The following is a 46,724-nucleotide window of genomic DNA, read 5'->3' as shown; positions in this document are numbered from 1 at the left end:
CACCAATCGGAATCTGCCGCTCGCCGGCAAGGCAAGCTCGAACGGATCGAAAATTTGCACCAATACGATGTCGCAGTGGCGAGCCAGATAAGCCAAATGATTTTCGGCGGCGGCGTTCAGTCCGCGAAAATCGCTGAGGATATAGACCCGACTGCCGGGGCGGGCGTGGTGCAGCAAACGCGCCAAAGGCTGGTCCAAACCGGTCACCGGGTCGCCGGCAAAATCCGGCCGAACCAGCGCGTTCAGGAAACGCAACACAGCGGCCTTGCCGTTTTGCGGCTTGAATTCCTGGCAGCCGTGTTCGGCGAAAATCTGCCCGCCGATCCGGTCGCCCTGATGCCAGGCGGCCCAAGCCAGCAGCGCCGCCAGTCGGGCGGCCTGCACCGCCTTGAATACGCCTCGGGTCGCGAATTGCATGCTGGCGCGATAATCGACGGCAATAAACATCGGCCGCTCGCGCTCTTCGCGATAGATTTTGCTGTGCGGTTTGTCGGTGCGGGCGGTCACCCGCCAATCGATGCGGCGCACGTCGTCGCCGGGTTGGTACAAACGGGTTTCATCGAAGGCCATGCCGCGCCCCTTGAAGCGCGACAGATAATGTCCGCCCTGGCTGGCGCGAATCGTGCCGCTGCCCAGTTTCAACGCGGCGGCCGGTTTGGCCAAATCGAGCAGCGTCTTTAAGTCGACCGCGATGCGTTCGTTGCCGGCGATTTGGAACTGGTTCATCAGGGTACCGCGATACGGGCGATCAACTCTTTGATGACGTGGTCCGGACTGATGCCTTCCGCTTCCGCTTCGTAGGACAGAATCAAACGATGGCGCAGCACGTCGTAGGCCAGGTCCTGGATGTCGCCGGGATCGACGAAATCGCGCTGTTGCAGCCAGGCCTTGGCCCGGGCGCACCGGTCCAACGCGATGCTGGCGCGCGGGCTGGCGCCGTATTGTATCCAGCCGGCCAAGTCCTGGCCGTACGCGCCCGGATTGCGGGTTGCCAGCACGATTTGCAGCAAATACTGCTCCAGACTTTCAGCCATGTACAAATCCAGCACCTCGGCGCGCGCCGCGAACAAAGTTTGTTGGCCGACCTTGGTCGGCGCCGCGGTCTTGTGCGCCAGCTCGCCGCGCGCCTCGGCTCGGGCCAGGTGCAGAATCGCCTGCTCGTGACTCGGGCTGGGATAATCGATTTTGACGTGCAGCAGGAAACGGTCGAGCTGGGCTTCCGGCAACGGGTAGGTGCCTTCTTGTTCGATCGGGTTTTGGGTGGCCATCACCATGAACAAGGGCGGTAGCGGGTATGTGGCCTTGCCGACCGTGATCTGGCGTTCCGCCATCGCTTCCAAAAGCGCCGCCTGCACCTTGGCCGGCGCCCGATTGATTTCGTCTGCCAATATCAGGTTGTGAAACAGCGGACCTTTTTGAAATTCGAAGCTACCTTGTTGCGGACGGTAAATTTCGGTGCCGGTCAAATCGGCCGGCAGCAGGTCTGGCGTGAATTGCACCCGATGGAAATCGGCTTCCAGACCCTGACCCAACACATTGATGGCACGGGTTTTAGCCAATCCCGGCGCGCCCTCGACCAGCAAGTGGCCGTCGGCCAGCAGCGCGATCAGCATCCGCTCCACCAGAACGGCCTGGCCGATGATTTGGGTGTTGATGTGGGCTTGCAGTTGTTGGAGGGCGGCTTGGCTGGTACTGAGACTGGTCTCGGTCATGTCGAATAAAATCCTGGTTTAAAGCAAGGTTGTGACAGATGGCGGCCCGGAAAGTTTAATTGCGCCGCTGTTGGTCTTTCCATTCCCGATGGGCGATCATGATGTCGACGACTTGGCGGGGATCGTCGGTGATCGTGATCAACGACAGGTCCTCCTCGGAAATCGTACCGTATTCCAGCATCTTGCATTTCATCCAATCCACCAATCCGTTCCAGAAATCGCCGCCGAACAAGACCAGCGGCAACGGATAGATCTTGTGAGTTTGCATCAGCGTCAACGCTTCGAAGAACTCGTCCAACGTACCGAAACCGCCGGGCATGCACACGTAACCCATCGAATAGCGGACGAACATGACCTTGCGGACGAAAAAATAGCGAAAATTCAGCGACAGGCTTTGGTAGGGGTTGGGCTTTTGCTCCATCGGCAACTCGATGTTCAGACCGATGGAAGTCTGGCCCTGGGCCAGCGCACCCTTGTTGGCGGCTTCCATGATGCCCGGCCCGCCGCCGCTGATGATCGCGAAACCCTGTTGGCTGAGCAGCTCGGCCAATTCGACGGTCTTTTGGTAATAAAAGTGTTCCGGCTCCAGCCGCGCCGAGCCGAAAATGGAAACCGCGTCGCACAGATCCGACAGTTCGTCGAAGCCTTCGGTGAATTCGCTAATGATCCGGAAAATGCGCCAAGACTGATCGCCTTTCAAGTCGTCGATGATGCTCGGCGAGCTATTCCTGTTTTTGATACAAACCATGGGTATTTCCTGAAAGATGCCGCGTGGCGGCGCAAAATGGGGTTAGCGGAGGCGAGCTAGCATCATCCGGGTGGCAATCGATACGCCAATCTACCGCCGAGCAGGGTGTGCGTGACCCGGCCGGTCAAGGTTTGTCCCCAATAGGGCGTATTGCAACCGGCGCTCAGCCATTGGCCACGTTCGACCCGCCAAAGGTACTCGGGATCGAACACGCAAACGTCGGCGGGGCGCCCCGGCGTCAGCGAGCCGGCGTTCAGGCTCAATATACCCGCCGGCTTCTCGGTGAGACTGGCGATGGCGCGCGCCAGACTCAAGCCATGTTGGCGGGCGTAGGCCAAGGTCAACGGCAGCAGCGTCTCCAACGCGGCGACGCCGGGCTCGGTTTCCGGAAACGCGCCGAGTTTGGCGTCCAGGTCGTGGGGCTGATGGTCGGAACAAATCGCGTCTAGCGTACCGTTGGCGAGACCGTCGCGCAGATATTGGCGGTCGATATCGTTGCGTAGCGGCGGAATCACGTGGTAATTGCTGTCGAACGGCGTAATGTCGTTCTCAGTTAGGTGCAGTTGGTGTACCGCGACGTCGGCGGTGACGTTCAGCCCGTATTTTTTCGCCTGCTGAATTTTAATCACCGACTGTCGGCAGCTGATTTGACTGATATGCACGCGGCAACCGGTCAGCTCGGCGAGTTCCAGGCACTGGGCCAACGCAATCGACTCGGCCGCTTCCGGAATGCCCGGCAGACCGTAACGGCTGGCGACCGCGCCTTCATGGGCACATCCCTTGCCGCTCAGCGAGGCTTCGTTGGCGCGATACATCAACAACAGACCGTGACTGCCGGCGTATTCCATGGCCCGGCGCAGGATCAACAGGTTGGCGAGCGGCGCGCTGGCGTTGCCGACCGCGATGCAGCCGGCCTGTTTCAGTGCGAACATCGTGCTCAGCTCGCTGCCCGCCAGGCGTTGCGTCAAGGCGGCGACCGGGTGGATTTGCGGGTATTCGGCTTTTTCGGCCTTGTCCTTGATGAATTCGACGACGGCCGGCGTATCGATGACCGGTTGGGTATCCGGCGGCAGGCACAACGAGGTGACGCCGGCGGCCAGCGCGGCGCGCGATTCGCCGAGGATATTGCCTTTTTGGGTTTGGCCCGGCTCGCGCAGCCGCACGCTCATATCGACGAAGCCGGGACAAACGATTTGGTTGGCGGCGTCGATGATTTGATCCGCACTGAAGTCGTCGCCGACTAAACCGACGATTTTACCGTCGGCGATCGCCAGATCGGCTTGGGCGTCGATCCGGTTGGCCGGGTCGATCACCCGGCCGTTCTTGATCAATATTTTGCTCACGCCGTTCCTCCCTGACCGGACATCGTCATCGACATAATCGCCATTCTCACCGAAATACCGTTACTAACCTGTTGCAGAATCACCGACTGGGGACCGTCGGCGACGCTGGAGGCGATCTCCACGCCACGATTGATCGGGCCGGGATGCATGACGACGGCATCCGGCTTGGCGCGTTGCAGCCTGGCTTCGGTCAGGCCGAAGCAACGGAAAAATTCGCTTTCGCTCGGCAAAAAGGCCGAATTCATCCGCTCTTTTTGCAATCTGAGCATGATGACCACATCGACATCGTCCAAGCCCTCATCCATGTCATGCACGGCGACGACGCCCATGCTGGCGACCTGAGCCGGCAACAAGGTTTTTGGGGCGATGACCCTGACTTCGGCAACACCCAAGGTATTCAGCGCGACGATTTGCGAGCGGGCTACCCGCGAATGCAAAATGTCGCCGACGATGGCGACCTTCAGTCCTTCGAAACGCTGTTTATATTGGCGGATCGTGTACATATCCAGCATCGCCTGGGTCGGATGGGCATGTTGACCGTCGCCGGCATTAATCACGCTGATATGCGGCGCGACATGCTGCGCGATGAAATGCGCGGCGCCGCTCAATGCGTGACGGACCACGAACATGTCGACGTGCATCGCTTCCAGGTTATGTATCGTGTCCAGCAGGCTTTCGCCCTTGGCCGTTGACGAAGTGGCGATGTTCATATTCATCACGTCGGCCGACAGCCGGGCGGCGGCCAGTTCGAACGTGGCGCGGGTACGAGTGCTGTTTTCGAAAAACAGATTGACGATGGTTTTGCCGCGTAGCAGCGGCACTTTTTTGACTTGATGCTCCGACATGCCGGCGAAGGATTCGGCGGTGTCGAGGATCTCGGTCAACAGTTCGCGGCTCAGACCTTCAATGGATAGAAAATGCTTGAGCTTACCCTGCTCGTTGAGCTGCAAATGCTTGGTCATGCAGGTACTCCGCTAGGGGTTTGAATTTCGATGCCCAAGGGTTCCGGGCCGGTCAGTTTGATGCGCTGATTGCCGGACAAATCGATGCGGATGCCCCTGCAATCCGGTTGCAGCGGTATCTGCCGACCGTCGCGTTCTATCAACACTGCCAACACCACTTGGTTGGGCCGGCCGTAGTCGAAAATTTCGTTCAGCGCGGCCCGCGCGGTGCGACCGGTATAGAACACGTCGTCGATCAAAATAATGTCGCGGCCTTCCAGATGCGGCGGCAATTGGCTGGTTTTGATCTTGGGATGCATGCCGATTTGCGAAAAATCGTCTCGGTAAAAGGTGATGTCCAACAAGCCCAACGGCTCGCTGCCACCCAAGCGGCGATGCATGTGATTGGCGACCCAGGCGCCGCCGCTATGAATCCCGATCAGCAGCGGGTTGTGCAGCTTGCGTTCGGCGATTTGCTGGCGTATCGCCAACTCCAGCGCGTCGAGTAATACATCAATGTTTAAAGTAGCGGTTGACATGGCGGTTGGCGGTTGGATTGTAATTATTATAGGAAAAACCAGCGAAGAAAAAACCGGGCCGAAGCGGCCTCGACTAGCGGTCGAACCAGCTCTGCAGAATGATTTGAGCGGCCAATTGGTCCTGCACGGCCCATAGTTTAGCAGCGCTGACATGCAGATCGTCGTACAGCATTTGCTTGGCGGCGAACGTGGTCAGGGTTTCGTCGATCTGATGCACCGGCAGTTGGTAGCGGCCGTGCAATTGCCGGCAAAATTTCCGCATACGGGGGGTGATGACGTTGTCGCTGCCGTCTTGTTGCCGGGAAATGCCGACCACCAGGCCGACCGGTTGCCATTCGACAATCAATTTGCCGATGGCTTGCCAGTCCGGCACTTGCTGAATCGAGCGCAACGTGGCCAGCGGACTGGCGATGCCGGTGTCGGCATGGCCGACCGAGACGCCGATTTTCTTGTTGCCGAAATCGAAACCCAGATACGTGTCGCTACTCAGTTTGGCGGCCAAGGGGTCGCGGTTAACCATGGCCGGCCGGCGTGGTCAGGCGATTGATGTCGATGCCAAGTTGGCTGGCGGCGGCATTCCAGCGCTGGCTGATCGGCGTGTGATACAGGATCGTTTCGCCGGACGGGGTATTCAGCCAAGCGTTTTCGACGATCTCTTTTTCCAGTTGGCCGCTACCCCAGCCGGCGTAACCGAGAGCGATCAGATAATCCCTAGGCCCCTTGCCCTTGGCAATGGCTTCGAGGATGTCGCGCGAGCTGGTCAACGTAATGTTTTCAGCGGTCGGAATGCTGGAATCCCAGTGCTGTTCGCAAAAACCGTGGATGACGAAGCCGCGTTCCTGCTGCACCGGTCCGCCGGCGAACACCGGCGTTTCCAGCACGTCGTTCAGGTCGCAATCGATGCCCATTTGTTCGAAGATGTCGCGCAATTTCATACCGGTCGGTCGATTGATGACGATACCCAGCGCGCCTTCGTCGTTATGCTGGCATAGGTAGGTCACGGTATGAAAAAAGTGCGGATCGGCCAAACTGGGCATGGCGATCAGAAATTGGTTATTCAGATAAGTCGCGTCTGTCATGGGAATACTGTTGGGCTAGCGGGCGGTCATCCCGGTTTCGTCTGAAAATTTCCAGACTCTGGTTATTACCAAAACGTTCACTTCGCGCATCAATTCCTCGGGCAATTCGGCAAACGGCGCGCTCATCTTGACAATCCGCTTGGCGGCGTCGTCCAAGGCCGGGTTGCCGGAAGACCGGACGATGCGCATGCTGTAAATACTGCCGTCGGCGTTGATGCCGACATCCATGGTCAGCATTTGCTGGGAGCCGGCTTTACGCGCAGCCTCAGGATAATTCAGATTGCCGGTACGCTCAACCTTGTCCTCCCAATCCTTGACGTATTGCGCCGCCAAATATTTATGCGTGCTGATGGCGTTGACGGACTTGATCTTGGTGTTTTCGGCGCTGAGCTGGCTGGCCCGGATGCGTTCGCCAAGTTGGGCGATCTGCTGTTGCAAGGCTTCGGCCGACAATTTCGGTTTGTCTTCGAGCGGCTCGGCCACCTGTTCCGGTTCGACCGGCTGCTCGGGGCGCGATTCGACCTTGACCGGCGCTTGCGCCTGGGTCAGGACTTTTTGCACGACGGGTTTGGGAGACGGTGCCGCCGGCACGGGCGCGGCTTTAGGCCGCGGCTGACTTTCGGTTTGTTCCGCTCTCGGTAGAGTTTGCGGAATCGTCGCCGGCTTACGGGTTTCGCGGCCTGCGCCTATTTGGTGATCGGCGGCCAAGTATTTGGCTTCCTTGGGGGCCTGCTTGGCCGGCGCGTGCGAGACCGTGATTTCGATCGATTTGTCGGCCTTGGGCGGATGCGGCGCGGTGAAATTGACGCCGAGCAGGACCGCGACATGAATGATCGCCGCGACGAATAGCGCGGTGAGCAGCGTGTCGCTTTGCGATAACGGCGTTGGCGTCAATGGCGGTGCGGACATTTCAGGCGGATACCTTGGCGGCGATATGGTCCATCAACTGGGCGCTGATGTTGATGCCGAATTGCTTGTCCAATTCCTGAACGCAGGTCGGGCTGGTAACGTTGACTTCGGTCAGATAGTCGCCGATCACGTCCAGACCGACAAAAATCAGACCTTTTTCGCGCAACACCGGGCCGACTTGCTCGGCGATCCAGCGATCCCTGGCGCTCAATTCGCGTCCTTCGCCGCGGCCGCCGGCCGCCAGATTGCCCCGGCTTTCGCCGCTGGCCGGGATGCGGGCCAAGCAATAAGGCACCGGCTCGCCGTTGACCATCAAGATGCGTTTGTCGCCGTCCCTGACTTCCGGCAGGTATTTTTGCGCCATGATGAAGCGGCTGCCGTGGTCGGTCATCGTTTCCAGAATCACGCTCAGGTTGGGATCGCCTTCGCGGACGTAGAAAATCGACGCGCCGCCCATGCCGTCCAGCGGCTTCAGAATGATTTCGCGGTGCTCCGCCAGGAATTCGCGAATGCGTTGCCGTTCGCGAGCCACCAAGGTGTCGGTGCAGCATTGCGGGAACCAGGCCGTGTACATTTTTTCGTTGGCGTCGCGTAGCGATTGCGGCTTATTGACCACGTAAACGCCCTGACGCTCGGCCTGTTCCAGCATGTAGGTCGCGTAGATGTATTCCTGATTGAACGGCGGGTCCTTGCGCATGATAATCGCATCGAGATCGGCCAATTCAATGCGTTGTTCGCCGGTAAACTCAAACCATCCGTTCGGATTGCGTTCCACCCTCAGCAGCCGGCTGCGGGCATAAGCATGGCCGTTGCTGAGGTAAAGATCGGCGAGCTCCAGATAATGCAATTCCCAGCCTCGCGCCTGGGCCTCCAACAGCATGGCGAAACTGGTGTCTTTCTTGATGTTGATTTGGTCTATGGGGTCCATGACCATGCCGAGTTTGATAGCCATTGTTGTCCTTTCGCGGGGAAAACCGGAGAAAATAAGTCCGATTCTATCAAATTTATTTTCCGCGCTGTGGTTTACCGGCTTAAGTTTTTTTGATATAAAGCGCGGCTATTTTGAATTAAAAGCTCGCACTGAGGTAGTCATGTCCAGAGTATGCCAAGTAACAGGTAAAAACCCGCTGAGCGGCAATAACGTGTCGCACGCAATGAACCACACCAAAAGACGTTTTCTGCCCAATCTGCATTACCACAGATTTTGGGTCGAGAGCGAAAACCGTTGGGTCCGCTTGAGAGTGTCGCCGAAAGGCATGCGCATCATCGATAAAAACGGCATAGACTCAGTGTTGGCCGACATCCGCAAACGCGGCGAAAAAGTTTAAGGAGACTGACCATGCGCGACAAAATCAAATTGGTATCCAGCGAAGGCACCGGCCATTTCTATACCACCACCAAAAACAAAAAAACCATGCCCGAAAAAATGGAGATCAAAAAATACGATCCCGTCGTTCGCAAGCATGTGATGTACAAAGAAGCCAAAATCAAATAAAGGCTTTCCGTCCGCTGGATTGGGCCGGATGCCATCGCATCGCCGGCCCGGCTAGCGCGGTTTTTTCAATTCGGCCAGTTCGGCCTTCAACGCTTCAGTGTATTTGGCGAGTGCCAGATACTTCATCTCCAAAGCCTTTTTCTCGGCATCCAAAATATTGTATTTGGTCTTCAGTTGCTGCAACAAGCGGCGCATGCGGACCGTATCGTCTTGCAGCGACGACGATTCGGCAAACGATGCCTGGGTCGTCGCCGGCAAACTGCTGACCGGTTGCGGTTCGCTACCGGTGGTGTCGATGAAGTTACTGGTTTCGACGCCGTCGTCGATCGGAAACGACGAGGCCGTTTTCAATTGACCGGGATCGATCTGGTCTAAACCGCCGTTCAGGATCAAAGCGTTGAATTTGTGCCGGAGCAGGATGAACGCGGCGGTGGCGCTCATGCGGCCGCTTTGGCAAACCACCACGATGGGGTGTTGACGATTCAAGGTCTTGATCTGCATCCGCAACGAGTAAAACGGCACGTTGATACTGAGCGGCAAATGACCTCGGCGATATTCGTCCGGCTCGCGCACGTCGATCAAATCGGCGCCCTTGGCCACCAGATCCTGCATCTCGTAATAATCGACGTACTTCAACGTGGGCGTCTTGATCAGCGTGATGAAGGCTTCCTTGGCCAGGCGCAACAACGACACCTCGGTCAGCGCGGTGATCGAAACGTTACGAGGCTCGCCGGAAATCAGCGCATCCTCGCCGAAGGTATCCTGATTGCCCAACTGCGCCAATTTAATGTCCTTGGCGTTGGGCGCCGGCTTGCGGCTGACCAGACATTGGCCTTTCTTGACGATGTAGTAATAGTCGCCGACATCGCCTTGCCTGACAATGACGTCGCCGGGATTGAAGCGGACCTCCTGCAAACCCATCAAAATTTTTTGCAAATTGGCGGGAGGCAACGCGCGAAATACCGGGGACTTCAACAACGTCGTCATCCAATCGTCGTTTTCCTCGACATCGTCAACTATCATATAACTCTCGGTTTCTTCGTACGGCGGCTCTTGCGCGGCCCTGATCATATCAGCACTCAAGCGTAAAAATCGAATCCTGCTATCCGCGAGCGCATTGACTTTTCGTGGGATCTGGTGCGCCAGCGCGAAGCGGGCCGACGTGCCGCCGGCCTTGATGGTTTCTATCGTCAACTCGTCAGTCTGCAGTGTGACGCTGCCGTCGATCAAATAAATCAGATCGTTACGATCCTCGCCGTAGCGAAACAAATAATCGCCCACTTCGGCCTGTTCGATCTCGACCAGCCCGCACAACTCCTCGAACTTGTTGAACGGCAGCGTCGACAGCGGTATCAGTTGCCGGATGACCCGGCCTTCGGCGGAATGGATATCGACAGCCACGGGTCAGTTGCGGATAAAAAGTGGTGGGATTGCGTCGGATGCACTTGAATTATGATAGAACATTATTACTTATAGGCTTGTAGAAACATTTCGTCATCCAGCTTGTCCATGCTGGCATTTTTAACCGCCTAAAACCCGAAACCATGATGAAGATTACCCGATTGTTACTGATTATAGCGATAGGTCTCCAAAGCACCGGGGGCATGGCCGCGCTGCCTGGCCAAGTGGATGGCAGTCCGCTGCCGTCGTTGGCGCCGATGCTGGAACAAAGCATGCCCGCCGTGGTGAACATTTCCACCTCCACCAATGTGCGGATGCAGGAAAATCCGTTGATGAACGATCCGGTGTTTCGGCGCTTCTTCAACATACCTAACAATCCGCGCCAGCAACAAAAAAACAGTCTCGGTTCCGGCGTCATCGTCGATAAGGATCAAGGTTACGTGCTGACCAATAACCACGTCATCGACAAGGCCGACAAGATCACCGTGACCTTGGCGGACGGCCGGCAATTGAACGCCAAACTGCTCGGCGCCGATCCGGAAGCCGACGTGGCGGTTATTCAAATTCCGGCCGACAATCTGACCGCGTTGAAAGTCGCCGACTCCGGCCAACTCAAGGTCGGCGACTTCGTCGTGGCGATCGGCAACCCGTTCGGCCTCGGCCAAACCGTGACCTCCGGCATCGTCAGCGCCTTGGGCCGCTCCAATTTGGGTATCGAAGGTTACGAAGATTTCATTCAAACCGACGCCTCGATCAACCCCGGCAACTCCGGTGGCGCGCTAGTCAATCTGCGCGGCGAATTCGTCGGCATGAACACCGCGATTCTGGCGCCCAGCGGCGGTAACGTCGGTATCGGTTTCGCGATTCCGTCCAATATGGCGATGCGCCTGATGGAGTCGTTGGTTCAGCACGGCGAAGTCCGCCGCGGCCTGCTCGGCGTGACCACTCAGGATTTGACGCCGGATCTGATCAAGGCCTTTTCGTTGAAAAGCCAGCACGGCGCCGTGGTCAGCCGGGTCGAAGCCGGTTCGCCAGCCGAGAAAGCCGGCCTGGAACCCGGCGACATCATCGTCGGCATCAACGGTCAGGACGTCAAGGGCGGCAGTGCCCAAATCCGCAATGCCGTCGGCTTGCTGCAAATCGGCGATACCGCCAATCTGGACGTCGTGCGCGGCGAAGAGCGGATGAATCTGCAAGCCACGATAGGCAAACCCAAGCGTCCGCAATTGGCCGGCGACAAACTGCACCCCACGCTGAGCGGCGCGGCGCTGGGCGTGACGCCCAAGGATCAGGTCGAAGGCGTGTTGATCGAGAAGGTCGAGCAAAACTCCAAGGCCTGGAAAACCGGCTTACGCCCCGGCGACATCATTGTCACCGCCAACCGCTACCGGGTGCGCAATCTCGATGAAATAAAACAGGTGGTTAATCCGAATGCCCCGCTGCTGGTCAATCTGCAACGCGGCGGAGAAGCGTTTTTCGTAGTACTGCAATAAATTGAAAAAAGCCGGGGTAAACTGGATTGCCCCGGCTTTCATCGAGCTACTTCGCACTATTCGGAAAATAGAACGACACGATTAACGTAATTAACGGCAAAGCACCGATCTTTATCAGCTCAAAAATATCCGCCAACGCTTTGTTGTCGGGATAACTGGCGTATCCAACGAATACCCCAATACAAATCGCCGCCATGCCCATTAACACCTGGCGGGCCAATTTTAGCCTATCGCTCTCGTCGAGTCCGACTTGGCTATCGCTCCGAAAAGCATCGTTGATATCAACGTCCCGGGATTGCGGCTTTTCAGCCATCAGACCCCCACAATTCTGCCGATGGCTTGCAATTCATGACTGTCGGCATTTTCGCGCACGATACCCAATGAATTGCCCTTGGATTTCTCCTGCTCGGCAACAGCCAGCAACGCGAAAGCCCGGCGCATGGCTTCGGCTTTGCTGATGCCTTCCTTGCGCGAAATTTCGGTGAGTTTTTGGTCGATCTCGGCGGAAAGATCTATCGTAAAGCGTGGCATGTCAATGCTCCTAAAAGTGAAAGCGTCGGCAGAAAAGGTTACTGCGAAATTACTGCAAATACAATGCAAATCAACCCAGCATCGCCTTCAAATTGGCCAAATTGGCCTTGCCGCGCTGCTTGACTTCCTCCGGGGCCAACTGTTTCTTGTTGGCCCACTCCAAATCCTCCTCCGGCAATTCCGCCAAAAACCGGCTGGGTTCGCATTCGCTCATTTCGCCGTAGCGCTTGCGATGGGTGCAATAGCTGAAGGTCAGCGTGCGTTGGGCGCGGGTGATACCCACATAGGCCAGTCGGCGTTCTTCCTCTATGTTGTCGGTCTCGATGCTGTTTTGATGCGGCAGCAGGTTTTCCTCCATGCCGATCATGAACACGTGCGGGAACTCCAAGCCCTTGGCGGCATGCAGCGTCATCAGGCTGACTTGGTCGCCGGCCTGCTCTTCCTGGTTGCGGTCGAGAATGTCCAGCAGCATCACCTTGGCGATGACTTCGGCCAACGACTTGCCGGCGCCCGCCGCATGCGTTGCGCTAGCTCCGGCATCGCCATCGTCGCTAGACCCGTCTTTTACGGCGATGCGCTCCAGCCATTCGACCAGTTCCAGCACGTTCTTCATCCGCCGCTCGGCCGCCGCCGGCGTCTTGCTGTTTTCCTGCAACCAGGATGGGTAGTGGATTTGGTCGATCAGGCGATGGATGGTCTTGAAGGTATCGCCGGTTTCGACCTCGCGGGCAGTGTCGGTAATCAGCTCGCAAAACTTGTGCAAACGTTGCGTCGATTTTTCCGAGATGCGCTGTTGCAAGCCGAACTCGCTGCAGGCGTCGAACAGACTGATATGGCGTTCGTTGGCGTAAGCGCCGAGTTTTTCCAGCGTGGTCGGGCCGATCTCGCGGCGTGGGGTGTTGATCACCCGCAAAAATGCCGCGTCGTCGCCGGGATTGACCAACAAGCGCAGATAGGCCAACACGTCCTTGATCTCGGCGTGGGAGAAAAACGACGCGCTGCCGCTGATGAAGTAGGGCACGTTGTTCTCGCGCAATTCCTTCTCGAACAAGCGCGATTGATGATTGCCGCGATACAGAATTGCGTAATCGCCGTACGAGCCGCCGGTCTTGAAGCGGTGGTGGACGATTTCGGCGACGATCTGCTTGGCCTCGGCAATGTCGTTTTTATGGCTCAGCACCCGCAGCGGGTCGCCGAAACCCAGCTCACTCCATAATTTCTTTTCGAAGGTATGCGGATTGTTCGCAATCAGGTGGTTGGCGACTTTCAAGATCCGCCCCGCCGAGCGGTAATTCTGCTCCAGCTTAATCACTTGCAAGCGGCCGAAATCCTTTTGTAACTGACTGAGATTTTCCGGCTGGGCGCCGCGCCAGGCGTAAATCGACTGGTCGTCGTCGCCGACCACGGTAAAACGGCCCAGATTGCCCGCCAACAGTTTCACCAACTGATACTGAGTGATGTTGGTATCCTGGTACTCGTCCACCAGCAAATAGCGAATCCGGTTCTGCCATTTTTCCAACACCGGCGCATGCTGTTGAAACAGCAACACCGGCAACAGGATCAAGTCGTCGAAATCCACCGCGTTGTAGGCTTTCAGGCTGCGGGTGTAGGCCTCGTACAGCCTGGCCGGCGCGTGCAGCGCCGCGTCCGGCAAATGCAAAGCCTGCTTGGGGGTGACGAAGGCATTCTTCCACTGGCCGATCTGCCAGTTGTATTGATCGATCTGATCCTCTTCGCAATCCTTGATGCCGTGGCTGACCAGATTTTTCAACAAGCTCAGCCGGTCTTGCTCGTCGAACAGACTGATACTGGATTTGTACTCCAGCGTCTTGTATTCGGCGCGCAGTATGTCCAAACCCAGCGAATGAAAAGTCGAGACTCTCAAGCCTCGGCTTTGCTTGTCGTCCAGCAACTTGGAGACCCGGCTTTTCATCTCCCGCGCCGCCTTGTTGGTGAAGGTTACGGCCGCGATATGCCGGGCCGGGGTGCCTTGCCGCACCAGATAGGCGATTTTCTCGGTAATCACTCGCGTCTTGCCGCTGCCGGCGCCAGCCAACACCAGCAGCGGATGATCGATGGTTTTGACGGCGGCGAGTTGTTGCGGATTGAGTTTGGGGGACACGGACGGCAAATACAGCGAAGCAACGAAGCGCTTATTATCTCAGGCCGGGGTGGTTTGTGCCGAGCGCATTTAGGTCGCGGCATTACAAGAAATCCCTGTAAAAAGGAAAGTAGGAAGTTGCTTGCTATTTTAGTTTTTCCGTAGAATTGTAAGGCTATCGAGCTTCCCGCCATTTGCAACACCGTCATTTGGTCTGCTCCCTTAATTGCGATGATTTGTCGAGGTGATTCATGTCCGCCGTGGTTAAACAAACCCGCTACACCGCCGAAGAATACTTAAGCCTGGAACGCAGCGCCGCGATTAAAAGCGAATTCCACGACGGGCAAATCCAAGCCATGAACGGTGCCAGCCGCGAGCATAATTTGATAACCATCAATATTGCTGGCGAGTTACGAAGACAACTGAAAAACCGCCCCTGCGAAGCCTACGTCAACGACATGCGGGTCAAGGCCGCCAAGGCCCGCAGCTATCATTACCCGGACATCGCCGTGGTTTGCGGCAAACCGGAGTTCGAAGACACCCAGTTGGATACCTTGCTCAATCCCACGCTGCTGATCGAAGTGTTGTCACCGTCCACCGAGGCCTACGACCGCGGTGCAAAGTTTGCCCATTATCGAAAAATCGCCAGTTTGCGCGAATATCTGCTGGTCACCCAGGATCAGCCCGGCATCGAGCGCTATCTGCGCCAAGGCGAAGTCTGGATAATGAGCGAGTCGCTGGGATTGGACGCGAACGTGCCCCTTGAAAGCATCGACTGCCAACTCAGCTTGCGCGAGGTTTACGACAAGGTATGCGAGGACGGCGAAAATCAGGTGGGTTAAGCTAGTCGTGTTTCAGCAGCGGTGCTAGCGCCATCGGTTACTATCATGCGGAGAAACGCCTGTCGGCTTACGCGGGTTTTGCAAGACATGGCGCCGATGAATTTCTGCTGGCTTGTTGCTCGGTTTGGTGCTTATTTAATTAAATCCAGCGGACTGGTCACGCCTTTACCGCCTTTGTTCAGTACATGGGTGTATATCATGGTCGTGGGTAACTATTCAGAGGCCGTTTGGGGGGAAGGTGGTTACCAATGGCGTCAAGTTAAGCGGTTACAGTCAATGTAAGCCGCTGGCTGAGCGGAGCCGAAGCCAGCGATTTCGCTTCGACTCCGCTCAGCGAACGGCATAGCTGACATCAAGGTATTCACCCCCCCGCTCCGTCGGGAGAGGGCGTTTTTACTTCGCGCTGAATAGTTACGGTTGTGGAGACATCGCTGTGGCCGAGCAACTCCTGCACGGTACGAATGTCGTAGCCGGCTTGCAATATATGGGTCGCGAAAGAATGGCGCAGAGTATGCGGCGAAGTCGGCTTGACGACGCCCGCCGCCGCGGCCGCTTTTTTGACATAGCGCTGCACCTGCTTTTCATCGACATGGTGGCGGCGTTCGACTTTGGAACGCGGATCGACGGAATAATTTGCCGCTGCAAACACGTATTGCCAGCCCCATTCCCTTGCCGCGTTGGGATATTTGACCGCCAGCGCGTCGGGCAACCAGACATCGACTTTCCCCAAGCGCAAATCCTCGTCGTGCCAAGACTTGCGCAGCGTCAGTTGTGTCCGCATCGGCTCCAACAAACTATCCGGCAACATCGTTACGCGGTCTTTGCCGCCCTTGCCGTCGCGAACCACAATCTCCTTACGGGATAACTCCACATCCTTGACCCGCAAACGCACCGCTTCCATCAATCGCATGCCGGTGCCGTAAAGCAAGCGAATGAGGAGGCCTATCGGCGGCGGCGCTGATTCCGCGTGTTTGAGCAGTTGCCGCACTTCGGCCGTCGTCAACACCACCGGCAATCCGCGCGGCTTTTTCGAGCGCTCGAAGCCGTCCAACCAAGGCAATTGCACCGCCAGCACGTCGCGATACAAAAACAGAATGGCCGACAAAGCCTGATTTTGCGTGGAGCTGGAGCCATGCCGCTCGGTTGCCAGATAGGTCAAGAACCGTTCGACTTCGGCCGCTCACATCTTCGTCGGATGACGCTTGGCGTTAAACAAAATAAATTGCTTAATCCAGGACACGTAGGTATCCTCGGTACTCAGGCTGTAATGCTTGAAACGAATTTTATCGCGTACCTGATCCAGTCGTTTTTTTGGCGGTGCCGATGTCGTATTTGTTTCCATAACATGTCCCGTTTGCCCGAGCGAATTCTTTCACAAACAATAACTTGCCATCATGGAAAAAGGATTATACGACATAATGCCCTGGATTATAGGACAAGCGATGTCGTATACATTACGTTAGGCTAAATATGACTACAAAACTAATTGCAGATATTATTGACCATGCCATTTCAATTGTTGGTGGTGCCATGGCATTGCTGATCGGCTATCGTCTAATAGGTCCAAAACCCGGCATCAACCCTAAATTTGATGCATTCCATGGCAAATGGGGAAAGCATTTAAAATGGCTTGGGCCAGTTGTTATCTTATTTGCATTTCTCCAGATGGGTCTTGCTATTTATGGCATCGCCTAACCCGGCGCTCAACCTCGCTCCCTTCGGTCGCTGGACGCTGCGCGATAAAGCCGCGCAGCGCCGGTTAGCTCTACGTTATGAACACCCAAATTCCAGAGTGAGTTTTAACATTGAGCACACGAATATCTGCAATAAGGAATAACGTTCAAGATAGGACTTCAGAGGCTTGGAAGAAGCTTTGTGAGTATGTCGATGAGCTCGCAGATAATGGTGGTGGTGAGTTTTCACCAAAGGAAGTACTAGGTGCTGAATTATTTAGCGAAATTCGGGAATTACCTGAATCAATAGCCAAATTAAATAAAGTTAAGAAGGTTTGGCTTTACGGCAGCATGATAGAAAGAATTCCGCCAGAGATTGGCGAAATGGAGTCGCTGGAGTTTTTTGATCCGTATACTTCTTATGAGCTGCATTGGTTACCGTACGAGATTATACGATGTAAGCGGCTTAAGGGCAGTCGGATTAGCACGAGAGCATTATATGGAAACTGTAAAAATCGTATGGGCTTTCCAGGACTTGATAGAAATCCGGTGAGGTACGCACAAGAAACCGTTAAATGTAGTATCTGTAACAAAGAGATGGATTACGATAAAACCAATCAACTATGGGTTTCTCTTCGTATTGGTACGGATGTAGTCCCGCTATTAATTAATAGTTTTTCTGAGCAATGTGAGAGTCTGATTCTCTCTCCTCCGGAAAACTATGTCCCATACCCTCACAAAGGTGGAAGCAGCTTGAAGCAGCCGCTAACCGAGGACGAGAAATGGAAGTTAGAAGTGGAAAACCCTGAAAAGAGCGATCAGATTAAGCCCGAAGTTGAAGTTGTTGAAAAGGAAGAAAGGAAACTTTTCTCGTTTAATCCGAAAGATCTGGGAAAAACAATGAATAGAGGCAAAGCTCATAACGAGCGTATCAACTTGACCCCAAAAAGCTCCGCCGCTATCGCCGCTCCGCTTTTCTGGGCACGTTATACCTATCGTTATGCGCTTTAGAGACAATTCGGCATGGAAGATCTTACAAATAGGTATCTAGCAAGTTGTTCACCATATATCAGCAGCTTGGTCTACGATATTGGTAACAGAACACTGGTCCTTGAATGTGTACCGGACCCAAATAGCTTAAAGCCGCACACCAAAGTAATTTTTACCGGTATCCGCTCCTACTCCGAAGAAACTATCGATGATGAATACGACGACATGTGTATGGATGGTGTTGTAGGCATGCATTGGGTTCGTGAACATATTTTTTGTCTTCGTACAGATAAGAAAGAAATCATCCTGGAATTAGAAAATGAGCCGCGATTGGAATTCATCGCATAACCCACGGGTCAACTTGACCGGCAAAAGCTCTGCGGCCTTCGCCGCTACGCTTGCGCCGTCAAGTTACCCTTATCGTTAGGCATTAACCGCATGACGACCTCTCAAACAACCATGGACTTTCTCCTAGACCAACTCTCGAGTCTAGGCCAAGTATCCGCAAAAAAGATGTTTGGGGAGTACTGTTTGTATTTGGCGGGGAAACCCGTCGCACTAGTCTGCGACGATCAGCTGTTTCTAAAACCCACGAGTACTGGCCGAGGGTTTATTTCACAGGTAATTGAAGGCTCTCCTTATCCCGGAGCAAAACCCCACCTTTTAGTTACCGCAGACTTGTGGGAAGACAGAGACTGGCTAAGCCAGTTAATTCAGGTTACGGCAAATGAGCTCCCCCAACCCAAGCCCAAGAAGAAAAATGCCTAACGAATAAGGTTAGATGGTGCGAGCGCAACGCGCGAAGCCACCATCTGAACCGATTGTTGGACAAGCCCTGGGTTCGGTGGGTCACTTTAATATAAGAAAATAGCTTTTCGGTGTTTTGGGCGGTTGCGGTCTGTTTATGACGTTGCTTTCAAAAAACAGACCGCAGTGATCGTGATGGCGGTTAGGCCTCTCTATCGTATTGGGCTGCAACCCTTTGAGCTTGAGGTGTTTAAGATGGCTTTGATAGTTTGGCTTGAAATCGGATTCGGGTGATGGTGTCATTGACGAGTAACCTCATGATTCGTCGTGGAATGTCCACTCTTAAAGAGGGCGTGAGGTTACATTTTATGAACTACCTGCCAATCGGGATATTCTCCGCGTTAGCGGCTTCGTCCAACATGGCGCTCAATCGGAGCGCGGTTATAATGCGGCTTTATTCCTCAGCTTTCTGTGTCGCGCCCGGTTAGCTCTACGTTAGGCACCTCAAATTTTCCGGAGCTACTATGTCACGCCCATTTCTCAGTCGATCAGCCATCGTAGATATCATCGAGGATGAAGAGCGCACGAATGCCGTTCAAAAGCGTGAAGAACTGATGAATCATCCGGTGCGCTTTACGGTATGTGGTTACCCAGATCCGAACCGTGGTGGCTGGCATACCATTAATGCGGATCGCACGGCTCGATCGTCTGGTGAGTGCGAGGCACTTCTCAAAGCGGATAATGTCGCGAGTAAGTCCAAGAAGCCTAACAAAGGTAAGGGACCGACAAGTTCCTACACATTAATATTTTGGTACCTTATAAATACAATACATAGGAAAGTAGAAAACTTATGATTAAAAAACTATTATCAACTGCAACGCTTATGTCATTTCCCTTGCTGGCGGCAGGGGCAAATACAGCAACAGATACAACGACCATCCTTATTATTAATGAGTCATCAAGTATACTTACTTACAACCCATCATATTGGGATGAGCCTAGAGAGCTAATTAATGCTAATTTTGGTGGATTAGTTCGGGTCTTACAAACTGATTACTATATCGATACTAAGTATGACGGTACTCCAAGTTATGAGCCTTTAACTTTACGTAACATTAGTATAAATTTTCCAACATTAGATCTTCCACCTGAAGTATCTGGTTTCAGTCCTATATATAGCATCGGTCCTTTTAACATGTTTGGCACAGAAATATCCGGTTTTGAGTGGAATTTTTGCGCTCTTGAAACCGCAATGGGATATATGTGCTCAAATACAACTTTGCATTGGGGCGTTCCTGAAAGTCTTGTGGGCACATTTGATGGCACACATCTTATAATCGACGGGTATCTGTCGCATGACTGGTCAGGAGGTTACTATAGCTTTCACGTCGAGGCGTCACCAGTGCCACTACCAAGTGCTTTAGCACTATTTGCCAGTGGCATTGCCGCAGCATTTGGAATGCTAAGATTCAAAGCATCAAATAAGCCCGCGTAGATACTATTAGCGATAGCATAATCGGAGGAATGTTGGTTTGAATTGTGCGAACACAAGCTAATCCCAGCAGCCCGTTGCAAAAGTGAAATCGCCGTCCAACCCCTCATTCAAGCGGGACGCCTCACGGCACACCTTAATTTAAGCGTTAGGCGAGGAATATTTATGCCCACAGCCGCTTCAAATGCAAAAAGTAGTATTGAGGTAACAGTTACGCACAACCCTTTTGCGTTCTTCTATAAAGCACTCACTGCTACGATTACGATCAACGGAAATATAGAACGCAAACCTTGGGGGAAATATGTCTATGATTTACCTCCCGGAGATTACGAAGTCGCTGCATCCTATCCATGGATTTTGCGCGAATGTGGTAAAAATTCCGTTCGTTTTACTCTAGCGCCAGGTCAAACAAAAAAAGTTAGATATTGCGCCCGGTTAATACGCTTCATTCCTGGCGCCATCAGCGTTGCTTGAAATTCAATACTAACCCGCATGTTGTTTCAAAATAAAAACCAACCGCAATCGAAGAACCACTCACATGCCCGCTTGCGCGAAAAGTTGAGTAGGCCGGTGAATTAAGACGTTATGCAGTAATAACCCAACTTACCTCGGAGTCATGGTTATGAGTGAAGATAGAACAATGCGCACTTCCAGAAACTTGCCATACACGCCCAAGGAAATATACCGCGCTTTTTCATCAGCTGATTTGTTGGCTTTATGGTGGGGGCCTGAAGGTTTTTCCAACACCTTTGAAATTTTTGAGTTCACTGAAGGTGGTCGCTGGAAGTTCATCATGCACGGCCCTGATGGGAACAACTATCCCAATGACAGTTTCTTCGAGGAACTTGTACCTGATACCAAAATTGTGATCCATCATGATTGCCCTCCAAACTTCAAGCTTACCGTGCAACTCGTTCCTGTCAGCGAAGGTACGCACTTGACTTGGGAACAAGTATTCGAAGACGCCGAAACAGCTCAAGCCGTCAAGCAAAGGGTTGGCTCCGCAAACGAGCAGAATATTGATCGTCTGACACGTGTGCTCGGCAAAGGCCCCAATGCATAACATGACGCTCGACCGGAGCTCGGTTTTACAACGGCTTTATTTTTCAGTTTTCCGTGCCGCGCCCGGTTAGCTTTAGACCTCACACAAACCCGCCGCGCATGCGGCCAAATAGGGGACATCACCTTGCCCGAAAGCGCCTTCTCCATCGTAAGCATTGCCGCCATGGCGGCCTGGTTGGGCCTTGCGGTCGCGGCTCCACTACGGGCCGGCCGAACTCGCGAGAACATCTTGTTCGTCAGCGGTCGAGTAGCACCACTCCTGCTCTGCACGGCTTATGTCGCGTTTCTCGCTCGGTACTGGGGCTCAACGCCCGGCGGAGGATTTCAGTCGCTTGAGGCCGTGCAGATTCTGTTCGCCGCCCCTGGCAAGATGCTCGGCGCTTGGACGCACTTTCTCGCCTTCGACCTTCTCGTCGGCAGGTGGTTGGTCGACGACGCCTCGTCCGAAGGCAATTCCCGCCTTCCGCTTGTTATCGCCCTGCCCGCCACGTTCCTGTTTGGCCCGCTCGGAGTACTTCTTTACTTGGCAGGTCGAGCGCTACTCAGCGCAAAGCGGGCGCGGGCGCAGTGAGGTCTACCTCACTTAGTTCGGCTAGATAATTAGTAGGATTCGACGGATCAAGGCATTCGTCGTTCGATATCCGCAGGCGTCCGAGCCTTGCGCAGTCCTGTAAAAATATGCCTCGGATAGTGGCAAGGTTCCAGGCTGTACCGGTTGGCGCTGGCCTTGGCGCCGTTAACGGTATCGGCGAAAATCCAATTGTCGCGGCCAATCCGGAAGGGGCGAATGGCGCGTTCGACGGCATTGTTGTCGAAGTCCAGCCGCCCTTCTTCGCGATAGACGGTGAGCGCGGCCCAATGCGTGCCCGGTACGCGAAGGCTTTGCCGATCAGGCCGCTCGGTAAGACTTGGGTTATCCGATTAAGGCGCGCAACTGACGACCAACTCGTCGCTGAATTGGCCGACTTCGACATCCTTGACCACATAAACCGCCGTATAACGCCGTAACTCCGGCTTGCCGGCAATCAACAGCGGACGGTTATCGACATAGCGGGTTAGCGTATCGCGCGCTAAAAACAAAAACTCGCTATCGTTGTCGCGTTGCGAATAAATATTGATGCCGTCGCTTTTGGACTTTTGAAAACTCAACACCACAATACCGCCGGTCTGATCGACCGCCTTCAAAATCGGTTTGGCATCCGATAAATCCGTACTGATTTCCGCGCCGACGATACCCAGCAGATTGCCGAGCGCATCCGTGTAACTGGGATGAGATTTGATACGCCGAGCCAAAGCTCTTACCTTATCTTCCAATTGATTGCGGTACGCCTGTTTCTCCGCGGTGGCATGATGAGAGGCAGCCGCGGCAATATTGGCGGCGGCCACTTTACCGTGCAGTTCCTTATTATCGCTACCGCAGCCAGCAATATCCTCATCGGATAAGCCCAGCTGCGTTTTCAAACTGGCAAGATTCAAGATAAATCGATCATGCCACATCAATAACTCGCCATCGGGACGCGGAAAATAATCCGATTTAGCCATGGGATGCTCTCCTTTTTAAAACAAAGCGATTAAAGCCATGCGGGAATCGGCGAATCCGAAAGCCGGCATAGCGGAAATGATCCATCGACGGGATTTCTAACACTAAAAATAGGTCGCGACGAATTATAGGTAAGCTCTCCGCTTCTACAAGTGCGGTAAAATGTCGCACAGTTGGCCGATAAAACCGGGCGAAGGCATCAGCAATCGCCTTGTGGTCATTTCCGAAGCATCCGGGCGGGTTTCCGACGGCCGCGAAGGCGTTCCCAAAGGCTTGGAAGACACCTAAACGCAACCCGAAGGCACATAAAAATGTCCGGAAGGTACCTTCGCAACCCTGGAAGGCATATCCGAAACACCGGAAGGCACGCTCAAGCCAGCCGAAGGCACCTTCCAAAGGCCGGAAGGCAACTTCTAGCGTTTTTTATACGCCTTCGGCTTGGGTTTATATGCGGTCGGGGCTCATGGGAGTGCGTTCAAGCCGATTTTATGCCGCAATTTCTGGGGGTCTCGCCGATTTTGACTGGTAAGCTTGGCTCATAAATCAATCGTGAGCCACAAGAAAACACCTTTTATTACAATCGCTTATTTTATATATGGCACTTGGCGCAGTTGTTTGGCTCAAGCTTGCCAGATAGAACCAATTTTGAGCCAAATGATGGGAGATGGGAAAGTACACCGATCCTATCCGTCTTGGCTAAAACTGGCCGTCCTAATCCCAGTTTCAATACCACTCTAATGTGTGACGCATCATGCCTGTCGTCTAATACGCTCAGAGTGAGTAGACCTTGGACTTGCAACGTTTCGGCGTAAACCTCCATGGCATTTTGTCTGTCACGAGCCAGAGAAAAAACTAGCCCAGAGTATCGATGGCACATTGTTATTAGCCTTTCCAAGGTCAGCATCGTAAATTCATGACAGTGGGATGCGTCAGGATGGGCTTATCATGATTTTGTCTATACAATAACCTGATGAGATTGACTTTTGATCCCGCCAAGAACGCCAGAAATATCCAGGAACGCGGTTTGCCTTTCACTATGGTCGAAAACTTCGATTGGCAACATGCCTTGATCATGGAAGACACCCGCCAGGATTATGGCGAACGGCGCTTCAGAGCATTCGGCAGGATTGAAGATCGTCTTTTTGCCATGGTGTTTACCACCCGTGACGATGCCCTGCATATCATCAGTTTTAGAAAAGCGAATAAACGAGAGGAAAAACGCTATGGTCAATCGAATTAACCCCGCTTCGCTCGACGAGGATAACCCGGAGTGGACAGAACAAGACTTTGCCCGCGCTCGCCCGTCATCAGAGGTGCTACCGGAACTTTTTGGTGCGGAAATGGCAGCTGAAATGCTAAAACCCAAAGGCGGCAGGCCGCGCAAGGCTAATCCCAAAGTGTTTACCGCCATTCGTTTGGATGCCGATATTGTCGAGGCTTTCAAGGCGACCGGAAGCGGCTGGCAAACCCGCATCAATGACGCCCTTAAAACGTGGTTGAAAGAACATCCGGAAAATAGAACGGGCTGATTTTCATCATGGTCACAACGCCTTCAAGTCGTTACGTTACTATTACGTATGACAGCTCTTGAATAGATAGCTGCCTTTACGTATTTACCTGTAAATGCTTTATGCAATACTTGACCCCGTTTCTGTGCTCCCTAGAAGCCATTTGACCTTGAAAGGGACTCATATAAAGTACTTTGTAACTTAAATAGCAACATTGTTTAGAAGCGAATACCAAACTGAAGGTGGAATCGGTGTTTGAAAATGACGATAAGCAATGAGATCTAGCCCAATAAGTTGTTCCTTGGCTGCCGGTGAGTCAAAGAGAATTTTTCCAAAATCAGATTCCCGAATCATATTCATCTGTTTTCTATATTCTGCTGCCGTTGGTGGCAAATGGATTGGCGCTTCGGTCGCACCGGAATCGAAATGAGCCGTCTGGAAATAGAGATATTGATATAGGTCTTTTTCAGGATGCCAGATTTGGATACATACATTAGGGTATGCATCTTTAACATTTTCCGCTAACACTTCATAAAGATCATCCATACCTAGAATAACACTCCAGCCTGCAATAGTGGCCAGCGTCCAAGACATTTCCATCATACGATCAGTGGCTTGCCCTCCTAACCAGCCGCCTTCCTCTACCAAATCATCTAAAGAATCCGTGGCAATGGGGATAAATTTCTTAGCTTTATAAGCGTAATCGACGTTGCGAAACAGTTTGTGCAACCATTCCTTGGCAGTTTCTAGTCGCCCCATTCCAAATAATGCAAAAAGAGCCAAGGTGATGTCTTGGCTATGCCGGTCAAGACAGGGTGAACTGCTAACCCCATTATTGTTTAACAATGCCTCCAAAGCATTAATCACCTCACCGGCATCATTAAAAAAAGAATTTTTCTCTTCCTCCGTGGAGGCTGGATGGAAACCTAAAAATAATGCGATGCTTGCCAGGATACCGATTTGTTCAAAGGTGATCAGAGAAGCTTCCACTCCATTAGAGGCAAATCGAGTCAAACTATTTTCCACGAAACAATACGGCTGAATCCTAGCGAAGTATTGCGCCGCAAAACGGTAATAACCCCACCACATCGCGCCGAAAGGTCCAGCAATAGCGTCATTTCTGGTTTTCTCGTCAGCGAGTTGAATGCGATGCCACGACCAAAGCAAGGCTTGTTCTACCGCAAAAAGACCTTGGCGAGTGTCTCCATCATCTCGTAGTGTCCAATGTGCAAACGCCTGAGCAGACAGATTGACGATCCGCAAAGCCTTCAACAAGGCCTTTCCTGTCTTTAGTTTGTCGAGTAACTCTCCGTTGTCATTCAAATCCAGCGTACGCATAAATAAGCGATGTAAATCTTGCCTGTCGTATTCACTATCGCCGGATAGTGCCAGCGCACGCCGCAAATCGCGCCGGTCATCGTCAAGAAAAATATGTTCATCCAAAAGATATTTTTCGATCAGAGTAGCGATAACATCAGCGCCCCAAAATTCAATGCATGCTTTATCCTGGTTATTACTGACAAACCCCTTCCAGTTTTCTTGTACGGTTTGTTTCAAGTCTCCACCAGTGGCAACCACGATGCGAATGCTGCGTTCTTTATCCTGTGGTTCGAGATTGGACTTTGAAGAGACGTCAAAAATTTCATTGATGCTTTGGCGTACGGACTGATTGCCGCTATCCCATTCGCTTCGGCCAATGTCTCCTTGCTTAACCACCAAAAGCAGCAACTCATCAACCTTTGTTTCCTTATTTTTACCTCTGGCTGCGATATCTACCCCGTATTGTCGATTACCCGTTTGCGGACGTGCCACAGGAACGTAACCCATCTCCAATAACAGGTCTGGCAATAAACGATCAAGCTCATCCCGCTCTTTAAGGGTGCGAAGGTACTCGGAGATAACCAGTTTCATTCATCACCTCGTTTTACCAATCTAAAGCCCCTTCGAGCAATTTCGTCGTTAAGAGGATCAATAACAGATTGTGCAGGTAACGTGACAAAGACTGAGTGGGAAGCAAAGCGAGTGATTTCACCAATCTTGTCGCCATAAATGGAAAAACTGCCAGTGCCAACTTTTATTGGGACTGTTGTGAAGAGTTGTTGGAATATTGAGTGCTCGCTAGATTTATCTCTTGCCTCTCGTTGTTCTTTTGCTCTTTTTAGTGCAATGGCATGCCGTATACGCACAGGCATCGGTGGATACAGTTCGCTTCTAATAGGCAATTGCTTGATCGCGTCAGCATAAACAAGGAGTTCTGCTTGCGTTTCTTGTAGTAATTTTTCTACCTCCGGTGTAGCACTGGTCAGTTTTTCTTGAATGGCTTTCTGTGTAGCAATAGGATAATTTCGTCCAACATCATTCGCTAACAACGCGCGGACCCAGCCATAGGTTCTTCGTTCCGCATCTTCTGTCTCTAGTAATGAAAACGTCAGTGAAAGCAAAGGCTCTTCAAAAAATGTCCAGCCGAGTAAACGCCGAGCGAGATATTTAAAATCTTCATTTTCTAAAGTGTCGAGAACGTCTTTAGAAAAAACAGGTTGAAGAAATCCATGACTCCATAGAGAACTAATAACATCGCTAAAAGCCGCACCCAAAGCCCGTTCATCAGAAATTAGCCAACGTGTAATCAATTCCGACAACAGAGGTTTGTTTACCAATTGCATCAGGCTTTGGTTAAAGCACGAGCTAAAGTTTTTGTCTAACGCTCTGCTATCGTAATTTTTAAGCATCCAAATAGTTAAACAGTCATACACCAATTGATCATGAGCACCATTTTTAATCAATCGCGAAAGCACACTGTCAAAATTATGTGTATATCCAACTTTTAAATTAGTTAATGCTAATAATATCTCTGTCAGATTTGGCAGCTCTTTGACGATCGCAAGATTCATAAAAACAAAGCTACTAAGCACTTGTATCACTGAATGATTATCAGGTTTAGCATAAGCTAATAGCTCTGGAATTAGCTCATGCTGACCGGCTGCGGCATTGGATAAAGTATTTATAGCCTGACTACTAATCCGTGAATCTGGATGATGAACCAACGTTTTTATGGCTTTCTGAATGTCGTTCTTTAAACCCGGTTCTGTATCCCATTCATTACTTATACCACCTAATGCCCGCAAAGCACTTACTGAAAGGTTGATGCAATCGGAATTTACATCATTCAAGGCAAGCTTAATGGCTTCAAGGCCTTGCTCTGCCTTTGCCAAAGCAATCAGGGCAGAGCAATACAAAGTGATATTTTCGTTAGCAATGTTTTCCCGAACTAATGCATGCAGAGCTTTTGCCCGTACTGGCTCCATCGATAGGTAGTCAATCAATTGATCGAAAAACATGCCCGCAGCCATATCGCCCGAAGTTTTTAAATGCTGCGCAGCTACTAATTCAACTAAGTCCTCCACTCTAAAATTGCTTAGAAATGGCAAAGCATTTCCAATGCTTCTCAAAATTTGAAAGACTTTACTAGAATCCGCACTACCGATAGCTTCTACTGCGGCAATTAGAACATCCACTGTTTGAGTCATTAAACCCAAAAATCTCCCGCTAGCTGTATCTATCTCTTGAAATTCACTTATGCCTAATTGATGAGCTTCATCAAATATCTGTCTGAAAGACATCGATGAGTCATTTTTATCGAACTTACGAAAGCTATTTACAGCTGTGCAATGATTTCTCGCAGCTATGGATTTGAATATCAATTGATTTGCTTCAATGTAAAAAAGCTCATCAATCTTTTGGGGCGAAATGGTAGATGGGTTTGTTAGCTCAATTATGAGTTCTTGGGTATATTGACAATGAAGTTCGAATGCTAGCTTCGCGACTTGTACTGGAACTACATCTAATTGCAAATCGAATAAGGTCAGCATTATCCTAATTTGACTGTCATACGGGTTGAGCTTCGGCCAATATTCGATCGCGGAACTTGGCTGGCAGATCGCCGGGAGTCAGCAGATCGACCGGGACTGCCAGCAAATCCTCTAGTTCAAGTTGCAAACCGCCGAGATCGAACAAGGTCGCTCCTGGCAGCGTATCCACCAACAAATCAAGATCACTGCCGTCGCGGTCGGTGCCGTACAGCACCGATCCGAAAACACGCGGATTGGCCGCTCGAAACCGGCCAACGATCTGGCTTATCGCCATGCGTTTGGATTCGAGCGCTTCCGATGGTTTCATGATTTTCAACCGACAATTGTCAGATCTCATAATTTCTGAAAAATCAACTCACATAAAAATCAACAAGTTGCATAAATTATGAGATTTCCATTTTTTTAAAAAGTCTCATGTTTAAAGGTTAAAACCTAACAAAATCTCATAATTTGTGATGGCGGGAATTTACCCCCATTGAATTCAATAGCTTACAGGACTAGCAAAACGGATTTTGAACACACTAAAGTTGTACTTATAGTGACATTCAATCGAGATCAAGCCTTGCCACTCATAGGAGTTTCTCTCTTTCAGATTCTGGTCAGCCAACCTCCAGAAGATCCCAGGCGCGCTCATCCTCTTAAACCTGTTCTATCCGGCGCGAGGGATAAGGCATATTGCATGATCCTAGCCCCAGCAACAACCGAGATTACGGCTTGTCTGCAAAAAATGAAAGAGATCAATTCCCCCACAGCTTCATTAGCCGGCTTTTTAGCCATGTGACCGGATTATTGTCGAATTCTTCGGGGAGCAAACCCATTTTTTTCAACGACGATTGACAGAGTTGAATGTATTCCTGCCGCTTCAGCATTTCTTCGCTAACCGCGGCCTTGATTTGCGGATAACGGCTTAACAGGTCCGCAAAGCAATCCTCGGGTATTGTAAATAAAACAACTTCGCCGACGGCGCGCATCGATGTCGGATAGGGAATCTTCAAAAGCAAGGGCAGTTCGCCGAAAAAATCGCGATGTTGCAGGCTAAACAAGCGTTGACTGACTTTCTCGTTCTCGAATATCGCATCGACCTCGCCTTTGAGCATGACGCAGAAAAATGGAAAGTATTCGTCCTGTTTAACCAAAATGTCGCCAGGATTGAAATAACGCGGCGAGCCCTTTTCAATCAGCTCGCGTATTTCCAGTTCATCGAAATACTGAAAATAAGGTAGCTCAATGAGAGCATTGTGTATGGACGGCATGCTTGCCACTTCCGGCGAACCGTTGATCAGATTGGCGGCCGCATCCGTGGCCGGGTAAAGGTTCCGGTTATTCGTCGGATGATAGGGAATTTTAATAGCATGCAGTCGAAATAAGTACTCAATCCGAAAGTTTAACGCGCTTCTGATCAGACTACGTTGATCGATATGATCCGTCCAAACCCAAAGTTCGAAATTCAACCCGATATCGCCAAACCCTTGAAGCAAGGCTTTAGGTGCCGGATCGCTTAATACGTTGGGTTCCTGGCCGGCGGCTTTCAATAACAACTCGGTCACCAATACCAGATTGCTCTGGTGTTCGACGACAACCGGAATTTCAACCCGCCCACGCTGGGCTTGATACCCCCATTTTTCCACGATATTGTTGGTGAGCTGAACATTGGGAATGATCAGTTCCGAACCTTGGAACGACGTAATCACGGTCGAGCGCAGAAAAATATCCCGGATGCGTCCTTCGCCACCGGCAAAATAAATAAGATCGCCCACTTTTAGTTTGCGTTCGCTCATCAGGGTAATGCCGCTCGCGATATTCTTGGTGATGTCTTGCAAGCCAAAACCGACCGCGACTCCCAGGCCGCCGAAAATGAGCGCCAGTGTCTCGAAGTTGATGCCCATGACTTGCATGATCGCTACGATACCAACCGCCAACAGCGTAAAGCCGGCGAGATTGGCGATCAGTTTGCGATCGCCTTCGTTGACAACCAGGCCGACCAACAAGCGCGTATTCAGGATATGGCGTATCCAGCGGACGACCAACAGCATCAACCCTAAACACAACGTGAATTTAGCCAACCAAATGACATTGACCGATTGCGTACCCAGCGTAAATATTGGCGTTTCTAAGATTAGGAATGGTTGGGTTAGCAAGGCGGATGAATCGATAGCCATAAATTAACTTAGTCGTAAAAACCGGAAAAATTTCCCCGATTATGGGGCAAACTCGCCGGCAATTGCATCAACCAACTGCAACGGAACCCGTTTTTAGAATACCGCGTTGAATTGGGTACGGACGTAGTCGGTATCCCGTCCTCCCGCTTCGGTAATCACCTGTTCCGCAAAAAAATGGCTGTAACTAAAACCAAGCGAAAAATGCTTATCGATTTCCCACTCTATATTGGTGGAAAGGGCTTGGGTGACAAATCGACCATTAGCGCCTAGCGTCTGTTCCAACGGATTAAGTCCACGTGCATAAACCGCATCGTTGTTTGACAAGCGCCAGTAAAAATTCCAATCAACGGACAGCCGGATGCCCGGCAGTGGCTGCAAGGAGAGATTCGGCATCACATTAAAAAAATTCTGCGGCGCCAATATTGCCGCTTCCTCAAAATACGACAGATTGGGATATAAGGGATTAAAGGTATTCAACTGCCGGTCTTTTGCATTCCTGTCGCCACTGGCAATATTGGCGCTTAAACCCAAGCGCGGTCGCCAGCTTGGGGTGGCAAAGGTATAGCCGGTGTTGGATGCCGCTGTCCAGGCATTGATAGTCAACGGTCCGAAGCTGCCGAGTTGATAAATGCCTTCAAAATTCCAATCCCAGCCGAACCGCTTGCCGAACACCCGGCTGCCGAACGAATGGCGGGATTCATCGGCGGCGGTGTTTTGATAATGGGCGTCTTTGCGCTGCAGGCCTATGTAATAGATCTCGACATCGGTTGGCTTAAACGACCATTTGCTGTTCAGCCCCCAGAGTTTTTCTTGGGTATTTCCCCGATCGTCGAAACTCGCCGGTGTTATCGCCACTTCTTCAAAACCGAACGCATCCAGGTCCAGACTGTCGTTTTTTAGCGAGAGTCGCACGCCATCGAATGCCCGCCGCACATTTTGGCCTTCACGTACGCTGATCAAACGGGACGAACCCAGCGCAAACTCTTGTCTCCCCACTCGAGCGGTCAAGGCTTGAAAATGTAAGTCGATAAAACCCTGCTGTAAATCCGCGCTATCGTTATCCAAAGGCCCTTTCGGCAGCCCCAGATCATTGGACAGATAGCTGGCCAATTGCACAAAGGCCCTGACATGTTCGGTGGCACGCAGATCGGCGTGCAGCAAAAAGCGATGCAAAAATTGCTGGCCGTCGGCGTGTGTTTTCAGTCCGAACAAATCGTTGTCGTAGCTATTGAAACGTTCCCGAAAATTTCCGCCCAAGGATAAATACACGTCCTCGCGGTCGGCGGTCAGCGGCAGGTATTTGAGCGATTCATAGCTGCTCCGCCGAGTTTGCTGGGCAAGGTATTGGTAATTTTCCTGCCAGCGGTTGCTGTTAAAACCCGGCTCGGACGCTTGCGCGATCCCTGCGGTGCTAACCAGCGATAAGGCCAATGGCATGAGTCCGGGTTTCATTGGCAATGACCTCTTTCGCGTTATCGCATGAAGGCTAGCCGCTATCAGTAGGCAAAACAGCCGCAGCCCAGTGCCCACGGATTGTCAAACTGCGCTTGTTTTCCAGCATTATCCAGCCCCAACCAGCGCGACAGCTTGCCGTCGTGACCTGAATGATGACCGTGAATCGCACAGGTGTGCGCTGCGCATGAAGCGGCCGATAACGCATAATGCGTTTGCGGTGTTTGATGGCCGCCAAAATAGCGCACTGGTGACCAATCGGGACTGGCTGGCGGCAAAGGCGTATCGAACCGGCTGAAATCATCCGCTGCGTAAACGATTCTGCCGCCTACCATGGTCAGCAGCGAGGTAATAGCCTTGATGGTCTCGTCGGCGACGGTCATAAAATCGTGCGATGTCACGATGAGATCGGCATACATGTCTGGCGACAAAGCGCCTTTTACGGCCTCTTCGTTCGATTTATACGCGCTGCCGGCGGTCCACAGACGCAAGGCCTCCTCGCGTTCCAGGCAATTGCTCTCGCCGTAGAGCGGTAACCCGCCAACCGTTCTGCCTGTCACCAGCCAATACAAAGAGACCCAGGGATTAAAACTGGCAACCCGTGTGGCATCGGTGCCGCCGCCAACCGGGATGCCCATTTCCAACATTTTTCGCAGCGGCGGCGTATGCTCGGCTGCCTTTTTACCGTAGCGGTCTACAAAATATTCGCCTTGAAAGGCCATGCGATGCTGTACCGCAATGCCGCCGCCCAACTGCTTGATCCGCGCCAGATTTTTTTCGCTGACGGTTTCGGCATGGTCGAAAAACCAGCGCAAATCGTCGAAACGGGTGTCGCGATCAATCGCCTCGAACACGTCCAGCGCCCGGTCGATGGTTTCGTCGTAAGTAGCATGCAGCCGGAACGGCCAGCGATTCTCCACCAAAAACCGAACCACGTCGCCCAGCTCTTTTTCCATGCTGGCCGCCATGTCCGGGCGGGGTTGCAGAAAATCCTCGAAATCGGCGGCGGAAAACACCAGCATCTCGCCCGCGCCATTCTGGCGAAAGTAACTGTCGCCGCTGTAGGGTTTGACAATGCCGGCCCATTTCTGAAAATCCTCCAGCTCCCCACCCTTGTTTTGGGTAAACAAGTTGTAGGCGATGCGGACGGTCATCTGTCCGTCTGCATGCAGTTTTTCAATCACCTGATAGTCTTCGGGGTAATTTTGAAAACCGCCGCCGGCATCGATGCAACTGGTCACGCCCAAACGATTCAACTCGCGCATGAAATGCCGGGTGGAGTTGATCTGATCGTCCAGAGGCAATTTCGGACCCTTGGCCAAGGTCGAATACAAAATCATCGCATTGGGTTCGGCAATCAACATCCCGGTCGGATTGCCGTTGGCGTCGCGCTGAATTTTGCCGCCCGGCGGATCGGGGGTGTCTTTACCGATGCCGGCGGCACGCAGCGCGGCTCCGTTCAATAACGCCCGATCATAGAGATGCAGGATAAACACCGGCGTATCCGGCGAAACGGCGTTGATTTCCGTCAGAGTCGGCATCCGCCTTTCTTTAAATTGAAACTCACTCCAGCCGCCAACCACCCGCACCCATTGCGGTGCGGGCGTTCTGGCTGCTTGCAGCTGCAGCATGGCCAAGGCATCGGCGATGCTACCGACACCTTCCCAGCGCAGTTCGATGTTGTAATTCAAGCCGCCGCGAATCAAATGCAGGTGCGAGTCGTTCAAGCCCGGCAGGACCCGTTTACCGTGCAAATCAATGGCGACGGTATCGGCGGTCGCCATCACCTGGATCTGTGCATCCGAGCCTAACGCAAGAACTTTGCCGGCGGCGATGGCGATCGCGCTGACCTCCGGCTGAGCAGGATCCAATGTCGTGATTTTGCCATTAAATAAAATGGTCTCCGGGCTAGAAGGATTCATATGCCACGCACCTCATCAACTGAATTTATCAGGAAAACGCATTCAATCCGCCGCCGCTTATTGATTAACTTTGTGCGGATATTTGGCACGTTGCCCATAGTCGTGCACCAGGCTGGCCGCATAGTCGATACCCATGCCGTACGCGCCAAAATGTTCGCGGGCAATATCCGTTGTGCCGACATAGGTTTCTTTACGACTCCAATCGCGTTGCAGTTCCAAGAGTACCTGCAGCGAGGTGATTGACTCCGCCCCATGTTGTTCGGCGCGCCTGATGGCGGCGTTGTGCGCTTCTAGCGAAGTACCGCCCGAGGCATCGGTATTCATGATGACTTCGAAGCCTTCCGCCAGCGCGCAGATGGTTGGGAAGATCAGACAAGCTTCCGTCCATAACGCGGCCATCACCAATTTTTTCCGTCCGGTCTTTTTAACGGCGGCGACGAAGGCCTCGTCTTCCCAGCTATTCATGCTGGAACGTTCGATCGGGTCCTGCTGCAACACATCCATCAACTCGGGCCAAATATAGCCGCTGAATGATTCGGTTTCGACGGCGGTGAGAACGGTAGGAATATTGAACAACTTGGCCGTTTTGGCCATCGCGACAGCATTGTTCTTGAGTAATTGGCGGTCGATATTGGTGACGCCAAAAGCCATTTGTGGTTGATGATCGATAAATATAAACGCACAATTATCGGGGGTAATAAGTTTTTCGGTGGCTGCGCTCATTGATTGCTCCTTTAAACTAGATTGCTTAGGTCAGAATTCACGGACTTGCATTTGACCAAGTTCTAAGACTTGGGTATTGAACAATATTGACTTTTTTCTTAAAAATTAACGTATAAATAAAATGGTTTAATATCTATCCTGTAAACAAAATACAAAGTGAAAAATGGCGGTGTCCGTAGGAAAATTGCTACAAAACCTATGACAGTTTTACCGTACAAATGACAGTAATTCGGCAGGTAAACAATCTCGATTAAACGTTTCGAAATTGGCCCGGTGTTACTCCAACTTTTCTTTTAAACACGCGGTTTAGATGGCTTTGATCGGCAAAACCGCACAATATCGCCACATCGGTTAATGCGAATCCGGTAGCAATAAACTTTTTGGCTTGGATAATTCGATACGCTTGCAGATATTCGTGTGGCGTAATTCCCAAGCATTTTTTAAAATTTCTTAACAGCACAAACGGATTCGATTTAGTGATTTCCGAAAGTTCGTTCAGCGAAATATTTCGATTATAAAAAGTCCGCAAATATTCAACGGATACTTTCACTTTCGAAGGCTTTAATAGTGGCGGGCAACGGTAATGATTACCTGTCACTTGCTGCAAAAACCGATTCACAAACAAAGCCAGACAAGTCGATTGTTCCAGAGCGCATTGGCTGGTTTCTAAAACTCTATGCGTATCGGCAAAGTAATTTCGTAAATACAGGTTATCAATAATCGGATTTTTGAAATCCAATACAAACTTGCTTAACTCGTGTTTTTCGCAATAATCGATCAGTTGCCTAGGACTGATTTTAATTTCGCGACAAATTGCACCGTCCTTATTTATAAAAGCCGATTTCAGGGAGAATATTTGCCCCGCATCGCGCATCACTAAACAATTTGGCGTTTCAAGATAGTTCTGACCATTTTGCCGGCTTTTCCAAACCGCACCGGAAAAACCGATAATGGCAATTTCATCGTGAAAGATTTTTTCCAGTGAAATCGACTGCTCGGGCGTTATATCGAAGCGAGAAAAATGGCAACCTTCAATCTGCCAGTTCAGTATTTTGCTGGAAGGAGTTTGTCCCATAATTCAGTCTGTCCCGTTATTAAAGTGGTTTTAATAGGCTTTGCCAGGATTGCGAAAGCGATTGTCACAATCCGCTGCCGTTGACTTTCGCCCAAGGCATAATCCGGACGCTAACTTTTAAAAAACCATTTCGCGATTAGCCGGACATAGAGCGGCATGATCAAATACACCACCAAACCGACGATAACCAAAGCCAATACACCCTGGCGAATGCCGAATTCCCCCAGCTGGGGATACTTTACAAACAAGGGTTCCATCGCCGGCGGCACATACATCGTCAACGGCCAGATCACCGACGTCGTCACCAGCCATTGCTTCCAACGCCGCGGATGCTTACCCACAGCCGGCGGGGTAAACCAGTAATCGATGCCGGTTTTGATGTCGATCGCTTCTTCGCTGTCCAGAATCCCGGTAATTTCCTGAAGCAACTGCTGGCGTTCCGGAGACCGCTGCCAGAATTCCAAGGCCTGGATTCCGGCAAAGCGCACCACGATCAGATACTCGTTGTGGCCGTCCGGCGGCCGGACAACTTGTACGCCCAAATGCCCCGGAAAGCTCGCCGCGATCGGCATGATTTTGCTTAACCAACGTTCGTATTGCTGAAGGTTGCGCTTACCTTTTTTCAGCCGATGGCGGATGGCGAAAAAAACTTGTTCGTTGTTGGGCGACGTTTGGCTGATTTCGTTCATGGCACACTACCGGCTGGGTTTCTCATGCGGGCGTAAATCAAACACCAACATTTCGGCATTGTGACCCTGTTGTATGTCGATTAGGCGCTCGCCGCGGATGCGGGCGCCATCGCCTGCGTGCAGCACAGTGCCGTTCACGGTCAAGGTGCCGCTTACCAGATGCACGTAAGCATAACGGTTATCCGCGAGCATTAACTGCGCCTGTTCGCCGACATCGAAACAGCCGGCGTAAACCCGCACGTCCTGGTAAACCGACAATGATCCTTCCGCACCGTCCGGCGAAATAATCAGCGCCAGACGGCCTTGTTTTTGCGCGGGGCTAAAATGACTTTGCTGATAGCGCGGCTCGACGCCTTTGCTATTCGGCACCAACCAAATTTGCAGAAAATGCACCAACTCGCTCTGCGAATGATTGAACTCGCTATGAGTCACGCCGGTTCCGGCAGTCATTAACTGAACGTCGCCGGCTTCGATCACCGAGCCGTTGTCCATCGAGTCTTTGTGTGCCAACGCACCGTCGATGACATAGGTAAAAATTTCCATGTCCCGATGCGGATGCGTGCCAAAGCCTTTACCCGGCTGCACAATATCTTCGTTGATCACTAACAAATCCGAAAATCCGCTTTGCTGCGGGTCGTAGTAATTGCCGAAGGAAAAAGTGTGTCTTGAGAATAGCCAGTCGAACTGAGCGCTACCTCGGCGGTGGGCGGGACGAATTTCCAGCATGATCTAGCTCCTTTCAAAAATTTCGAATTAACATTCACTCAGCTTTTGTATGGAATATTGGGGTTTTCAGCGAGTGAAATTAGAATACTCCTGAGTTTTCATTATTTAAAACGAGTTATTTTGCTTTTAATATTCGATTTTTTCGAAAGTGGTTTTGGAGTTCCAATGAAGTTATCGCTGGAAGCTATTCAAATTATCGATGCGATCGACCGCACCGGATCGATGTCGGGCGCGGCGGACCTGCTGCATCGCGTGCCCTCCACCATTTCCTATGCCGTGGGCAAATTGGAAGAACAATTGAATCTGAAGTTATTCGAACGCAATGGCCCCAAGCTTTCGCTGACTCCAGCCGGAAATGCCTTGTTAAACGAAGGGCGTTTGTTATTGCACGCCTTTGGCGATCTCGAATCTCGGCTGTATAAAATCGCGTCGGGATATGAAGCCGAGCTGACCGTAGTGTTTGATTCCCTGATACCCAGCAGGGTGTTTATTAACGATTTGCATGAGTTTAATACCCTGGAATGCGGAACCCGCATTCGCTTCACCACGGAAGTGATGAGTGGGGTATGGGAAGCATTACGTGAGGAACGGGCGGATATCGTCGTTGCCGTCGGCGATTGTCCGAATTGGAGCGGCTATCAAGTCAGGCAGATCGATACGGTGGATTTTGCATTTTGCGTCGCCCCCGTTCACCCGTTGGCTAAGGTGGATCAGCCAATTAAAACCGACATGCTGCATAGACATACCGTCATCGCCGTCGCCGATAGCGCCCGGTCGCTGCCGGCAAAAACAGTAGGTTTATTGTCCGGGCAAAAACGCATTACGGTGCCGAATATCGACACCAAAATCCAATTTCAACGGGCCGGATTGGGCTTTGGCTTTTTACCGCGACGATTAGTTGCCCACGACCTGGAAACCGGATCGTTGATGGAATTGCAGGTTGAGGAAGCGCGTCCGTCGGAACCGGTGTGGCTGGCAATGCGCACTGCACATAAAGGTGAAGCAGCCAATTGGTGGTACCAAACATTAAGCCGGCCGCTGTTAAGCGACGTTTGAAATATCGGCGCATACCATTACCCAGCTTTAGCGTCGGCTTTACCGGTTATCGGAGGCGCTGCAAACTCATTTGGAAATAGTAATGGTCGGCACCGCCCCCTTTGGGTAATTCCGACTGTCAGATCTCATAATTTCTGAAAAATTGACCTTCATAAAAATCAACCAGTTGCATAAATTATGAGATTTTCATTTCTTTACAAAATCTCATAATTAAAGGTTAAAAGCTAACAAATTCTCACAATTTATGAAATGCTGGCCGGCAAGCCACGGCAATAAGTGGACTATGAACAATCAAATTTCAAAGGAAGCTTGTGGCATCAAGGCTCGCATTCGCACAGGGAATAATGCTACTGGAGAGTCAATCATTAACCTCTTGCCCTCGCTCGTTGACGTTGCTGCAAGCGGCTCTGAATTTGGCTGTATAATTTAGCTTGCTGATTCTCTCGATCACGTAAACAAACTACCAGAGAATATTCCTCGGTTGTGTTGGAAATAGCCTCACCCCAAGGATGATCATTTCTGGTAACGACTACAAATAGCTTATCAGTCTTTAATTTGGAATTGCGGTTGAATTGCTTGAATTGCCACATCGCACTTTGAACGGTGCCTTTGCTTCTAAGACTTCTACTGACGGTTGCATTAGGTAACTCTGGGATGTTTTCAAAGTCGTCTTTACTCGTTGCCTTGCTGAACATTTTGACCGCATGATCAAGATCGGATGCAGCAATCAATCGGTAATCCAAACGGGTTGCTTTGTAAGTGACTCGAGTTGATCGAACCAGTGGCGTATGGGCCAGACTGACTACTATTTCACGGATACGTTTGCCTGATGAAACAAAGTCGTCCGGTATCAATAATTCGTAAAAATGATGCCGCTTGTTCTCGATTAAGCCATCGGCAATCAGATTTACTTCATTTTCCAATGATTTGAATAATGCCCGCATATCGACATGACCATAGCCAAGCACTTTTCTGATCAAATTTTGGTCATCAAAAATTTCCGATGAGGCATAGGGTATGGAGGCATGAGTTACCAATAAAGCCCGTATTAAATTGGCGCTGGCTTCCGGATGCTCAGATAGTACTTTCCCTGCTATATGGGCAATATGCGGAGCAGCAAAGCTTGTGCCGCATTTAACGCCGAGTAGGCTACCTTGTGCAAAGTCTAAGCTGGTGGATAATTCGCCTAAACCCTGCTCGATTATGTAGTTGGCACCATTACGAGCGTTCAAGGCCCAGTTACCGCCGAAAGCAACCAACTCAGGCTTTATGGCGCCACCGACAGAAGGTCCGTGACGGGAAAAAGGAGACGGCTGTTCTACTTTGGCTATTGGCAATTCAGCAGGATCGTGACTATTCCGTTGAGCATTTAAGGTAGCCTCCCAGCGAGCCAAACTGCCAACAGTCAGCACATTAAGGGCTGTAGCCGGATCGATGATTGCCCACTCATCGTCGACTAAATACTGAGGATAGCTCTGTTTCCATGCCAGACCATCCTGCTGTTCAGGCAGAACATTTCCAGCCGAAACAATGAATAAAACGCTTAATTCACGTGAAAGTCTGTCCAAGGTGTATGCCAAACCGCGTACATGCCCGCCGAGATAAGGTTTGCGGCTGTCGCCGAACGACAGGTTGAAAACCCGGCAGCTGTATTGATCGGCAAAATAGCGAACGGCAGCCTCAATGTGGTTTTCAATCAAGCCATCATTTTCATTGTTTTTATCCAGAATTCGGCCGCTAAAAAGACGTAATTCCGGAACGAACGAGCCAGCCTCGATTGACTTGGTGAAGTCGCCATAAAGAGCGATACCGGCGACATGCGTACCATGCCCCGTTTCGTCAGCTGCCATGTGGCCGGGTAAAAAGCTTTGTGCATCGCCCACCGCTGATCCCAACAACGGGTGCCCGGTTGCCAACCCACTGTCTAAAACCACAATCCCAGGTGCATTGGGTTGCGGCGAAGAGGGAACGGGGAAGTGCTGAATATCTAAACCGAGATGCCTCAAATTTAGGCCAAAACGCGGCGGTAAATCAACGATCCTTATATCGCGGTGACGTAGCAATTGTTCTGCTTGATTACGATCACAGCGAACACGATAAATGGTCAGGCCTGGTTGTTTAACACTATCAGGAGATTCGATGCCATTTTCTCTTAGCCAGGATTCGAAACGACTCAAAAGCAACTGGCGTTCTTTAGGGTTGTCCTCTATTGGCCAGAGTTCAAGATCAAGATAAAAACTTTCCGTTTCTGGCAATCCTTCCTGCTTTAATGACCAGCCGGTTCTATCGTCTGGAGTCCATCCGCTCATCGCATGCAATGCGTAATAGACTTGTTTGTTGGTGACGGATTCTCCTTTACCTATCGACGCTAATCTAGCTTCGAAAGATTGCAGCGCTGATTGACTAACAAAGGCAACCACGATTTCGTCGTTCTCTTGACTAACGAATTCAATTTCTCTGGAAATCTTTCTCAGTTCGTCGGGGTTGAAGCCTTTCTCTACCTGAAAACGAAACAATTTGCGATCATCAAAACCACCAATGTCCTGACCTGTCTGTTGGATAGTTTTTTGTAGCTGTAAACCGAGAGCTTTAGCATGCGCTGCAGGATCGGCTGGCGGTGGCGGTGGATGATAACTACCTGGTCTCTTTTCGGTGATTGGTTCCTCACGTTGCAACGGCAAATGTGGATAACTTGATATCATGAATAACTATTCCTGTTTAGAAACCCTATTCCTTCTTGCATCTTCTCGGCGGATGGCCGACTGAATGTGGCGTTCGGTTAAAAACTCTTTACCGGATAAAACTTTTTCCTTAATGGCACGACGCAAAACCCGTTCGACATCGGCGTGCGACATTCCTTTGAATAAACCAGAAATTTTGCTGTTGTCGATATCGAATTCCCTGCGTACACCTTTAAGTTTGATCGTTAGTAGACGTCTAAGCTGTTCCAAATTGGGGGCTTCGAAAACTAACACTTCGTCAAAGCGTCGCCAAATTGCAGAATCCAAAATACCTTCATGATTGGTAGCTGCGATTAACAGACTTTTACCGTCATAAGCGTCCAACATTTGTAAAAAAGCATTTACAACGCGTTTTAACTCGCCATGTTCTGCACTGTCGGCACGTTCTTTTGCCAAGGCATCAAACTCGTCAAATAAAACCACCATTGGAACGGCGGCGATAAAGTCGAACACTTTGCGCAGATTTGCAGCAGTCTCACCCAGATAAGAAGAAACAACGCTATCGATTCGGACAATAGCCAAAGGCAAACTCAATTCTGCGGCAACAATTTCTGCCGACAAAGTTTTACCGCAGCCGGGTGGCCCACAGAAAAGTAATCTGTCAGCGGGAAATAAGCCATGCGATTTAAGAGTTTCTACACGATGGTGCTCTTCTAGGATTTCGTCCAACAGAGAACGGTTTTCATCAGACAAAACCACATCATCAATTCGGCGTAAGGGCTCCTTTATCTGCAATAGCGCCAAGCCGCGCTCTTTATCTTCCGGCAGTTTCGAAAATACAAACCGCTTTGCTTGTTCGGAAGAGCTGCGTCGGCCGTAAAGGATTTTTTCCAAGTCGTTGGCCAAAAGATGGTGTTGCTTATCGCGTTCTTCCTGAATAATTTTTTCCGAAACACGACGAAAAGATTCTGAGTCGCCCTCGGAACCTGACTTAATAAGCTGTCTTAATAGTGCTCCGGAAGCCATTTATATACCCTATATTTTCTGACGTGTACCATTCGAATGGTCAAAGCCTAAACGCTTGACTCCATTTTGTCCAACCCCGCCTAGATATTAAGCCTATCCGCGATCAAATGGTCTGTTTAGGAATTACGCTCTAACATCAAAGATTGTTCCGTAAATTTACGTTTCGGGTCGATTTTCCTCATTCGGCTGGGTCAAGGCCCAACGACAACTATCGAAAGTGATGAACTCACAGTACCGGCCAATTGCTGACGACTGCGTATTCATCGTCAGTGACCGCAGTGGAATGGTTACCTTTCTTCCAGCTTAGATAGGGATGCTTGATTGAAAGACCTGACCCTGAAATCCTGAAATCGTTCCTGTGGCGACGACATGCAAAAAAATTTGCTAGCAAACCAATTGCTAGGCCTTACGATAGCCAGCAAAATGCGCCCGTGTTTAACCTAACTCCAAACAGGAGCGCTAATTATGTCCGACCGTCAAATCATCAAAGATGAAGCCCATCCTAGGGCCGACCTTCGACGCGCATTGCAGCGAGAAGCGTTGGAAAACGACAGCTTTTTCCGAATACTCAACAACACTACAGATTCTCAACAACTGGATGCGAAGCAAATCGACGAAGCCTTCAAGTTTGTCGACGCGGAAATTAAACCACAGTACTCTGGAAAGGAAACACTTCTTTATAAAAAAGGCCGATCCAATCGCAACTTCGAAAACGAACGTCGCCGTCTTTGGCAACGAGCTGTGGTTTGTTATCAAATCTACTACAGAGGACGTCTCAAGGCAGAATCGGAATTCGATACCTACCTTCTTGATCACCCAACCGTGAATCAAGAATTCCTAAAATTATTGGAATCCGCTCTGCAAACCCAAGTTGTTCCGGAGCTGAAGAAGCATGAGGCCCCCGGCGATGACTTATACCTTTTGATAAACAACCTGCTCCGAGGCGTAACGGACGATGACTCTATCGAGAATATCGCCAACAGCAGAACAACCCCTCCCCAGACGACGATTTCGATTTTCGGAATGTTCGGCCTTTTGATTCAAGCCGAACGGTACCAAAACCAAGGCCTCCTGCACGAGGCGTATTCATGCTTGCTCGATGTCAATAATCTTATTGGCATGTATGACGGAGCGCGGTACTTAATGGATCGTTTACCCGCGGTAGCAGCCAAGATTCGGGCCAAGGACAATGCGAAGAAAAGTCGTTCCCAAAAAAACATAGTAAAAAGTCGCGCCATTGACTTGTTCTACGAACTACGCCCAAAAACCAAGGACCGAAAGCCACAACTTTGGGAGAGCGCAGACAAAGCGTTCAACAACATTTGGGACAAGCTCGTAGAGGAGGCTATCCAAGAAAGCGGGGATCAAAATACTATCCCCTGCATCTCTGAAGGCACGATTAAATCTCTATGCCAAAAGCTTCATCGATTCGATAAAGACGGTAGAAGTTTGGACATCATGATAATGAGCGCATTAATTGATGATGACGGCGAGGAATGTCGATCAGAGCATTGAGTACGTCGCGCACAGCTTTTTTTTCATAAGAGCCCAGAGCTCGTAATGCAAGGAAGACGCCCGGCGGCTGCAACCGCCGAGCACCCGTTGACCGTCTGCAAACGGTCAACTTTTACCGTGCTACGCCTTGAGCACCAAGGCGTAGTATTTTTCACACACATCGTGAGAGCATATTATGTATCAAGTTACAACAAAAGCTACAAAAATCACTTCCACTGATTGGCAAAATACTAACAGCGCGTTCCAGAAAATCTTGCAGGGCGGCCCATTGCCACGTTGGGGGAGTGTGATAAAGCAGGTTAACGATGACGGCGTGGATATCCTGGAACAGATGATTTTCATCCCCGAACGCGTTCCCGAGAACGACAGTGCCGAGGCGCTAGCGACGGTAACTTTGCAGGCGCGCAACCTCAGCGCCGCATTGCAGCGACAAACAGCGGCGCGCGTGTTCATCTGCCCTGCCAAACGCACGCCGAGCGGTGACTTTAAACAGTCGGACGATCAACGATTGATGATCAAAACGCTGTCAACGTGCTTGCGACTAAAACCCGATTTTTTAACCTTGTTCGCGTCGGACGGTGACTATGCTCCGATGGTTTGGGAGCTGAGGGAATGGGGAATTAGAACCGAAGTGGTCGGACGCAATGTCGCCGGTGAGTTACGAGAAGCCGCTTATCATGTTGTTGACTTAGAAAAATTGTTAGAAGCAATTGCCGCAGAGGAGACAGCATGAGCGCGTTTGAACCTGCAGAGAATGGCTTTTTGAGGCCGCGTCGCTTCGAGCGTCGAACCTATGCGGAAATCGCCGCATCCCTACAGCCTGAGAGGGGGGAGGCAATCTATCACGCCTCTAGTAAAGCGGGTGGAGCCAAGCGCTCTCGACCTTTGCGCGACGGTGAATCCGTGGACTTAAAACCGGGTGACACGCTATCGTTGGGGCCGGCGATTGTGAAGGCGGCTTCTTTGTTTGTCACGAGGTAATGGGTATGTTGACATCAACATCGCTACCCGCCGCATTGAAGCGCGAGTTTGAGGATTTGAAGTCAGCCGGTTTCGGGGGGATTCGTCCCCCCGAGCAAACTGACTGGGGATGGTGTCTTCGGCTAAAAGAGTTGATCCTTCCCGATGGCACTCGCACCGATGCGCTTGTGCTGCTGCCGAAAAATTACCCGCTGAGTTCGCCGATTGGATTTTACTTGAAGGAGAACGCCATACTTGGCACGCTAGATCGCTCCCATCTATTCGAGGGCCGCGCATACCACGGCGCACAGGTGATACCAGGCTGGCGATGGTTCTGTGGCATAGCCGAGGGATGGCGGCCAGGGCGCCACAGTTTGCTCTCCTATGTAAATGTGGTCATGACGCTATTCAATGAGGTGGAAAATCAATGAGTATGCGCAAGTTGGTTTTCACGGAACACCACTGGCAATCATTGCAAAACCGCTTGCTTCCGCATCCGCCCGAGCGCTTTGCGTTCGGGCTGGCTCGCCCACAAAAACGCGGCGGACAACGGATTGATTACGCGGTTGAACATGTCGTTTTTCCCGATTCGACTGATTATATGCGGCAAAGCAGTGGCGGCTTGGCATTATCCCAAGCGGCGGCGGCGCATTTCAATCGGATTTCGGCCGATGCGGCAAAGGATGGTTTGGTTCCTCTGCATATTCATTCCCACCCGCCAGGAGTAAATGATTTCAGCGCTTGCGATGACTCGCATGAGTCAGAGACCAGCAGGTGGCTCAGAGCCCAAAATCAGCCGCTCTTTCTGAGCCTTGTTTTACCCTGCGGGGGTCAACCGCAAGCGCGATTATGGTCTGACGATGCCACGCACCCATGCGCAATCCAAGCCGGGTTACGACCGTTGGGTGCTGCATCGAATGAGCATGAAAACCCGGCGTTATTACGCCAAGCGGCTTTTGGACAGGGGCTTAGGCAAGCAACCAATGAACTACACATTGGTATTGTCGGCCTTGGGGGCGTAGGTATGGCCGTCATCGAGCCACTGGTCAGAGCAGGATTTCAAAACTTCACCCTGGTAGACTTTGACCGTGTGGAAGAAACCAATCTGAATCGGTTGCCTTCGGTTCATCGGCGCGACATAGGCAGGTTCAAGGTCAAAGTAGCGTCTCGGTTGATTGCCCAGGCAGGTAGAAGTGTTGGATCGGCAACCAAAGTAAAGGTCTTTACCGAGGATGTCTACACCGCATCGAGCCGCTGTAAAAGGGCTTTGCAAGCCTGCGATGTAATTTTGGCGCTGACAGACAATCACCTATCAAGGATTGAATGCCTTCAGTTGGCACTGGAGAGTGGTGCGGTCTTTTTGCAAGGCGGCGTTGAAATTCTGCTCGATGAACAGCCAAAGCGTCTGTTGGCCGAAATCTCTGGTGCCGAACTGGGACGCTACTGCCCGATCTGCTCAGGGCGTTTGCATCCTGGCCAAGCTTCGTTGGATGCCAGACGCTATGTAGGCGGTGAGGTTTGGGATCATGCACAGCAAAACGGCTATGTGCCGGATGTGCCTGCACCGTCAGTAATGTCGATCAACAGCCTGGTCGCCGGTACGCTTGTCCTTGAGTTGCAGCGACGTATAGCCGGACTTGGTTCATGGGACTTATGGCAGTGCGATTTCAATAACGGCAGTCTTCACGCGATTGAACGCATCGACGAAACACTGAATGGCGAATGCCACGTTTGCGGAAGAAGCTAGGCGTCTCGGCATTTTTTAGAAGCTCGTTGCTATCGAGCTCGCGTCGATACTGTTGGTGATCGGGTGAATGTTGACTTCAACAAAGTGCGATTGCGCAAGCTAATCGCATTTTGGAACAAAAGCTTATTTGCCTACTCCTGTCACAGCAAATTAAGTTACATCTGTCGGCTCAGGTCCGGAGGTTGCTGGTCTTTTAACTCCTGCTGTTAAAATTTATCTGTAGATGATTCAAGCTTCAGTAATCGGTACGCAAGCACAGATATGTCATATTTCTAAGCGCTTAAAATTGGCTTTATTGCCATGGATCAGGATTTTTGCCCGTCATGTTTGTTCCCAATCGTCAATCAATTTTGGCGTTCTGCCGAATACCAAAACAGGACAACCTTCATGCAATCCTGCATTGAGCCGGTATAGGAGCTTGTTCATCCGGGTTGTACTGGCGCCGTATTTTGCTTTTACGGTTTCAGCGGTTTCCTCGCCCGCTTTATTGAGCTGAGGCACCTTGTTCAAAACGAGATTCAGGTTATCGCTACGTGTCACGATGACCACCGAGCTAATCAGTCCGAATTCGTGGAACGCCCGAAAGGCATGCAAATCCCGGTCGAACTTTTCTTTGGTTGAGTTCCATTCAAAATAGAAGGCAACACGACCTTTTACATAGTCGATTTTATGCCTATCAGTAAAGGCCTCGATCAGCTGAGTTTTAGTGTCAGGGCGTTTCACTTTTTGGACTTTTCCATCAGACAAAACCTGTTCATCGTACTCATGAAGCCTCACTATAAGGTCTCCTTGAATCCGTGATTCGACCCATCCACTAGGGCGTAAAGTACGCGAAAAGTTCTGGGGTATATCGGATTTGTTTCCACCTTGCGTTCCTAAGTCTCGCTTCGTAATACGGAAAGCCAGCAAGGCCGCCTCAATTTCTTTGAGTTCCTCCGGAAAGGAATTAGCCAAAATAGCGTAAGCGATCTTTGAAGG

Annotated in this window: 49 protein-coding genes and 2 pseudogenes; 20 read left to right on the top strand and 31 right to left on the bottom strand. The window is 51.2% G+C overall.

Annotated elements, in window-relative coordinates; genetic code table 11:
- From A1355_RS02560 to gshB, 10 genes are all read right to left on the bottom strand, one after another.
- The coding region (locus A1355_RS02560) for a DUF58 domain-containing protein (protein ID WP_064024687.1) at nucleotides 1-726 on the bottom strand (726 nt) is incomplete at its 3' end.
- A complete protein-coding gene (locus A1355_RS02555; protein ID WP_064024686.1) occupies nucleotides 726-1,712 on the bottom strand; it encodes an AAA family ATPase in 987 nt (328 codons plus the stop codon). The genes A1355_RS02560 and A1355_RS02555, both read right to left, overlap by 1 nt.
- A gap of 55 nt (nucleotides 1,713-1,767) precedes the next feature.
- Nucleotides 1,768-2,460: a TIGR00730 family Rossman fold protein gene (locus A1355_RS02550; RefSeq protein WP_064024683.1), complete on the bottom strand. Its 693-nt coding sequence runs from the start codon at nucleotides 2,458-2,460 to the stop codon at nucleotides 1,768-1,770.
- Nucleotides 2,461-2,522: 62 nt separating this feature from the next.
- Nucleotides 2,523-3,803: a dihydroorotase gene (locus A1355_RS02545; protein WP_064024680.1), complete on the bottom strand. Its 1,281-nt coding sequence runs from the start codon at nucleotides 3,801-3,803 to the stop codon at nucleotides 2,523-2,525.
- Complete coding sequence (locus A1355_RS02540) at nucleotides 3,800-4,765, bottom strand: aspartate carbamoyltransferase catalytic subunit (protein ID WP_064024678.1); 966 nt, start codon at nucleotides 4,763-4,765, stop codon at nucleotides 3,800-3,802. The genes A1355_RS02545 and A1355_RS02540 overlap by 4 nt, the downstream gene beginning before the upstream one ends.
- Nucleotides 4,762-5,283, bottom strand: a complete 522-nt coding sequence (gene pyrR / locus A1355_RS02535; RefSeq protein WP_064024676.1) for a bifunctional pyr operon transcriptional regulator/uracil phosphoribosyltransferase PyrR — start codon at nucleotides 5,281-5,283, stop codon at nucleotides 4,762-4,764. The genes A1355_RS02540 and pyrR overlap by 4 nt, the downstream gene beginning before the upstream one ends.
- Nucleotides 5,284-5,356: 73 nt before the next feature.
- A complete protein-coding gene (gene ruvX / locus A1355_RS02530; protein ID WP_064024674.1) occupies nucleotides 5,357-5,803 on the bottom strand; it encodes a Holliday junction resolvase RuvX in 447 nt (148 codons plus the stop codon).
- On the bottom strand, nucleotides 5,796-6,362 hold the full coding sequence (locus A1355_RS02525; RefSeq protein ID WP_064024672.1) for a YqgE/AlgH family protein: 567 nt from the start codon (nucleotides 6,360-6,362) through the stop codon (nucleotides 5,796-5,798). The genes ruvX and A1355_RS02525 overlap by 8 nt, the downstream gene beginning before the upstream one ends.
- A 15-nt stretch (nucleotides 6,363-6,377) precedes the next feature.
- A complete protein-coding gene (locus A1355_RS02520) occupies nucleotides 6,378-7,271 on the bottom strand; it encodes an energy transducer TonB (protein WP_064024670.1) in 894 nt (297 codons plus the stop codon).
- 1 nt (nucleotide 7,272) lies between these two features.
- Nucleotides 7,273-8,223: a glutathione synthase gene (gene gshB, locus A1355_RS02515; RefSeq protein ID WP_064024669.1), complete on the bottom strand. Its 951-nt coding sequence runs from the start codon at nucleotides 8,221-8,223 to the stop codon at nucleotides 7,273-7,275.
- Nucleotides 8,224-8,362: 139 nt separating this feature from the next.
- On the opposite strand from gshB, the gene rpmB reads away from it, so the two are divergent.
- Entirely contained in the window at nucleotides 8,363-8,599 is a 237-nt protein-coding gene (gene rpmB / locus A1355_RS02510; protein ID WP_064024667.1) for a 50S ribosomal protein L28, read from the top strand.
- A gap of 11 nt (nucleotides 8,600-8,610) precedes the next feature.
- Nucleotides 8,611-8,766: a 50S ribosomal protein L33 gene (gene rpmG, locus A1355_RS02505; RefSeq protein ID WP_064024665.1), complete on the top strand. Its 156-nt coding sequence runs from the start codon at nucleotides 8,611-8,613 to the stop codon at nucleotides 8,764-8,766.
- A gap of 51 nt (nucleotides 8,767-8,817) precedes the next feature.
- Here the strand turns inward: rpmG and A1355_RS02500 are convergent, their stop codons facing one another.
- Entirely contained in the window at nucleotides 8,818-10,167 is a 1,350-nt protein-coding gene (locus A1355_RS02500; RefSeq protein WP_064024663.1) for a cyclic nucleotide-binding domain-containing protein, read from the bottom strand.
- A 146-nt stretch (nucleotides 10,168-10,313) separates the two neighbouring features.
- On the opposite strand from A1355_RS02500, the gene A1355_RS02495 reads away from it, so the two are divergent.
- Nucleotides 10,314-11,660, top strand: a complete 1,347-nt coding sequence (locus A1355_RS02495; RefSeq protein WP_064024691.1) for a DegQ family serine endoprotease — start codon at nucleotides 10,314-10,316, stop codon at nucleotides 11,658-11,660.
- Nucleotides 11,661-11,706: 46 nt separating this feature from the next.
- Here the strand turns inward: A1355_RS02495 and A1355_RS02490 are convergent, their stop codons facing one another.
- From A1355_RS02490 to rep, 3 genes are all read right to left on the bottom strand, one after another.
- A complete protein-coding gene (locus tag A1355_RS02490; RefSeq protein WP_082885312.1) occupies nucleotides 11,707-11,973 on the bottom strand; it encodes a hypothetical protein in 267 nt (88 codons plus the stop codon).
- Nucleotides 11,973-12,191 carry a ribbon-helix-helix protein, CopG family gene (locus tag A1355_RS02485; protein WP_064024659.1) on the bottom strand — a complete coding sequence of 73 codons (219 nt, stop codon included), beginning with the start codon at nucleotides 12,189-12,191 and terminating at the stop codon, nucleotides 11,973-11,975. The genes A1355_RS02490 and A1355_RS02485 overlap by 1 nt, the downstream gene beginning before the upstream one ends.
- Before the next feature lie 70 nt (nucleotides 12,192-12,261).
- Nucleotides 12,262-14,313: a DNA helicase Rep gene (rep, locus tag A1355_RS02480; protein ID WP_064024657.1), complete on the bottom strand. Its 2,052-nt coding sequence runs from the start codon at nucleotides 14,311-14,313 to the stop codon at nucleotides 12,262-12,264.
- 230 nt (nucleotides 14,314-14,543) lie between these two features.
- On the opposite strand from rep, the gene A1355_RS02475 reads away from it, so the two are divergent.
- A complete protein-coding gene (locus tag A1355_RS02475; protein WP_064024655.1) occupies nucleotides 14,544-15,134 on the top strand; it encodes a Uma2 family endonuclease in 591 nt (196 codons plus the stop codon).
- Between the two features lie 361 nt (nucleotides 15,135-15,495).
- On the opposite strand, the pseudogene A1355_RS02470 reads toward A1355_RS02475, so the two are convergent.
- Nucleotides 15,496-16,476 (bottom strand): annotated as a pseudogene (locus tag A1355_RS02470) (integron integrase).
- Nucleotides 16,477-16,604: 128 nt separating this feature from the next.
- On the opposite strand from A1355_RS02470, the gene A1355_RS02465 reads away from it, so the two are divergent.
- From A1355_RS02465 to A1355_RS02440, 9 genes are all read left to right on the top strand, one after another.
- Complete coding sequence (locus tag A1355_RS02465; RefSeq protein WP_064024652.1) at nucleotides 16,605-16,829, top strand: hypothetical protein; 225 nt, start codon at nucleotides 16,605-16,607, stop codon at nucleotides 16,827-16,829.
- 110 nt (nucleotides 16,830-16,939) lie between these two features.
- On the top strand, nucleotides 16,940-17,818 hold the full coding sequence (locus tag A1355_RS02460; protein WP_064024650.1) for a hypothetical protein: 879 nt from the start codon (nucleotides 16,940-16,942) through the stop codon (nucleotides 17,816-17,818).
- 12 nt (nucleotides 17,819-17,830) lie between these two features.
- Nucleotides 17,831-18,145 carry a hypothetical protein gene (locus A1355_RS02455; protein ID WP_064024648.1) on the top strand — a complete coding sequence of 105 codons (315 nt, stop codon included), beginning with the start codon at nucleotides 17,831-17,833 and terminating at the stop codon, nucleotides 18,143-18,145.
- Between the two features lie 90 nt (nucleotides 18,146-18,235).
- Nucleotides 18,236-18,565 (top strand): TfoX/Sxy family protein, encoded by a 330-nt coding sequence (locus tag A1355_RS02450; protein ID WP_064024646.1) that lies wholly within the window; start codon nucleotides 18,236-18,238, stop codon nucleotides 18,563-18,565.
- A gap of 503 nt (nucleotides 18,566-19,068) precedes the next feature.
- Nucleotides 19,069-19,398: a hypothetical protein gene (locus A1355_RS24945; RefSeq protein ID WP_157197713.1), complete on the top strand. Its 330-nt coding sequence runs from the start codon at nucleotides 19,069-19,071 to the stop codon at nucleotides 19,396-19,398.
- Nucleotides 19,395-20,039 carry a hypothetical protein gene (locus A1355_RS24940; protein WP_157197712.1) on the top strand — a complete coding sequence of 215 codons (645 nt, stop codon included), beginning with the start codon at nucleotides 19,395-19,397 and terminating at the stop codon, nucleotides 20,037-20,039. Before A1355_RS24945 ends, A1355_RS24940 begins: the two co-directional genes overlap by 4 nt.
- 162 nt (nucleotides 20,040-20,201) lie before the next feature.
- Nucleotides 20,202-20,510, top strand: coding sequence for a hypothetical protein (locus A1355_RS24935; RefSeq protein ID WP_157197711.1), 309 nt, complete (start codon nucleotides 20,202-20,204; stop codon nucleotides 20,508-20,510).
- A 148-nt stretch (nucleotides 20,511-20,658) separates the two neighbouring features.
- Complete coding sequence (locus A1355_RS24275) at nucleotides 20,659-21,099, top strand: SRPBCC domain-containing protein (protein ID WP_082885316.1); 441 nt, start codon at nucleotides 20,659-20,661, stop codon at nucleotides 21,097-21,099.
- Between the two features lie 123 nt (nucleotides 21,100-21,222).
- Nucleotides 21,223-21,669, top strand: coding sequence for an ABA4-like family protein (locus tag A1355_RS02440; protein ID WP_157197710.1), 447 nt, complete (start codon nucleotides 21,223-21,225; stop codon nucleotides 21,667-21,669).
- A gap of 47 nt (nucleotides 21,670-21,716) precedes the next feature.
- Here A1355_RS02440 and A1355_RS25960 read toward each other — a convergent pair.
- The 3 genes and pseudogenes from A1355_RS25960 to A1355_RS24930 all read right to left on the bottom strand — a co-directional run.
- Nucleotides 21,717-21,956: pseudogene (locus A1355_RS25960) on the bottom strand (IS66 family transposase); the annotation flags it as partial.
- 63 nt (nucleotides 21,957-22,019) lie between these two features.
- The gene (locus A1355_RS02435; RefSeq protein ID WP_064024640.1) at nucleotides 22,020-22,640 is read right to left on the bottom strand and encodes a hypothetical protein; all 621 of its coding nucleotides are present in this window, start codon (nucleotides 22,638-22,640) and stop codon (nucleotides 22,020-22,022) included.
- Complete coding sequence (locus tag A1355_RS24930; RefSeq protein ID WP_157197709.1) at nucleotides 22,633-23,034, bottom strand: hypothetical protein; 402 nt, start codon at nucleotides 23,032-23,034, stop codon at nucleotides 22,633-22,635. Before A1355_RS24930 ends, A1355_RS02435 begins: the two co-directional genes overlap by 8 nt.
- 574 nt (nucleotides 23,035-23,608) lie before the next feature.
- Here A1355_RS24930 and A1355_RS02430 point away from each other — a divergent pair.
- Together A1355_RS02430 and A1355_RS02425 are read left to right on the top strand one after the other, a co-directional pair.
- A complete protein-coding gene (locus A1355_RS02430) occupies nucleotides 23,609-23,878 on the top strand; it encodes a BrnT family toxin (RefSeq protein WP_064024637.1) in 270 nt (89 codons plus the stop codon).
- Entirely contained in the window at nucleotides 23,862-24,167 is a 306-nt protein-coding gene (locus tag A1355_RS02425; protein ID WP_064024634.1) for a BrnA antitoxin family protein, read from the top strand. Before A1355_RS02430 ends, A1355_RS02425 begins: the two co-directional genes overlap by 17 nt.
- Before the next feature lie 180 nt (nucleotides 24,168-24,347).
- Here the strand turns inward: A1355_RS02425 and A1355_RS02420 are convergent, their stop codons facing one another.
- From A1355_RS02420 to A1355_RS02375, 10 genes are all read right to left on the bottom strand, one after another.
- Nucleotides 24,348-26,057, bottom strand: a complete 1,710-nt coding sequence (locus A1355_RS02420; protein ID WP_064024631.1) for a hypothetical protein — start codon at nucleotides 26,055-26,057, stop codon at nucleotides 24,348-24,350.
- A complete protein-coding gene (locus tag A1355_RS02415; RefSeq protein WP_064024629.1) occupies nucleotides 26,054-28,015 on the bottom strand; it encodes a hypothetical protein in 1,962 nt (653 codons plus the stop codon). The genes A1355_RS02420 and A1355_RS02415 overlap by 4 nt, the downstream gene beginning before the upstream one ends.
- Before the next feature lie 16 nt (nucleotides 28,016-28,031).
- Nucleotides 28,032-28,322, bottom strand: a complete 291-nt coding sequence (locus A1355_RS02410; RefSeq protein ID WP_064024627.1) for a nucleotidyltransferase family protein — start codon at nucleotides 28,320-28,322, stop codon at nucleotides 28,032-28,034.
- A gap of 430 nt (nucleotides 28,323-28,752) precedes the next feature.
- Nucleotides 28,753-30,174, bottom strand: a complete 1,422-nt coding sequence (locus A1355_RS02405) for a mechanosensitive ion channel domain-containing protein (protein WP_064024624.1) — start codon at nucleotides 30,172-30,174, stop codon at nucleotides 28,753-28,755.
- Between the two features lie 93 nt (nucleotides 30,175-30,267).
- Nucleotides 30,268-31,626: an alginate export family protein gene (locus A1355_RS02400; RefSeq protein WP_064024622.1), complete on the bottom strand. Its 1,359-nt coding sequence runs from the start codon at nucleotides 31,624-31,626 to the stop codon at nucleotides 30,268-30,270.
- A 44-nt stretch (nucleotides 31,627-31,670) separates the two neighbouring features.
- Nucleotides 31,671-33,548: an amidohydrolase gene (locus A1355_RS02395; RefSeq protein WP_064024620.1), complete on the bottom strand. Its 1,878-nt coding sequence runs from the start codon at nucleotides 33,546-33,548 to the stop codon at nucleotides 31,671-31,673.
- Between the two features lie 57 nt (nucleotides 33,549-33,605).
- Nucleotides 33,606-34,271, bottom strand: a complete 666-nt coding sequence (locus A1355_RS02390; protein WP_020485644.1) for a hydrolase — start codon at nucleotides 34,269-34,271, stop codon at nucleotides 33,606-33,608.
- Between the two features lie 250 nt (nucleotides 34,272-34,521).
- A complete protein-coding gene (locus A1355_RS02385; protein WP_082885310.1) occupies nucleotides 34,522-35,346 on the bottom strand; it encodes a helix-turn-helix transcriptional regulator in 825 nt (274 codons plus the stop codon).
- A gap of 110 nt (nucleotides 35,347-35,456) precedes the next feature.
- On the bottom strand, nucleotides 35,457-36,035 hold the full coding sequence (locus A1355_RS02380) for an antibiotic biosynthesis monooxygenase (protein WP_064024616.1): 579 nt from the start codon (nucleotides 36,033-36,035) through the stop codon (nucleotides 35,457-35,459).
- Between the two features lie 6 nt (nucleotides 36,036-36,041).
- Entirely contained in the window at nucleotides 36,042-36,761 is a 720-nt protein-coding gene (locus tag A1355_RS02375) for a pirin family protein (protein ID WP_064024615.1), read from the bottom strand.
- On the opposite strand from A1355_RS02375, the gene A1355_RS02370 reads away from it, so the two are divergent.
- Nucleotides 36,738-37,817 carry a LysR family transcriptional regulator gene (locus A1355_RS02370; RefSeq protein ID WP_231883527.1) on the top strand — a complete coding sequence of 360 codons (1,080 nt, stop codon included), beginning with the start codon at nucleotides 36,738-36,740 and terminating at the stop codon, nucleotides 37,815-37,817. The genes A1355_RS02375 and A1355_RS02370 overlap by 24 nt on opposite strands.
- A 365-nt stretch (nucleotides 37,818-38,182) precedes the next feature.
- On the opposite strand, the gene A1355_RS02365 is transcribed toward A1355_RS02370, so the two are convergent.
- Together A1355_RS02365 and A1355_RS02360 are read right to left on the bottom strand one after the other, a co-directional pair.
- A complete protein-coding gene (locus A1355_RS02365; RefSeq protein WP_231883526.1) occupies nucleotides 38,183-40,519 on the bottom strand; it encodes a S8 family peptidase in 2,337 nt (778 codons plus the stop codon).
- Nucleotides 40,520-40,525: 6 nt separating this feature from the next.
- Nucleotides 40,526-41,524 carry an AAA family ATPase gene (locus tag A1355_RS02360; RefSeq protein WP_064024611.1) on the bottom strand — a complete coding sequence of 333 codons (999 nt, stop codon included), beginning with the start codon at nucleotides 41,522-41,524 and terminating at the stop codon, nucleotides 40,526-40,528.
- Nucleotides 41,525-41,989: 465 nt separating this feature from the next.
- Here A1355_RS02360 and A1355_RS02355 point away from each other — a divergent pair, with 465 nt between their 5' ends.
- From A1355_RS02355 to A1355_RS24265, 4 genes are all read left to right on the top strand, one after another.
- Nucleotides 41,990-43,039, top strand: coding sequence for a hypothetical protein (locus A1355_RS02355; RefSeq protein ID WP_064024609.1), 1,050 nt, complete (start codon nucleotides 41,990-41,992; stop codon nucleotides 43,037-43,039).
- A gap of 175 nt (nucleotides 43,040-43,214) precedes the next feature.
- Nucleotides 43,215-43,772: an NYN domain-containing protein gene (locus A1355_RS02350; protein WP_064024607.1), complete on the top strand. Its 558-nt coding sequence runs from the start codon at nucleotides 43,215-43,217 to the stop codon at nucleotides 43,770-43,772.
- 253 nt (nucleotides 43,773-44,025) lie between these two features.
- Entirely contained in the window at nucleotides 44,026-44,430 is a 405-nt protein-coding gene (locus A1355_RS02340) for a hypothetical protein (RefSeq protein ID WP_157197708.1), read from the top strand.
- The gene (locus A1355_RS24265) at nucleotides 44,427-45,746 is read left to right on the top strand and encodes a ThiF family adenylyltransferase (protein WP_082885309.1); all 1,320 of its coding nucleotides are present in this window, start codon (nucleotides 44,427-44,429) and stop codon (nucleotides 45,744-45,746) included. Before A1355_RS02340 ends, A1355_RS24265 begins: the two co-directional genes overlap by 4 nt.
- A gap of 321 nt (nucleotides 45,747-46,067) precedes the next feature.
- Here A1355_RS24265 and A1355_RS02330 read toward each other — a convergent pair.
- On the bottom strand, nucleotides 46,068-46,724 hold a 657-nt coding region (locus A1355_RS02330), incomplete at its 5' end, for a BglII/BstYI family type II restriction endonuclease (protein ID WP_064024599.1).

The organism is Methylomonas koyamae, assembly GCF_001644025.1.
Taxonomy (GTDB): Bacteria; Pseudomonadota; Gammaproteobacteria; order Methylococcales; family Methylomonadaceae; genus Methylomonas; species Methylomonas koyamae_A.
Note: the sequence above shows the minus strand (reverse complement) of the source record. Positions and strands in the feature narration are given on the sequence as shown.

Coding starts and splice junctions, on each gene's coding strand:
- A1355_RS02555 (WP_064024686.1), bottom strand. CDS start 1,712: ATGACCGAGACCAGTCTCAGTACCAGCCAAGCCGCCCTCCAACAACTG.
- A1355_RS02550 (WP_064024683.1), bottom strand. CDS start 2,460: ATGGTTTGTATCAAAAACAGGAATAGCTCGCCGAGCATCATCGACGAC.
- A1355_RS02540 (WP_064024678.1), bottom strand. CDS start 4,765: ATGACCAAGCATTTGCAGCTCAACGAGCAGGGTAAGCTCAAGCATTTT.
- pyrR (WP_064024676.1), bottom strand. CDS start 5,283: ATGTCAACCGCTACTTTAAACATTGATGTATTACTCGACGCGCTGGAG.
- ruvX (WP_064024674.1), bottom strand. CDS start 5,803: ATGGTTAACCGCGACCCCTTGGCCGCCAAACTGAGTAGCGACACGTAT.
- A1355_RS02525 (WP_064024672.1), bottom strand. CDS start 6,362: ATGACAGACGCGACTTATCTGAATAACCAATTTCTGATCGCCATGCCC.
- A1355_RS02520 (WP_064024670.1), bottom strand. CDS start 7,271: ATGTCCGCACCGCCATTGACGCCAACGCCGTTATCGCAAAGCGACACG.
- gshB (WP_064024669.1), bottom strand. CDS start 8,223: ATGGCTATCAAACTCGGCATGGTCATGGACCCCATAGACCAAATCAAC.
- rpmB (WP_064024667.1), top strand. CDS start 8,363: ATGTCCAGAGTATGCCAAGTAACAGGTAAAAACCCGCTGAGCGGCAAT.
- rpmG (WP_064024665.1), top strand. CDS start 8,611: ATGCGCGACAAAATCAAATTGGTATCCAGCGAAGGCACCGGCCATTTC.
- A1355_RS02495 (WP_064024691.1), top strand. CDS start 10,314: ATGAAGATTACCCGATTGTTACTGATTATAGCGATAGGTCTCCAAAGC.
- A1355_RS02490 (WP_082885312.1), bottom strand. CDS start 11,973: ATGGCTGAAAAGCCGCAATCCCGGGACGTTGATATCAACGATGCTTTT.
- A1355_RS02485 (WP_064024659.1), bottom strand. CDS start 12,191: ATGCCACGCTTTACGATAGATCTTTCCGCCGAGATCGACCAAAAACTC.
- A1355_RS02475 (WP_064024655.1), top strand. CDS start 14,544: ATGTCCGCCGTGGTTAAACAAACCCGCTACACCGCCGAAGAATACTTA.
- A1355_RS02465 (WP_064024652.1), top strand. CDS start 16,605: ATGACTACAAAACTAATTGCAGATATTATTGACCATGCCATTTCAATT.
- A1355_RS02455 (WP_064024648.1), top strand. CDS start 17,831: ATGGAAGATCTTACAAATAGGTATCTAGCAAGTTGTTCACCATATATC.
- A1355_RS02450 (WP_064024646.1), top strand. CDS start 18,236: ATGACGACCTCTCAAACAACCATGGACTTTCTCCTAGACCAACTCTCG.
- A1355_RS24945 (WP_157197713.1), top strand. CDS start 19,069: ATGTCACGCCCATTTCTCAGTCGATCAGCCATCGTAGATATCATCGAG.
- A1355_RS24940 (WP_157197712.1), top strand. CDS start 19,395: ATGATTAAAAAACTATTATCAACTGCAACGCTTATGTCATTTCCCTTG.
- A1355_RS24935 (WP_157197711.1), top strand. CDS start 20,202: ATGCCCACAGCCGCTTCAAATGCAAAAAGTAGTATTGAGGTAACAGTT.
- A1355_RS24275 (WP_082885316.1), top strand. CDS start 20,659: ATGAGTGAAGATAGAACAATGCGCACTTCCAGAAACTTGCCATACACG.
- A1355_RS02435 (WP_064024640.1), bottom strand. CDS start 22,640: ATGGCTAAATCGGATTATTTTCCGCGTCCCGATGGCGAGTTATTGATG.
- A1355_RS02430 (WP_064024637.1), top strand. CDS start 23,609: ATGAGATTGACTTTTGATCCCGCCAAGAACGCCAGAAATATCCAGGAA.
- A1355_RS02425 (WP_064024634.1), top strand. CDS start 23,862: ATGGTCAATCGAATTAACCCCGCTTCGCTCGACGAGGATAACCCGGAG.
- A1355_RS02420 (WP_064024631.1), bottom strand. CDS start 26,057: ATGAAACTGGTTATCTCCGAGTACCTTCGCACCCTTAAAGAGCGGGAT.
- A1355_RS02415 (WP_064024629.1), bottom strand. CDS start 28,015: ATGCTGACCTTATTCGATTTGCAATTAGATGTAGTTCCAGTACAAGTC.
- A1355_RS02410 (WP_064024627.1), bottom strand. CDS start 28,322: ATGAAACCATCGGAAGCGCTCGAATCCAAACGCATGGCGATAAGCCAG.
- A1355_RS02405 (WP_064024624.1), bottom strand. CDS start 30,174: ATGGCTATCGATTCATCCGCCTTGCTAACCCAACCATTCCTAATCTTA.
- A1355_RS02400 (WP_064024622.1), bottom strand. CDS start 31,626: ATGAAACCCGGACTCATGCCATTGGCCTTATCGCTGGTTAGCACCGCA.
- A1355_RS02395 (WP_064024620.1), bottom strand. CDS start 33,548: ATGAATCCTTCTAGCCCGGAGACCATTTTATTTAATGGCAAAATCACG.
- A1355_RS02390 (WP_020485644.1), bottom strand. CDS start 34,271: ATGAGCGCAGCCACCGAAAAACTTATTACCCCCGATAATTGTGCGTTT.
- A1355_RS02385 (WP_082885310.1), bottom strand. CDS start 35,346: ATGGGACAAACTCCTTCCAGCAAAATACTGAACTGGCAGATTGAAGGT.
- A1355_RS02380 (WP_064024616.1), bottom strand. CDS start 36,035: ATGAACGAAATCAGCCAAACGTCGCCCAACAACGAACAAGTTTTTTTC.
- A1355_RS02375 (WP_064024615.1), bottom strand. CDS start 36,761: ATGCTGGAAATTCGTCCCGCCCACCGCCGAGGTAGCGCTCAGTTCGAC.
- A1355_RS02365 (WP_231883526.1), bottom strand. CDS start 40,519: ATGATATCAAGTTATCCACATTTGCCGTTGCAACGTGAGGAACCAATC.
- A1355_RS02360 (WP_064024611.1), bottom strand. CDS start 41,524: ATGGCTTCCGGAGCACTATTAAGACAGCTTATTAAGTCAGGTTCCGAG.
- A1355_RS02355 (WP_064024609.1), top strand. CDS start 41,990: ATGTCCGACCGTCAAATCATCAAAGATGAAGCCCATCCTAGGGCCGAC.
- A1355_RS02350 (WP_064024607.1), top strand. CDS start 43,215: ATGTATCAAGTTACAACAAAAGCTACAAAAATCACTTCCACTGATTGG.
- A1355_RS02340 (WP_157197708.1), top strand. CDS start 44,026: ATGTTGACATCAACATCGCTACCCGCCGCATTGAAGCGCGAGTTTGAG.
- A1355_RS24265 (WP_082885309.1), top strand. CDS start 44,427: ATGAGTATGCGCAAGTTGGTTTTCACGGAACACCACTGGCAATCATTG.